Origin of the sequence: Venatoribacter cucullus (assembly GCF_016132445.1) — a bacterium.
Classification (GTDB): Bacteria; Pseudomonadota; Gammaproteobacteria; order Pseudomonadales; family Oceanobacteraceae; genus Venatoribacter; species Venatoribacter cucullus.
Window position 1 is genome coordinate 57,672 of the sequence record NZ_CP046056.1, and the last position, 56,607, is coordinate 114,278.

The 56,607-nt window shown below is 58.2% G+C and carries 53 protein-coding genes, 1 tRNA gene and 1 other RNA gene (2 of these 55 running past the window's edge); 26 read left to right on the top strand and 29 right to left on the bottom strand.

Annotated features, from left to right (window positions below):
* Positions 1–1,506 carry the 5' portion of a S8 family serine peptidase gene (locus tag GJQ55_RS00250; protein ID WP_228345511.1) on the bottom strand. The gene continues 1,071 nt to the left of window position 1, outside the view, so only the first 1,506 of its 2,577 coding nucleotides appear in the window; the start codon lies at positions 1,504–1,506; the stop codon falls past the left edge of the window.
* On the opposite strand from GJQ55_RS00250, the gene GJQ55_RS00255 reads away from it, so the two are divergent.
* The 5 genes from GJQ55_RS00255 to GJQ55_RS00275 all read left to right on the top strand — a co-directional run bounded on the left by GJQ55_RS00255 (position 1,505) and on the right by GJQ55_RS00275 (position 6,949).
* The gene (locus tag GJQ55_RS00255; protein WP_228345512.1) at positions 1,505–1,645 is read left to right on the top strand and encodes a hypothetical protein; all 141 of its coding nucleotides are present in this window, start codon (positions 1,505–1,507) and stop codon (positions 1,643–1,645) included. The genes GJQ55_RS00250 and GJQ55_RS00255 overlap by 2 nt on opposite strands.
* A gap of 56 nt (positions 1,646–1,701) precedes the next feature.
* Complete coding sequence (locus GJQ55_RS00260; RefSeq protein ID WP_228345513.1) at positions 1,702–3,216, top strand: YifB family Mg chelatase-like AAA ATPase; 1,515 nt, start codon at positions 1,702–1,704, stop codon at positions 3,214–3,216.
* A gap of 59 nt (positions 3,217–3,275) precedes the next feature.
* Positions 3,276–3,464: a hypothetical protein gene (locus GJQ55_RS00265; RefSeq protein ID WP_228345514.1), complete on the top strand. Its 189-nt coding sequence runs from the start codon at positions 3,276–3,278 to the stop codon at positions 3,462–3,464.
* Between the two features lie 101 nt (positions 3,465–3,565).
* Positions 3,566–5,593, top strand: a complete 2,028-nt coding sequence (gene rep, locus GJQ55_RS00270; RefSeq protein WP_228345515.1) for a DNA helicase Rep — start codon at positions 3,566–3,568, stop codon at positions 5,591–5,593.
* Between the two features lie 192 nt (positions 5,594–5,785).
* The gene (locus GJQ55_RS00275) at positions 5,786–6,949 is read left to right on the top strand and encodes a hypothetical protein (RefSeq protein WP_228345516.1); all 1,164 of its coding nucleotides are present in this window, start codon (positions 5,786–5,788) and stop codon (positions 6,947–6,949) included.
* Here GJQ55_RS00275 and GJQ55_RS00280 read toward each other — a convergent pair.
* Positions 6,946–9,105: a putative bifunctional diguanylate cyclase/phosphodiesterase gene (locus GJQ55_RS00280; protein ID WP_228345517.1), complete on the bottom strand. Its 2,160-nt coding sequence runs from the start codon at positions 9,103–9,105 to the stop codon at positions 6,946–6,948. The two genes, GJQ55_RS00275 and GJQ55_RS00280, sit on opposite strands and share 4 nt — an antisense overlap.
* Complete coding sequence (locus GJQ55_RS00285) at positions 9,102–9,770, bottom strand: histidine phosphatase family protein (protein WP_228345518.1); 669 nt, start codon at positions 9,768–9,770, stop codon at positions 9,102–9,104. Before GJQ55_RS00285 ends, GJQ55_RS00280 begins: the two co-directional genes overlap by 4 nt.
* Before the next feature lie 253 nt (positions 9,771–10,023).
* Between GJQ55_RS00285 and GJQ55_RS00290 the strand changes: the two genes are divergently transcribed.
* Positions 10,024–13,800: a response regulator gene (locus tag GJQ55_RS00290; RefSeq protein ID WP_228345519.1), complete on the top strand. Its 3,777-nt coding sequence runs from the start codon at positions 10,024–10,026 to the stop codon at positions 13,798–13,800.
* Entirely contained in the window at positions 13,797–14,858 is a 1,062-nt protein-coding gene (locus GJQ55_RS00295) for a response regulator (RefSeq protein ID WP_228345520.1), read from the top strand. Before GJQ55_RS00290 ends, GJQ55_RS00295 begins: the two co-directional genes overlap by 4 nt.
* 23 nt (positions 14,859–14,881) lie before the next feature.
* Here GJQ55_RS00295 and GJQ55_RS00300 read toward each other — a convergent pair whose 3' ends face one another.
* Positions 14,882–16,111, bottom strand: a complete 1,230-nt coding sequence (locus tag GJQ55_RS00300; RefSeq protein ID WP_228345521.1) for a hypothetical protein — start codon at positions 16,109–16,111, stop codon at positions 14,882–14,884.
* A gap of 259 nt (positions 16,112–16,370) precedes the next feature.
* The gene (locus GJQ55_RS13425; RefSeq protein WP_420907146.1) at positions 16,371–16,484 is read right to left on the bottom strand and encodes a PIN domain-containing protein; all 114 of its coding nucleotides are present in this window, start codon (positions 16,482–16,484) and stop codon (positions 16,371–16,373) included.
* Between GJQ55_RS13425 and GJQ55_RS00310 the strand changes: the two genes are divergently transcribed.
* Positions 16,470–17,054, top strand: coding sequence for a hypothetical protein (locus GJQ55_RS00310; protein ID WP_228346797.1), 585 nt, complete (start codon positions 16,470–16,472; stop codon positions 17,052–17,054). The two genes, GJQ55_RS13425 and GJQ55_RS00310, sit on opposite strands and share 15 nt — an antisense overlap.
* On the opposite strand, the gene GJQ55_RS00315 is transcribed toward GJQ55_RS00310, so the two are convergent.
* The 8 genes from GJQ55_RS00315 to GJQ55_RS00350 form a co-directional block, all read right to left on the bottom strand.
* Positions 17,055–17,975 carry a hypothetical protein gene (locus tag GJQ55_RS00315; RefSeq protein WP_228345522.1) on the bottom strand — a complete coding sequence of 307 codons (921 nt, stop codon included), beginning with the start codon at positions 17,973–17,975 and terminating at the stop codon, positions 17,055–17,057. It abuts the gene before it with no gap.
* A gap of 533 nt (positions 17,976–18,508) precedes the next feature.
* The gene (glmS, locus tag GJQ55_RS00320) at positions 18,509–20,323 is read right to left on the bottom strand and encodes a glutamine--fructose-6-phosphate transaminase (isomerizing) (protein ID WP_228345523.1); all 1,815 of its coding nucleotides are present in this window, start codon (positions 20,321–20,323) and stop codon (positions 18,509–18,511) included.
* 2 nt (positions 20,324–20,325) lie between these two features.
* Complete coding sequence (locus tag GJQ55_RS00325; RefSeq protein WP_228345524.1) at positions 20,326–21,117, bottom strand: DeoR/GlpR family DNA-binding transcription regulator; 792 nt, start codon at positions 21,115–21,117, stop codon at positions 20,326–20,328.
* A 78-nt stretch (positions 21,118–21,195) separates the two neighbouring features.
* Entirely contained in the window at positions 21,196–22,818 is a 1,623-nt protein-coding gene (locus tag GJQ55_RS00330) for a GGDEF domain-containing protein (protein ID WP_228345525.1), read from the bottom strand.
* A 68-nt stretch (positions 22,819–22,886) separates the two neighbouring features.
* Positions 22,887–23,681 carry an endonuclease/exonuclease/phosphatase family protein gene (locus GJQ55_RS00335; protein WP_228345526.1) on the bottom strand — a complete coding sequence of 265 codons (795 nt, stop codon included), beginning with the start codon at positions 23,679–23,681 and terminating at the stop codon, positions 22,887–22,889.
* Entirely contained in the window at positions 23,678–24,316 is a 639-nt protein-coding gene (locus GJQ55_RS00340) for a thiol:disulfide interchange protein DsbA/DsbL (RefSeq protein ID WP_228345527.1), read from the bottom strand. The genes GJQ55_RS00335 and GJQ55_RS00340 overlap by 4 nt, the downstream gene beginning before the upstream one ends.
* Before the next feature lie 125 nt (positions 24,317–24,441).
* Complete coding sequence (locus GJQ55_RS00345) at positions 24,442–25,044, bottom strand: c-type cytochrome (protein WP_228345528.1); 603 nt, start codon at positions 25,042–25,044, stop codon at positions 24,442–24,444.
* 49 nt (positions 25,045–25,093) lie between these two features.
* On the bottom strand, positions 25,094–25,390 hold the full coding sequence (locus GJQ55_RS00350) for a c-type cytochrome (protein ID WP_228345529.1): 297 nt from the start codon (positions 25,388–25,390) through the stop codon (positions 25,094–25,096).
* Positions 25,391–25,524: 134 nt separating this feature from the next.
* On the opposite strand from GJQ55_RS00350, the gene yihA reads away from it, so the two are divergent.
* Complete coding sequence (gene yihA, locus GJQ55_RS00355) at positions 25,525–26,181, top strand: ribosome biogenesis GTP-binding protein YihA/YsxC (protein WP_228345530.1); 657 nt, start codon at positions 25,525–25,527, stop codon at positions 26,179–26,181.
* 245 nt (positions 26,182–26,426) lie between these two features.
* Here the strand turns inward: yihA and znuB are convergent, their stop codons facing one another.
* From znuB to GJQ55_RS00370, 3 genes are read right to left on the bottom strand one after another with little or no spacing between them, the layout of a single operon-like run.
* Positions 26,427–27,230, bottom strand: a complete 804-nt coding sequence (znuB, locus tag GJQ55_RS00360; protein ID WP_228345531.1) for a zinc ABC transporter permease subunit ZnuB — start codon at positions 27,228–27,230, stop codon at positions 26,427–26,429.
* Positions 27,223–28,008, bottom strand: coding sequence for an ATP-binding cassette domain-containing protein (locus GJQ55_RS00365; RefSeq protein ID WP_228345532.1), 786 nt, complete (start codon positions 28,006–28,008; stop codon positions 27,223–27,225). The genes znuB and GJQ55_RS00365 overlap by 8 nt, the downstream gene beginning before the upstream one ends.
* Positions 28,005–28,481: a Fur family transcriptional regulator gene (locus GJQ55_RS00370; protein ID WP_228345533.1), complete on the bottom strand. Its 477-nt coding sequence runs from the start codon at positions 28,479–28,481 to the stop codon at positions 28,005–28,007. The genes GJQ55_RS00365 and GJQ55_RS00370 overlap by 4 nt, the downstream gene beginning before the upstream one ends.
* Before the next feature lie 55 nt (positions 28,482–28,536).
* Between GJQ55_RS00370 and GJQ55_RS00375 the strand changes: the two genes are divergently transcribed.
* Positions 28,537–29,490: a metal ABC transporter solute-binding protein, Zn/Mn family gene (locus tag GJQ55_RS00375; protein ID WP_228345534.1), complete on the top strand. Its 954-nt coding sequence runs from the start codon at positions 28,537–28,539 to the stop codon at positions 29,488–29,490.
* A gap of 91 nt (positions 29,491–29,581) precedes the next feature.
* Positions 29,582–30,949 carry a bifunctional UDP-N-acetylglucosamine diphosphorylase/glucosamine-1-phosphate N-acetyltransferase GlmU gene (gene glmU / locus GJQ55_RS00380; protein ID WP_228345535.1) on the top strand — a complete coding sequence of 456 codons (1,368 nt, stop codon included), beginning with the start codon at positions 29,582–29,584 and terminating at the stop codon, positions 30,947–30,949.
* Positions 30,950–30,981: 32 nt separating this feature from the next.
* On the opposite strand, the gene GJQ55_RS00385 is transcribed toward glmU, so the two are convergent.
* From GJQ55_RS00385 to GJQ55_RS00395, 3 genes are all read right to left on the bottom strand, one after another.
* Complete coding sequence (locus GJQ55_RS00385; RefSeq protein WP_228345536.1) at positions 30,982–31,668, bottom strand: LrgB family protein; 687 nt, start codon at positions 31,666–31,668, stop codon at positions 30,982–30,984.
* Entirely contained in the window at positions 31,665–32,000 is a 336-nt protein-coding gene (locus GJQ55_RS00390) for a CidA/LrgA family protein (RefSeq protein ID WP_228345537.1), read from the bottom strand. Before GJQ55_RS00390 ends, GJQ55_RS00385 begins: the two co-directional genes overlap by 4 nt.
* Positions 32,001–32,019: 19 nt before the next feature.
* Positions 32,020–32,104, bottom strand: a tRNA-Leu gene (locus tag GJQ55_RS00395).
* A 119-nt stretch (positions 32,105–32,223) separates the two neighbouring features.
* On the opposite strand from GJQ55_RS00395, the gene GJQ55_RS00400 reads away from it, so the two are divergent.
* The 4 genes from GJQ55_RS00400 (at position 32,224) to GJQ55_RS00415 (ending at position 36,760) form a co-directional block, all read left to right on the top strand.
* Positions 32,224–33,240 carry an AI-2E family transporter gene (locus GJQ55_RS00400; protein ID WP_228345538.1) on the top strand — a complete coding sequence of 339 codons (1,017 nt, stop codon included), beginning with the start codon at positions 32,224–32,226 and terminating at the stop codon, positions 33,238–33,240.
* Positions 33,241–33,322: 82 nt separating this feature from the next.
* Entirely contained in the window at positions 33,323–34,009 is a 687-nt protein-coding gene (locus GJQ55_RS00405) for a response regulator (protein ID WP_228345539.1), read from the top strand.
* An 8-nt stretch (positions 34,010–34,017) separates the two neighbouring features.
* Entirely contained in the window at positions 34,018–35,358 is a 1,341-nt protein-coding gene (locus GJQ55_RS00410; RefSeq protein WP_228345540.1) for an ATP-binding protein, read from the top strand.
* Positions 35,359–35,497: 139 nt separating this feature from the next.
* Positions 35,498–36,760, top strand: coding sequence for a malic enzyme-like NAD(P)-binding protein (locus tag GJQ55_RS00415; RefSeq protein ID WP_228345541.1), 1,263 nt, complete (start codon positions 35,498–35,500; stop codon positions 36,758–36,760).
* Between the two features lie 67 nt (positions 36,761–36,827).
* On the opposite strand, the gene GJQ55_RS00420 is transcribed toward GJQ55_RS00415, so the two are convergent.
* Together GJQ55_RS00420 and typA are read right to left on the bottom strand one after the other, a co-directional pair.
* The gene (locus tag GJQ55_RS00420) at positions 36,828–37,598 is read right to left on the bottom strand and encodes a substrate-binding periplasmic protein (RefSeq protein ID WP_228345542.1); all 771 of its coding nucleotides are present in this window, start codon (positions 37,596–37,598) and stop codon (positions 36,828–36,830) included.
* Positions 37,599–37,712: 114 nt separating this feature from the next.
* Positions 37,713–39,518 carry a translational GTPase TypA gene (typA, locus tag GJQ55_RS00425; RefSeq protein WP_228345543.1) on the bottom strand — a complete coding sequence of 602 codons (1,806 nt, stop codon included), beginning with the start codon at positions 39,516–39,518 and terminating at the stop codon, positions 37,713–37,715.
* A gap of 418 nt (positions 39,519–39,936) precedes the next feature.
* Here typA and glnA point away from each other — a divergent pair, with 418 nt between their 5' ends.
* Positions 39,937–41,343 carry a glutamate--ammonia ligase gene (gene glnA, locus GJQ55_RS00430; protein WP_228345544.1) on the top strand — a complete coding sequence of 469 codons (1,407 nt, stop codon included), beginning with the start codon at positions 39,937–39,939 and terminating at the stop codon, positions 41,341–41,343.
* 110 nt (positions 41,344–41,453) lie between these two features.
* Positions 41,454–42,443 carry an alpha/beta hydrolase gene (locus GJQ55_RS00435; protein ID WP_228345545.1) on the top strand — a complete coding sequence of 330 codons (990 nt, stop codon included), beginning with the start codon at positions 41,454–41,456 and terminating at the stop codon, positions 42,441–42,443.
* Here the strand turns inward: GJQ55_RS00435 and GJQ55_RS00440 are convergent.
* Complete coding sequence (locus GJQ55_RS00440; RefSeq protein WP_228345546.1) at positions 42,414–42,902, bottom strand: EVE domain-containing protein; 489 nt, start codon at positions 42,900–42,902, stop codon at positions 42,414–42,416. The genes GJQ55_RS00435 and GJQ55_RS00440 overlap by 30 nt on opposite strands.
* Positions 42,903–42,991: 89 nt before the next feature.
* On the opposite strand from GJQ55_RS00440, the gene GJQ55_RS13350 reads away from it, so the two are divergent.
* Positions 42,992–43,117: a hypothetical protein gene (locus GJQ55_RS13350; protein WP_265573916.1), complete on the top strand. Its 126-nt coding sequence runs from the start codon at positions 42,992–42,994 to the stop codon at positions 43,115–43,117.
* On the opposite strand, the gene GJQ55_RS00445 is transcribed toward GJQ55_RS13350, so the two are convergent.
* The 4 genes from GJQ55_RS00445 to GJQ55_RS00460 all read right to left on the bottom strand — a co-directional run bounded on the left by GJQ55_RS00445 (position 43,114) and on the right by GJQ55_RS00460 (position 44,512).
* The gene (locus GJQ55_RS00445) at positions 43,114–43,713 is read right to left on the bottom strand and encodes a 5-formyltetrahydrofolate cyclo-ligase (RefSeq protein ID WP_228345547.1); all 600 of its coding nucleotides are present in this window, start codon (positions 43,711–43,713) and stop codon (positions 43,114–43,116) included. The genes GJQ55_RS13350 and GJQ55_RS00445 overlap by 4 nt on opposite strands.
* 10 nt (positions 43,714–43,723) lie before the next feature.
* Positions 43,724–43,904, bottom strand: a non-coding RNA gene (ssrS, locus tag GJQ55_RS00450) — 6S RNA.
* Between the two features lie 88 nt (positions 43,905–43,992).
* Entirely contained in the window at positions 43,993–44,307 is a 315-nt protein-coding gene (locus GJQ55_RS00455; protein WP_228345548.1) for a cell division protein ZapA, read from the bottom strand.
* Positions 44,300–44,512, bottom strand: coding sequence for a TIGR02449 family protein (locus GJQ55_RS00460; protein ID WP_228345549.1), 213 nt, complete (start codon positions 44,510–44,512; stop codon positions 44,300–44,302). Before GJQ55_RS00460 ends, GJQ55_RS00455 begins: the two co-directional genes overlap by 8 nt.
* 147 nt (positions 44,513–44,659) lie before the next feature.
* On the opposite strand from GJQ55_RS00460, the gene GJQ55_RS00465 reads away from it, so the two are divergent.
* From GJQ55_RS00465 to GJQ55_RS00480, 4 genes are read left to right on the top strand one after another with little or no spacing between them, the layout of a single operon-like run.
* Complete coding sequence (locus GJQ55_RS00465; RefSeq protein ID WP_228345550.1) at positions 44,660–45,214, top strand: UPF0149 family protein; 555 nt, start codon at positions 44,660–44,662, stop codon at positions 45,212–45,214.
* Between the two features lie 18 nt (positions 45,215–45,232).
* Positions 45,233–46,546 (top strand): Xaa-Pro aminopeptidase, encoded by a 1,314-nt coding sequence (gene pepP / locus GJQ55_RS00470; protein WP_228345551.1) that lies wholly within the window; start codon positions 45,233–45,235, stop codon positions 46,544–46,546.
* A gap of 9 nt (positions 46,547–46,555) precedes the next feature.
* The gene (gene ubiH, locus GJQ55_RS00475) at positions 46,556–47,788 is read left to right on the top strand and encodes a 2-octaprenyl-6-methoxyphenyl hydroxylase (protein ID WP_228345552.1); all 1,233 of its coding nucleotides are present in this window, start codon (positions 46,556–46,558) and stop codon (positions 47,786–47,788) included.
* Positions 47,789–47,800: 12 nt separating this feature from the next.
* On the top strand, positions 47,801–49,006 hold the full coding sequence (locus GJQ55_RS00480) for a UbiH/UbiF/VisC/COQ6 family ubiquinone biosynthesis hydroxylase (RefSeq protein WP_228345553.1): 1,206 nt from the start codon (positions 47,801–47,803) through the stop codon (positions 49,004–49,006).
* 758 nt (positions 49,007–49,764) lie between these two features.
* On the opposite strand, the gene GJQ55_RS00485 is transcribed toward GJQ55_RS00480, so the two are convergent.
* From GJQ55_RS00485 to GJQ55_RS00495, 3 genes are all read right to left on the bottom strand, one after another.
* On the bottom strand, positions 49,765–50,178 hold the full coding sequence (locus tag GJQ55_RS00485; protein ID WP_228345554.1) for an acyl-CoA thioesterase: 414 nt from the start codon (positions 50,176–50,178) through the stop codon (positions 49,765–49,767).
* 78 nt (positions 50,179–50,256) lie between these two features.
* Complete coding sequence (locus tag GJQ55_RS00490) at positions 50,257–51,633, bottom strand: TRAP transporter large permease (protein WP_228345555.1); 1,377 nt, start codon at positions 51,631–51,633, stop codon at positions 50,257–50,259.
* Entirely contained in the window at positions 51,626–52,162 is a 537-nt protein-coding gene (locus GJQ55_RS00495) for a TRAP transporter small permease subunit (RefSeq protein WP_228345556.1), read from the bottom strand. The genes GJQ55_RS00490 and GJQ55_RS00495 overlap by 8 nt, the downstream gene beginning before the upstream one ends.
* A 184-nt stretch (positions 52,163–52,346) precedes the next feature.
* On the opposite strand from GJQ55_RS00495, the gene GJQ55_RS00500 reads away from it, so the two are divergent.
* From GJQ55_RS00500 to pstB, 4 genes are all read left to right on the top strand, one after another.
* Positions 52,347–53,390 (top strand): substrate-binding domain-containing protein, encoded by a 1,044-nt coding sequence (locus tag GJQ55_RS00500; protein WP_228345557.1) that lies wholly within the window; start codon positions 52,347–52,349, stop codon positions 53,388–53,390.
* 85 nt (positions 53,391–53,475) lie between these two features.
* Complete coding sequence (pstC, locus tag GJQ55_RS00505) at positions 53,476–54,849, top strand: phosphate ABC transporter permease subunit PstC (RefSeq protein ID WP_228345558.1); 1,374 nt, start codon at positions 53,476–53,478, stop codon at positions 54,847–54,849.
* On the top strand, positions 54,842–56,119 hold the full coding sequence (gene pstA / locus GJQ55_RS00510) for a phosphate ABC transporter permease PstA (protein ID WP_228345559.1): 1,278 nt from the start codon (positions 54,842–54,844) through the stop codon (positions 56,117–56,119). Before pstC ends, pstA begins: the two co-directional genes overlap by 8 nt.
* 40 nt (positions 56,120–56,159) lie before the next feature.
* Positions 56,160–56,607 carry the 5' portion of a phosphate ABC transporter ATP-binding protein PstB gene (gene pstB, locus GJQ55_RS00515; RefSeq protein WP_267874254.1) on the top strand. 356 nt of this gene lie beyond the right edge of the window, so the window shows 448 of its 804 coding nt (coding positions 1–448); its start codon is at positions 56,160–56,162; its stop codon lies beyond the right edge, outside the window.

Below are 56,607 nucleotides of genomic sequence, written 5' to 3' on the forward strand. Positions count from 1 at the left end.
GGTGGCACTGACGCCGATTACCCCCTCATAAGCGGCGGGGTAAAAGGGGGTGGAAACATTCTCGTTACCGGCGGCGGCAACGATAATCACCCCGGCATCACGGGCGTCGGTAATGGCAGAGAGTAATGTATTGGAGAATCCAGTACCGCCAAGACTAAGGTTAATAATATCGGCTTTACGAGTAGGAATTGTGCCACTGTCATTACTAAGGCGTGCGGCGAAGCGGATGCTTTCAGAAATATCAAAAGTGTTACCAATCTTGCCCAGCGCCCGCAGCGGCATAATTTTCGCCCCCCAGCTGACCCCGGCCACGCCAACACCATTGTTGCTGCGGGCGGCTACCGTACCGGCGACGTGGGTGCCGTGCCAGGAGCTGGCGCCAGGGGTATCGCTGTCGCCCGGATCGTCCGGGTTGGCGTCAATGCCGTCACCATCACGGGAAATGCTGGTGCTGCTGATAAAGTCGTAACCGGGTACCAGTTTCGGGGCCAGGTCTGGGTGGGCCAGATACACGCCGGTATCGATCACCGCCACAATAACGGGTTCTTGCGGGGCGTCGACATCGCCGGTGCTCAGATCCCAGGCCTGCGGCAGGTTAATAGCCGGATAATGCCACTGTTGAGCATAGTGGGTGTCATTGGGGATAAGAGTAGGCTGGACAATATAGTTAGGCTCAGCCCATTCCACGTCATCCTGCTTTTGCATGCGTTTGGCTTCGATCAGCGTGCGGCGTTTTTCGTACAGTTCCGGGTTAAAAACCTGCAGCGGGTCATTGCTGCTGACCATGGCGGTGCGAGCGCTGTTCATTGTCACCAGCTGCGGACGCGGTTGCGTGGCGCTGCTGCGGCTGGCGATACCGACAGCGGGTTTGTACTGCACCACCAGTTCACCAGCGACAAAATCGGCCGGCGGCGCAACGGTTGTGCTGCTGGCCGGCAGAATCTGCAGGATGTATTTGGAGATGCCGGAGAAGGCATTGACGTTAATCAGGTATTCACCATCGGTTGGAGCAGAGACTTCCTCCTGGTTGCCAGTCTCGCCTTCATTTTGGGAAAAATCGATATCGTTTGTGCCGCTGCTGTCTAACAGATACAAATCCAGATCATTACTAACACTGGTATCGACCACCTGCAGCCGTACCGTTTGGCCTTGTTGCAGATTTACCTGATAATAATCATCTTCATCAATAGTGCTGGTAAAGCGTTCCTGACTGGAATCTCCACCGGTGCCTCGCGCCGAAGCAAAGCCATGTACCAAGGCGTTGTTGCTGATTATCTGAGGATTATCTGGATCGTCATTGTTGGTGTACTCAGCAAACCGGTCGTTGGTATCGCCATCGACACTGATGCCCGCGGCAATACTAAGCCTGCCGCTGATGTTGAACTGGCTGGCCGGGGCATCCGGCTCTTTAGGCACTTCAATAAACCCACCACCGCCACCGCAGGCGGCCAGCCACAGGCTGCTCAGCAACATAACAACAGGTCGGACGTGCGATCGGATCGGCATGGATAAACTCCGCAAAAGCCAGGCGGGTAAGAAATTGGCCATCATTTTAGCGGCAAGGCAGAATCACCGCCGTGCACTGCGTCGTTTTTATCAGAAATCCGGCTGGTTTTTTGTGACAGACGGTCACCACTCTGGGTGAGTTTCCGTAATTTGCAGTAGCCTTCCGGTGGTTGAAGGATTGCCAAGGAATGCTCTATGTCGCTTGCCCGAATTTACACCCGCGCCATGGCGGGTATCGATGCGCCGCCGGTGGTGGTGGAAGTGCACTTATCCGGTGGATTGCCCTCGCTCAGCCTGGTCGGGTTGCCGGAAACGGCGGTGAAGGAAAGCAAAGACCGGGTGCGCAGTGCGCTGCTGAACAGCGATTTTGAGTTTCCCGCCAAACGCATCACCATCAATTTATCGCCGGCCGATCTGCCCAAAGAGGGTGGCCGTTACGATCTGGCCATTGCGCTGGGCATTCTGGCGGCGTCGGAGCAGATTCCCGCAACGTTGCTGGAGCAGCATGAGTTTATTGGCGAGCTGACCTTAGGCGGCGAGCTGCAGCGGGTGCCGGGTGTATTGCCGTGCGCACTGCACAGTGCCAAAGCCGGGCGCACGCTGGTGTTGCCAGTGCAGAACGCCGGCGAAGCGGCGTTGTGCCATCAGGGTGAATTCCGCGCCGCCAGCAAACTGCGTGAGGTCACGGCTTATCTGCAAGGACTGCAGGCGTTAACCGTGATTGAGCGCGCGGAGCCGGCAACACCGGCACAATGGCACAGCGCAGATCTGAGTGATGTGCGCGGCCAGCCGCAGGCGCGGCGGGCGCTGGAAATCGCCGCCGCTGGCGATCATAACCTCTTGTTTATCGGCCCGCCGGGCACCGGCAAAACCATGTTGGCCAGCCGCTTGCCGGGCATTCTGCCGCCCATGAGTGAAGAAGAAGCACTGGTGTCGGCCTCGGTGTATTCCATCAGCAATCAGAGCAGCGACTGGCAGCAGCGCTGGCGGGTACGGCCCTTCCGTGCGCCACACCACACGGCGTCTGGTGTGGCGCTGGTGGGCGGTGGCTCATCGCCTAAGCCGGGGGAAATATCGCTGGCGCATGGCGGCGTGCTGTTTCTTGATGAGCTACCGGAGTTCAGTCGCAAGGTGCTGGACGTGCTGCGCGAGCCGCTGGAAAACGGCCGCATCGTCATCAGCCGCGCCAACCGCTCCATGACCTTTCCGGCGCGCTTTCAGCTGATCGCTGCCATGAACCCGTGCCCCTGTGGCTATTTCGGTGACCCGTCCGGGCGCTGCCATTGCACCAGTGAACAAATCCGCCGCTATCAGGGCCAGACCTCCGGCCCGCTGCTCGACCGTATTGATCTGCATGTGGAAGTGCCGGCGCTGCCGCCGGCGTTGTTGCAGCAGGCGCCGCCCGGCGAAAGTTCGGCCACGGTGCAGGCGCGGGTGATGGCGGCGCGCCAGCGTCAGTGGCAACGCCAGGGCTGTGCCAATGCCGCGCTCGATCCACAGCAGCGCGGGCAGTTCTGTGCGTTACAGCAGGCCGATGAAGACTGGTTTCTGAACGCCATTGAAAAGCTGCAGCTGTCGGCGCGCGGTTACCACCGCTTGCTGAAAATTGCCCGCACCGTGGCGGATTTGAATGGTGACGAATGGATTGCCCGGCCGCACCTGTTGGAAGCGCTCAGTTACCGCAGCCTGGACCGCTATCGGCCGGGCTGATGCCGGCCTTTGCATAACCCACACAAGCTGCCAAACTGAGTTGCAACAGGAGAACAACCATGAATAAACAACTGATTATCTTTTTACTGGTGTTGGCCGCGATGGTAGGTGGCATGCTGTATTACCATCAGAGCACCCCAAACCCCTATAACAGCCCGGTCTTCTTTGGTGAAGAGGCCCGCGACTCCGAGCCGGATATGGGGAATAAGCCCAGCAAAATGGCTCAACCCGGCCGCCCGGCGAACTGAGCCACACGAAAAACCCACCGCTCTTTTTCGCCATCCTTTATCCATCGGTTCCCTCACCGGGCAGAGCTGCTAAAATGCCGGCCCGCTAGTGAGGTAACCCCGTGGTCGATTTAAGTCAGCTCAATCCCCGTCAGAAAGAAGCCGCCAAATACGTGGACGGCCCGCTGCTGGTGCTGGCCGGTGCCGGCTCGGGCAAAACCTCGGTAATTACCCGCAAAATCGCCTACCTGATTGGTGTGTGTGGTATCAAGCCGCACCACATTGCCGCCGTAACCTTCACTAACAAAGCCGCCCGCGAGATGAAAGAGCGGGTGATGGCGCTGGTGGGCAAAGGCGGAGCCAAAGGCCTCACGGTATCGACCTTTCACAATCTGGGTCTGAACATCATCCGCCACGAACTGCTGGCGGCGGGTTATAAAAACGGCTTTTCGATTCTGGATCAGGACGACTGCAAAGGCATTCTGCGCGACGTGATGATGCGCGAGCACGGTGACGACGGCGATATGCTGGAGCTGGTGCAGAACGCCATATCCAACCTGAAAAACGACCTGATCGCCCCGCAACAGGCCATCAACATGGCCGGCAGCCCGCAGGAGCAACTGATCGCGCAAACCTACGCCGTGTATCAGCGCATGCTGAAGGCCTACAACGCCGTCGATTTCGACGACCTGATCATGGTGCCGACCGTGCTGTTCCGCGATAACCCCGAGGTGCTGACGCGCTGGCAGAAGAAAATCCGCTACCTGCTGGTGGACGAGTATCAGGACACCAACACCAGCCAGTACGAGCTGGTAAAACTGCTGGTGGGCCACCGCACCGGCCTGACCGTGGTGGGCGACGACGACCAATCTATTTACGCCTGGCGCGGTGCTAAACCGGAAAACCTGTCGCTGCTGAAAAAAGACTTCCCCACGTTAAAAGTGGTGAAGCTGGAGCAGAATTACCGCTCCACCGGCCTGATTCTGAACGCGGCTAACCGCGTGATTGATAACAACCCGCACGAGTTTGAAAAGAAACTCTGGTCCGACATGGGCTACGGCGACCCGATCAAAATTCTGAAATGCCGCAACGACGAAGTGGAAGCCGAGCGCATCGCCACCGAAATTGTCGAACGCCGTCTGCGCTATGGCTGCGGCTATCGCGACTTTGCCGTGCTGTACCGCGGCAATCATCAGTCGCGCGCCATCGAAATGAAGCTGCAGGCCTATCAGGTACCGTACAAGCTCAGCGGCGGACAGTCGTTTTTTGGCCGCAACGAAATCAAAGACATCATGGGTTACCTGCGGCTGATTATTAACCCGGCCGACGACGCCGCGTTTCTGCGCATCATCAATACGCCGCGCCGGGAAATCGGCCCCAGCACCATTGAAAAACTGGGCGAGTACGCCGCCATGCGCGGCACCTCGATGCTGGCGGCGGTGGAGGAAATGGGGCTGGAGCAGCAGCTGATGCCGAAGGCGCTGGATCGCCTGCGCCGCTTCCGCCACTGGCTGGATGGCATTACCCGCAACGCCTACACCGATGACCCGGTAGCGGCGGTGAAGGAAATGATCACCGACATCGACTATGAAAGTTATCTGGCGCAAAGCTCCGGCACGCCGAATCAGGCCGAGCGGCGCATGAAAAACGTCTGGTTCCTGGTCGACTCCATCAGCAAGATGATTCAGAAGGCCGACGAGCTGGGCGACGAATGCACCATTGAAGATGCGGTGTCGAAACTGATTCTGCGCGACATGCTGGAAAATCAGGAACAGGAAGACGAATCCGATCAGGTGCAGCTGATGACTCTGCACGCCTCCAAAGGTCTGGAGTTTCCGCACGTCTACATCATGGGCATGGAAGAAGAGCTGATGCCGCACCGCAACAGCATTGAAGCCGACACCATCGAAGAAGAACGGCGCTTAATGTATGTGGGCATTACCCGCGCCAAGCGCACCTTAACCCTCACTTACGCCGGTAAGCGCCGCCAGTTCGGCGAAGCCATGGACACCACGCACTCGCGCTTCCTCGACGAACTGCCGCCGGACGATGTGGTGTGGGAAGGCAAAACCGAAGTGTCGGTGGAAGAGCAGAAGCAGCGCGGCAAAGAGACGTTAAGCAGCCTGAAAAATATGCTGGCCGATTTCTGAGTTACCCGCAGCCTGCACCCGCGCTCAACAGCGCTTGCCGCTGGCATTTTCTGGCGCAGCTGCTTTGCTGTTAAGACAACGGCAACGCCCATCCGGTTAAACATCGTTACATTCTGCTGGTATTCAGTCCGGGCTTTTTTTGCTTAGATGCGCCACTTTATGACCGGATGGTCAGTTTTTACGGGTAATCTTATGCAACGACTTGCAACGCTTACAGGCCAGAGCGCGCTTATGCTGGCGCTGCTGACCCCGCTGGCAGTACAGGCCGTGGATCAGACCCTGGATGAGCGCGTCAGTGCGCTGGAAGATCTGCGCATCAGTGGCAGTGTGCGCTTGAATTACACCGTGCAGGACTGGAATGACGCTCAGACCGACCGGGGCGGCGATTTCCGCTTTAATGCGCTGACACTGGGCATTGATACCCTGCACCGCGCCGTGCGGTTATCGGCCCAGTACCGCTGGTACGATGCCGCCAACGGCGCCATGGTTCACCATGCTTACTTTGCCACCGACCTGACCGAACAGACCGAAATTCAGGTCGGCATCACCAAGGTGCCCTTTGGCATTCTGCCCTACGAATCGCACAGTTACTGGAGCGATGCCAGCCTGTATCTGGGCTTTAACGATGATTACGACAGCGGCGTAAAAGTGCTGACCAAAGCGGGCCGCTGGGATCTGCAGGCGGCCTATTTTGCCAGTGGTGATGCCTCGCCCACCGATCCGCAACGTTTTTCGTTTGATGTGGTGTCGGACACCAATAATGGCCCACAGCAGAATCAGGAAACCCATCAGCTGAACCTGCGGGCGGCCTACGCACTGCAGGAGCGGGCGGAAGCCGGGGTATCCGTGCAATACGGTGGCTTATACAACCAGACCACCCGGGGAATGGGCTCAGTAGCGGCAGCGGCACTGCATTACACCGCCAGTTATGGCCGTTTCGGGGTGGAAACCCAGCTGATGCGCTATATCTACAGTGCGGAAAACCCGGCCGGCGTCAGCCGTTCGTCGGTACAGCTGGGTGGTTTTGGTGCTACCTATCTGGCCGCGGCCAAAGCCAATATGGTGGTGTTTAACCTCAGCTATGATCTGCCCTGGGAGGGCGGCATTGTGGATCAGGTGCGGTTGTATAACGACTGGAACCGGGTTTACAAAGACCATGCCGGCTTCAGTGATTCCGAGATCAACACGCTGGGCATCATGGTGGTGACCGGCGAGCTGTACACCAACTTCGATATTACCAGCGCCAGGAATGTGCCCTTTATCGGCCCCGGCGACTATAAAACCGCCTTTGCCGCCGGCGACGGTGCGCGCGGCACGGATACCTTTTTCAACATTCAGCTGGGTTACTATTTTTAAGCCGGCTGGCTGGCGTTATGGTGCTGCAGGCACCACTGTTCAAAATGCGCCAGCGGCACCGGAGCACTGAATAAGTAACCCTGATAATGGCTGCAGCCCAGCAACGCCAGATTCTGCTGCTGGCTGCGTTCTTCCACACCCTCGGCGATCACTTCCAGATGCAGCGCCTGCCCCATGGCAATAATGGCGCGCACAATGGCCGGGTCGCTGTCGCCACTAAGCAGCCCCTGCACAAAAGAACGGTCAATTTTTAACTGGTCCAGCGGCAGTCGCTGCAGATACTGCAGTGAGGCGTAGCCGGTACCGAAATCATCCAGTGAAAACTGCACGCCCAGCTGTTGCAGTTCCTGCATGCGGGCAATGGTGTCTTCCATATTGTGCAGCAGGGTGCTTTCGGTCAGCTCCAGCTTCAGGCGGTGTGGGTTAGCGCCGGTGGCGTGCAGAATATCCGCTACCTGCTGCACAAAGCCGGCTTCGCTGAATTGCCGGGCGCTGACGTTGACCGCCAGGCTCAGTTCCGCCAGCGCCGGATCCTGTTGCCACTGTGCCAGTTGTGCGCAGGCTTGTTCCAGTACCCATTGGCCGATACCGATAATCAGGCCGGTTTCTTCCGCCAGCGGAATAAAATCCATCGGCGGAATCAGGCCCCGTTGCGGATGTTGCCAGCGCAGCAGCACTTCGGCGCCATCAACCTTATCGTTATTGCCTACCTGTGGCTGGTAATACAGCACCAGCTCATCGCGTTCAGCCGCCTGGCGCAGCTCCAGCTCCATAAATGCCCGTTCTTCCAGCCGTTGCTGAATGCCGGCATCGTGGAAGCGGATAATGCCACGGCCCTCGGTTTTGGCCTGATACATCGCCGCTTCGGCAAACTGCAGCGGTTGCTCTGGCAGTTCCGGCGGTTGCTGGATCATGCTGATGCCAATGCTGGCTGAGATGTACAGGGTAATGTCCTGCAGCTGCACCGGAGCCTGCAGACAGCCAGCCAGTTCCTTGGCCAGCTGGCGGGCTTGCAGGGCTGCGTCGCGGCTGTTGCCATTTAACCCATCCAGCAGCAGCACAAACTGATCGCCGCCCAGACAAGCCAGAGTGCCATGGTCCTGCAACTGCGCCGTAAAGCGGCCGGTTACTTCGGCCAGCAACTGGTCGCCGAACCGGTGACCATGCAGATCGTTAATGGTTTTGAAACCATCCAGATCCAGCAGCAGCAGTGCTGTCCAGGTGTTGTTTTTTTGCCCCAGCGCCAGCGCATGTTCCAGATGTTCGGCCAGTAAGCGCCGGTTCGGCAGGCCGGTCACCGGATCATAAAATGCCAGTTCAAAGGCTTTCTGCTCGGCGGCACGTTGGCGCTCAATGGCGTTACGGAACTTCAGCAGGGTACCGGCAATGCCGGCCAGTTCTCCCTGACCATGCTGCATGGCTTCAATCTGCGGCAGGGGGATTTCCTGTTGTTCGCTGCGGCTGAGGGTGGTTAAGGCATCGGCAATCTGCAGTATTTGCGTGCTGGCCCGGCGTGCGACCAGAAAGGCGACCGAAAACAGCAACAACAGCGATAACAACCCGGTGATCAGCACTTGCCACAGAGCGTTATTAACCAGCGCATTCTGCTCAGTCGTGCGCACTTGCGAACGTTCGGCCAGACGGCCGGACACAATGCTGGTGTAGAGCGAAAACTCGCGGAAGTGGGCGGCGGCCTGGCTGATAAATTCGTCGGCGACCTGCGGATCAACGGCAATGACGTCGGTCGCCATAATCACAGAATGACGATAGGCGCGGAATTCTTCCTGTAGCTCATGAGCGCTGTTGTGATTGGCGGAAATCATCAGCTCGGAACCGGTCAGTTGCTGCACCAGGCCGTCCAGTTGTTCCAGCTCATCGACAATGTTCCGGTGTTGGCGGTACAGCTGCAATTCGTCCAGGTTATCCGCCATGGCGCCGCGTAAGGCGCTGATGGTGGCGTTATGAACTTCGTTGATGCGGCGCGAAAAATCCGCCATCCGGGCGATCACTTCAAGATCCGCATGCTGGGCGGCGCCGGAGGTGGCGAAGTGCCCCCGAATGTTGTGCAGCGACAGCAACACAATGACGGTTGCCAACAGCACCACCGTGACCACAGGTAACAACAACAACAGGCGCAAACGGTGGCTGGCTTTCATCGCAGCGTATTCTCCGTTTGCCATTGTCGCAGCAGCTCTGGCCAGTGTGCCGGTGGAATACTGGCCAGATACTCAAAGCGTCCCTGATCGAGCGGCCGGAACAGAATCAGCGTGCCTTCTTTGGGTAAATAATCCATCAGCTCCGCGATATTCGGGCCATGGGCAACCACAATGCGGTTAGTACCCATGGGGCTTACCGGTTCCGACAGATGCAAACGGGTGCGCTCAACGGCGGGTTTGCGCTCGGCGGCAGGCATGGCGGCGGTGTAGCGCAGGTCAATATCGATAGCAATGGCATCGCCAAATACCCGCTGGGCACTTTCCCGGGCCCGGCAGAACGGACTGCTGATGACGCTTTGGTAGGGAATATTCAGTTGAGTGACATACTGGCCAATGTTATCCAGCGTCTGCCGACCGGCATCGGTCAGCGGACGCTGACTGCTGCAATCATTCAGATTGACCGGAATCTGGTCTGGGATGCGGGCATCGGTACGGCCATGGCGCATATAGATCACCAGTCCGCCCTGTTGCAGCAGGGCTATATGCTGCGGGCTGGCGGGTATTTCAATGAAACCGGCGCTGGCCACCCCTGACAGCGTACACGCAAGCAATACAGCAACCTGCCGGCCAAGACGGAACAGGTATTGGATGGTGTTAACGGTCATAAAGTGTGAACTGCTTCCGCTTCTGACAGGGGTGTAATTAATAGCAGGATGGCAGAAATCTACAAGCCATCATTAGTTGTATGGGATTAATTTTCATGCTGGCTGAATGATTGGCATATTGTGTCCAGCAGAAACCGGCGTAAGACTGGTGCCGCGGCAGTGCGCTACACGAAGCTGTGCTAGTGTTTCAGGCACCGTAAATAAAACCTTGGTGCTGAACGTGCGTCTGCAGAGATCCGGAAATCTGTTAACCGTGTTGGTGATTCTGTTATTGGCGTTAGCCTGTCTCAGTGTCGGCCTGGCGCTGGTGTTTAACCGCGAGCATCGCGACACCTCGCAACAGATGCACGACGTACTGGATTCCCTCAGCCAGCTGCAGGCCGCTACCCACGCTCTGACACAAGCCGTCCACAGCTATGTGGTGACCAACGGCGAAAATTATTACCAGAACTACCTGTATGAAAAGACGGTCTCCCGGCGCGCCGAGCTGGCGTTGCAAGAGTTTGTGACGCACAGCCTGAGTAGCGGGGAAATGAATCTGCTGCTGATCATCAAACAGCAAGCCCAGCAAGCTGAGCATCTGGAGATGGACGCGTTACTGGCGGCCCGGGAAGGACATTGGGAGCAGGCGGTGCAGCTGTTGTTCGGCGCAGAATACCAGCGCGCTTCGACCGCAACGGTCGGCGCCTTACAGGAATTACAAACGTCCGTGCGCAATAGTACCGAGCAGCGCGTCAGCGTACTGGAATACCGCTCTCAGGTTGCCGGAACCGTGGCCCTGGTGCTGGTACTGATCAGTCTGCTGCTGGTGTTGCTGGTACTGCGCGGGTTCTTTTTTAAGCGGGTACTCAGCCCGGTACTGCAACTGACCGGTGCCGTTCATCGCGGCGCCTGGGAAGAAGCCAGTGAGCATTCGGCGCAGCGTAATGATCCGGAAGAAATCCAGGAACTGGCCAGTGCTATCCGCCATACCGGTACGGTATTGCAGCAACTGGAAGCCGAGCGGCAGCGTTTCAGTGATGCCGAACGCTGGTACCGGCAAATTATTGAATTTGCGCCGGATGGCATGCTGGTGGTGGATGATCAGGGTGTGGTTGTTATTGCCAACCCCAAAGCCCATCAGCAATTTGGTTATCAGCCGGGCCGCCTGATTGGCCTGCGGGTAGAAGAACTGATGCCGGCTGCCGCGCGTGAACGCCATGTGCAGTACCGTGAAGCCTTTATGCGCAGTAATGCCCAGCGGGCCATGGACAGCGTAAATGGCGAGTTCCGTGCGCTGCACGCCGATGGTCATGAGTTTCCGGTGGAGCTGGGGCTTACCCGTTTGCCGCAGATTGCTGATCGGCTTGAATCTACCTGTGTCACGGTGCGAGATATCACCGAGCGAAAACAATACGAGCACACCATTGCCGACCAGCTGGAGTTTCAGCGGGTACTGCTGGATACCCTGCCGTATCCGGTGTTTTTCAAAGACAGCGATGCCCGTTATCTCGGGTTTAACCAGGCCTTTCTGGAGTTTTTTGGCGTCGAACGAGAGTCGCTGATTGGTAAAACCGTACTGCAGTTTATTGCCTTGCCGGCGCAGGAGCGGGTGGAATATCAGGAAGCCAACGAACGTGTTCTGCAACACGGCGGTACCTATATGGCCGAAATGCAGATTCCGGATGCCACCGGCGTGGTGCACCCGGTGCTCTATTCTCTGGCCAGCTATTCCGGTAGCGATGGCCGTATCGCCGGTGTGGTCGGCACCCTTATTGATATTGCTGCGCAAAAAGAAGCGCAACGCGCCCAGGAAGAAGCGCGGGCGCTGGCCGAAGACGCCACCCGCCTGAAGTCAGACTTCCTTGCCAATATGAGCCATGAAATCCGTACCCCGATGAATGTGATTATGGGGATGGCGCATCTGGCATTGAGTACCGGGCTGGATAAGCGCCAGCGCAACTACGTGGAAAAAATCAGCACTGCGGCGCAGGGGTTGCTGGGCATTATTAACGACATTCTGGATTTCTCGAAAATCGAAGCGGGCAAAATGCATTTTGAACGGGTCGATTTCCTGCTTGAAGACGTACTCAGTGGCCTGGTGGATCTGGCCATGTTGCGGGCACAGGAAAAAGACCTGGAACTGTTGTTCGATATTAATTCCGAGGTGCCGACCGGGCTGATCGGTGATCCGCTGCGCCTGAGTCAGATTCTGAATAACCTGCTCAGCAACGCCATTAAGTTCACCCAACGTGGTGAAATCCGCCTGTCGATCAGTACCGAGCAGCGGCAGGACAGTCAGGCCTGGTTGCGGTTTGATGTTACCGATACCGGTATTGGTATGAATGAACAACAGCTGCAGCAGTTGTTTCAGGCCTTTACCCAGGCCGATTCGTCTACCTCGCGGCAGTTTGGTGGTACCGGGCTGGGGTTGGCCATCAGCAAGCGGCTGGTGGATTTAATGGGCGGTGAAATCGGTGTGGATTCGGAACCCGGTATCGGCAGCACCTTCTGGTTCCGGGTACCTCTGGGTGTGCAGGAGCGGCAGCGCGAGCTGCAGGTTGACGATAAAGACCTGACCGATATCCGCATTCTGGTGGTGGACGACAACGCCAGTGCCCGGGAGATTTTCCAGACCATGCTGCAGTCGCTGCATTTTAGTGCCGATGCCGTGGCCGATGGCGCGACCGCTCTGCAGCGTCTGCAGGCGGCTTGTGCGCAGGGACAGCCCTATCAGTTGCTGCTGCTGGACTGGATGATGCCGGGCATGGATGGGGTAAATCTGCTGCAACAGCTGATGACGGCTCTGCCCGCCGAACAGCGCCCCCGAATTGTGATGGCGACCGCCTACAGCCGTGATGACCTGCTGGAACAGCTGCAGGATTTACCCGTGGCGGCGGTGCTGGAAAAACCCGTAACCCCATCCGGTTTGCTGGACGGTATTCTGCAGGCCTTTGGTCGTGACGGCGTGCGCCGTACCCGTAAACGTCAGCGCGCCGACCAGTCGGCCGGCGCCCGCGCGGCCCTGCGTGGCAGTCACATTCTGCTGGTGGAAGATAACGAGCTGAATCAGGAAATGACGGTGGAAATTCTGGCCCAGGCCGGCATTCATACTGACGTTGCCAATAATGGTGCTGAAGCCTTATCGCTGGTGGCGCAGCGTCCGTATGACGCCGTACTGATGGATTGTCAGATGCCGGTGATGGATGGTTACGAAGCCACCCGGCGTATCCGTGCCCAGGAACGTTTCCGCTCGTTGCCCATTCTGGCCATGACCGCCAATGCCATGGAGGCCGATAAAGAGCGCTGCCGCGAAGCGGGCATGGATGACCATATTACCAAGCCGCTGGATGTGCAGCAGCTGTTTATGACGCTGCAGCGCTGGATCCGTAACCCAGCGGCGGCGGTCACACCGGCGCTGCCGGTTATTGATGACGCGCCGTTGCCTCATATCGCCGGATTACAGCTGGAGGTCGCCTTACAGCGTCTGGGTGGTAACCGTGTTTTGTTGCGCAAATTGCTGCAACGCTTCCACGACAGTCAGGCGGGTGTGGCGGCGCAGATCCGCAGCGCGCTGGCCAGGGCCGAACAGGAAGAAGCGGTGCGCCTGGCGCACACACTGAAAGGGCTGGCCGGTAATATTGGTGCGCATGACCTGATGCATCTGGCGGCCGAACTGGAAGCCGCCTTGCGGCATCAGCAACAGGATCAGGTTCCCGCCACGCTGGCAGCCGTAGAAACCGGTGTTGCGGAGCTTATCTCGGCTTTGCAGATGCATCAGGTTGCCGCCGCCGCCGATGTTAACAGCCCGTCAGGTGTGGTTGTTCCGGCATCTGTGACTAACGGCTTGCGGGAGCTGCAACGGTTGCTGGCCGATGACGATGGGGCCGCCGGTGAACAGTTAGCGGCGTTGATGCCGCAGCTGGAACAGGGCGGGCTGGCTGAGTTCGCGGCGGCACTGCAACAGGCTGTTGATCGTTATGACTATGATCAGGCCTTACAGCAGCTGCAGCGGATACTGGGGTCTGATACGACCGGAGGTGAAGAATGACGGACCATTCTGCTGATCATTCTGCGGACCATCGCCACACCATCCTGCTGGTGGATGACGTGGCCGAAAACCTGGATATTCTGAACGCCGTGCTGCGCCCGCATTACCATACCCGGGTGGCGCTGAACGGCGACAAAGCACTGAGCATTGCTCACAACCACCCGCCGGACCTGATTTTGCTGGATATCATGATGCCGGGCCTGTCCGGTTATGACGTCTGCGCACGGCTGAAAGCCAACCCGGATACCCGCGATATTCCGGTGATCTTTATCACCGCCATGAGTGAAGTGGAAGATGAACAGCACGGCCTGGCGCTGGGGGCGGTGGATTACATCACCAAACCCATCAGTCCGCCGCTGGTGTTGTCCCGGGTAAAAACCCATCTGGCTCTGTACGACCAGCACCGCGAACTGATGCGGCTGGTGCAGGAGCGCACGGCGCAGCTTTATGGCACGCGCCAGCAGATTATTTACCGGCTGGGCCGGGCGGCGGAATTCCGTGACAACGAAACCGGCAACCACATCCTGCGCATGAGCCATTTCTGCCGACTGATCGCTCGCGAAGCCGGCCTGGGTGAGGCCTCGGTGGAATTATTGTTTAACGCCGCCCCCATGCACGATGTTGGCAAAATCGGTATTCCCGACCGCATCCTGCTGAAACCCGGCAAACTGGATGCCGATGAGTGGGCCTTTATGCAGAAACACAGTGAAATCGGCGCCGAGATTATCGGCGAGCACGACGATGAACTGCTGCAAATGGCGCGTCTTATTGCGCTGCACCATCACGAAAAATGGGACGGCAGCGGTTATCCGGCCGGGCTGGCCGGGGAGAATATTCCACTGCCGGCGCGCATCGTGGCGCTGGCCGATGTGTTTGATGCCCTGACCAGCGAACGCCCTTACAAACCGGCCTGGCCGCTGGAGCGTGCGGTCGTTTTTATTGAGGAGCACAGCGGTACCCATTTTGACCCCGGTCTGTTGCCGGCTTTCCATAACGCACTGCCGCAAATGCTGGAAATCCGCGCGCAGTTTGCCGACCAGCCGCATCCGGAGGGTTAACCTCCGGATGCCGGCACTCAGCTTCAGAACGTCGACCCCATATTGATGCGGAAACCGTTCAGATCGCTGCGGTCGGTCAGCATATAGCTGGCCCCCAGCTTAAAGTTAAAAAACGAATCGGCACGATCCTGCAGGGCGATGGCGCCGCCGATTTCATGGCTGCGGTCGGAATACAGTTCGTCACCGAAGAAACGGGTGACGGTGTAGAACAGATCCACATGACCACCCCAGGATGTCGGTTTGCTGCTCCAGATCAGACCGTTGGTCATAATGTTATTGGTCAGTTCCGGGTTAATAGCGAGCTCGCCGGCACTCAGTTCCGCACTGCGGGCATGGGTGAGCGAGTTACCAAAACGGAACTGCTGGCCGGCCAGGGTGAAGTCGTAGCGGGTGGTGAACGAGACCGTGTGCATCGCCGCCGCATTACCCAACTCTACTGAGCCGATCACGCCGTACGCATAAGCCGGAGTAAAGGACAGTTGTTGGGTGGCTGGAACACTGTAGGCAACGCCCAGCCCGACCCCATACGTTTTGGCCTCACCGTTGGTTTCGGCGTACGACAGCGGTAGCTTGAACGTCAGCTTATGACCGGGCGCCGAATCAAAATTAACGGTGTAGGACAGCGGCGCATTCAGGGTTTTTACCTCGTCATCATCCACCTGATAACTGCCGAACATTACGCCTAAATACGCCTTGTTATTGGTGTCGATATTCACGCCGGTGTTGTTATCACTGACCACATCCTGATAAGCCCCCGCGGCCATGGTGGACATTAAACTGGACGGGTTACCGGCGACCGGATCGGTGGGCGACACGGCCACCAGTTCACGGCTGATGCGGTTGAGAATATCGTCACCCTCGGCTTTCAGAAAATCGCGCAACTGGTCATTACTTTCAGAACGGGTAGCACCGGCAAAGGTTTTGTCGATACCCAGTGAATCCACTTTAAAACGCAATGCGGTTGAGTTGGCGGAATAGCTCAGGGTCATCGGCAGACCGCGGTAGTTCAGTATCCCCAGAGCATCGCTGGTGTCATTAAAATCGAAACTGAACTGCCGGTTCAGGTTGTTATCATCGAAGGCGTCGATCAGCGCTTCGGCAGAGTTAAATGAATCCTGATAAGTTTCACTGCCGCTGGACACTTCAATATCAAACAGCGCTGCCTGCGCAGGCGCCGCCAGCAGAAAGGTGGTGGTGCACAGCAAGGCCGGCGACAGAGAACGTAAAAACAGGGACGGGGAAAACACTCGCATCAGCAGCCCTCAGCAGTCAGCAGACTGCAGCAATGATCATTCAAAAAGCGGAGCGGATTTGTCGTTCCTCTCCACCACCAGAATATGCGGTGTAATACGCCAAAGGCTACGGCCTGACTTGATCCGCGTCAGCTGAGTGGCAAATATTGCTTTCGGGAGTTCGCAGGCTGACAGGCATCAGATCAGCGCATGAATCAGAGTGTTTATGTTCGCGGGTATCCGGGTGAAGGATGGCGTCGTGGCGTTACTCTGCTAAGGGTCAACCGTGTTGGCTGGCCCAGTCTTCAACCCGCAGACCGGGAACGCGCTCAAATTCGCGGACGTTATTGGTGACGATAATCAACCCCAGGCTACGCGCATGGGCGGCGATCATCTGATCATAGGGGCCGATGGGCTTACCGGTTCTGACTTGCCCGGTCCGCAGCTGACCGGTATGCGTAGCGGCCAGATCGTCATAGGGTTCTTTATGGGGGTGACGTTTAACTGGGTGGTTGGCCACTGGATTAACGTGACGATCATGCCGGCACATAACATTCAGAACTCAGATACATGGTTCCACCTAACGCAGATTGGCGGCTTGCTGCTGGTGTTCTCTGGTTTGCACCTGTTTGCGGCGTATAAGTCATTCTCCCTAACCTGGGAACTGCCGAATGCGATTCTGCGCTGGATGGGTATTCAGGATCACCAAGACCTTGGAGAGCGTGAAGGTAAAGAGAACATCGTGGCGCTGGGTATGGCGGGCGGCCGTGGCATGAGTCCTGTTATGGCCGGTGGCAAGGGGCAAGAAGGTGGCGGTGGCGGTGGCGATGGCGGTGGTAAGGAACCGAACAAGTTGAGTGACGATGATGGCGGCGAAGTTGATCCCAATACGGACAAAACACCACCGGGGGCCGGGCCGGCTTCGACCAATGAGGCAGATCAGGCTGACCCGAATAAACAGTAATCAGAAAAACCAGTTCGCCCCGTTAGCTCTGCCGTAGCCGGTTAAAACTCCGGCTGCGGTGCCTGCCCGGTAGCAATCGGCCTTTTTGCCGGTTTCGATATTGATACCGAAGTCCCGCGCCAGCCGACCGGCTGGCAGGTGCAGGTCAAACCGCTGATCCGGGTGCAGCTTGCGGGTTTCGGCGGAGGACGGGAACGGAACGCCATCGCTTTCATCAATACCAAACACTATCCGGCCATTCCAGTAGTCAAAGCGTTCCTGCTCAAAGGCATCACGCACGGTTTCGCTTTCTTCGTAGTTCATGGCCCGCTCACGCAGGGCATGGTACTCGCTGGATTCCTTAACGAACGCATCCAGCAGCCGGCGACCCCGCAGCTGGGCCGTTTCCGGGGTAGGGTTCAGCATGGCCGCAGTGACCAATGCGCCGAACTTCGCCATCACTTCGTTATGCAGGCACCAGTCAAACCATTCCATCCGGCACAGCAGGCGCAGGTTGATGTACTGGCGATCTTCAAAGCTGATCTGCTTGGCCTGGGTATGACGGTTAGAAAGATTGCCAAAAGCCAGACCGGCATAGTTCCATTTGCCATCCGTGAGTTGCGCCAACAGCTGAAAGCGGAAGCGCAGCAGTTCCATCGCCATATTGTTGGTGTAACCAGCCACCACCACACCCCGGCCTGCCACCATGCCGGCCTCGTTGGCATCTATCAGCAGGTCGTAGAGGTGGTTAAAGTCATCCACCAGCCCGTTGTAATCATCCAGCAGTTCTTTGTTCCGGGCTTTCAGTTTGCTGGCGTGACGCCGCCAAGAATCCAGATCATCTTCCAGCACGGAAATGTTATGAGCCGCGACACGGGCCTCTTGGCGCAGCTGGCCTTCACGAATCCATGCGCCGGTATTCAGGTCAGAGGGTTTGAACATGGGTTTTCCTTATCGGCTGTTCCTTGGCGCAAGAATACCATTGGTGCCAATGAGCACCAGAAATGAAAACGGGTTTTGTCGATACTCTGGTGTGAACAAAACCCGTTGATGATCAAAAAACAGGAAATATGATCGACAAATCCATCTGGCGACAAGGGTATGAAGGCCACCTGTATTGGATGCAAGGTCACCTGCATTTGAATCGAGGTCACCTGTATTTGAATCGGCTACGGCAAACTTATCGAGCCTATTATGCTGCTCGAGTGACCATTTACCTGACGTTTTCCTTCCTGCTGAACTTGTAAGTAATCCTTACAGGTTGCGCTCCTATCAAGCTCGCCTTCTTCATAGACCGAGCGGATATGCTGCGTAATCGCTTGCGGTGTGACCTGATAGAGTTCGGCCATCATCGCCTGCGACAGTCACAGGGTATCGCCGGCAAAGCGACACTCAATCCGCACCCGGCCATCGGCGGAGGCGAACATGAGAAATTCCCCTTGTGGTGCCTGCGGCAGGCTTTGATCGCTCATGCGTTATTCCACGGTAACCGACTTGGCCAGGTTGCGCGGCTGGTCCACATCGGTGCCTTTGATCACCGCCACGTGGTAGCTCAGCAGTTGCAGCGGCAAGGTGTAGAGCACCGGGGCGATGATGTCGTCGCAGGCTGGCATCGGCAGCACGACCATGTTGGACTGCGGCTCAATGGCGGCGGCTTCGCCGGCAAACACGAACAGTTCACCGCCACGGGCGCGCACTTCTTCAATGTTGGATTTCAGTTTTTCCACCAGATCGTTGTGCGGCGCGACCACCACAATGGGCATTTCGGCGTCGATCAGGGCCAGCGGGCCGTGTTTCAGCTCGCCGGCGGCGTAGGCTTCGGCGTGGATGTAGGAAATTTCTTTCAGTTTCAGCGCCCCTTCCATGGCGATGGGGTACTGGTCGCCGCGGCCAAGGAACAACGCGTGGTGTTTTTCGGCAAAGCGTTCGGCCAGCTGCTGAATATCGGCGTTCATGCCCAGTGCCTTGTCGATTAAGCCCGGCAGGTGGGTTAAGGCATCGGTCAGGCGTTTTTCGGTGGCGCTGTCCATGCCGCGGCCACGGCCCAGCGCAGCGGTGAGCAGCAGCAGGGCAACCAGCTGGGTGGTGAAGGCTTTGGTGGACGCCACGCCGATTTCGGCACCGGCGCGGGTCATCAGCGCCATATCGGATTCACGCACCAGCGACGAGCCGGGCACGTTGCAGACGGTGAGGGTTTTGCTGAAGCCCAGTTCTTTGGCCAGCCGCAGCGCGGCCAGCGTGTCGGCGGTTTCGCCGGACTGGGAAATGGTCACCAGCAGGCTGTTCGGGCGCACCACGGATTTGCGGTAGCGGAATTCGGAGGCGATTTCGACGTTGCAGGCAATGCCGGCCAGTCCTTCTATCCAGTAACGGGCGGTCATGCCGGCGTGGTAGCTGGTGCCGCAGGCGATGATCTGTACCTGTTCGATGCCGCTTAAATCGCCCAGCGCTTCCAGATTCAGCTGGCCGTTAAACAGCCGACCTTCCAGTGTATTGGCGATGGCCTGCGGCTGTTCGTAGATTTCTTTCAGCATGTAGTGGCGGAATTCGCCTTTGTCGCCGGCGTCGTGTTCAACGGTGGATTCCTGCGCCTCGCGTTCGGCCGGCTGGTTGTTCAGGTCGTACACGCTGATGCCATCGCGGCGGATTTCGGCCACATCACCTTCTTCGAGGAAGGCGAACTTGCGCGTTACCGGCAGCAGTGCCAGCTGGTCGGAGGCGACAAAGTGTTCGCCGATGCCAAAACCGATGACCAGCGGGCTGCCGGAGCGGGCGACGATCATGCGTTCAGGCTGTTTACGATCGACCACCACCATGCCGTAAGCACCGTGCAGCTGGGTGCGGGTGGCCATCACGGCGTCCAGTAACGACGACGCGGTTTTCAGTTCGCGCTCAACCAGATGGGCGATCACTTCGGTGTCGGTCTGGGAGGTGAACACATAGCCCTGGGCCTGCAGTTGGCGGCGCAGCACTTCGTGGTTTTCGATAATGCCGTTGTGCACCACGGCAATGTCGCCGGAGACGTGCGGGTGCGCGTTGGCTTCCGACGGTTCGCCGTGGGTGGCCCAACGGGTGTGGGCAATACCGGTGCCGCCCGGCATGGGGTAGGTGTGTACGGCATCGGCCAGCGCCTGCACTTTGCCCAGGCGGCGGGTGCGGGTCAGCTCGCCGGCACCATTGATAATGGCCAGACCGGCGGAATCGTAGCCGCGGTATTCCAGTCGTTTCAGGCCTTCCAGCAGAATATCGGCCACGTCACGTTGCGCCACGGCGCCTACGATGCCACACATAGTTATGCTCCTTGATGGGGGCCGGCGATGATGACGCGCACGCCCTGTTGTTCGATTTGGGTTTGGTGTTCCGGGCGCAGGCGGTCATCGGTGATAAGGATGTTCACCGCGCTCCAGGGTAATTCGAGGTTCGGAATGCGCCGGCCGACTTTGTCGGCTTCGGCCAGTACCACCACTTCGCGGGCCGCTTCCGCCATCACGCGGCTGAGGCTGAACAGTTCGTTAAAGGTGGTGGTGCCACGCTCCAGGTCGATGCCATCGCAGCCGATAAACAGCTGATCAAAGTCGTACGAGCGCAACACCTGTTCGGCAATCTGGCCCTGAAACGATTCGGAATGCGCATCCCAGGTACCGCCGCTGAGCAGCAGGGTGGGTTCGTTCTCCAGTTCGCGCACGGCGTTGGCGACGTTCAGCGAGTTGGTCATTACCACTAAGCCGCGTTTGCTGTGTAAGGCCGGAATCAGGGCGGCGGTGGTGGTGCCGAAGTCGATAATGATGCGGTTGTGGTCGCGGATCAGAGCGGCCGCTGCGCTGGCAATGGCTTGCTTGCGTTGCGAAATGTTTTCTTTCGGTTCGCTGTGGTCATCGGCACTGGTCAGTTCCGCCGGCAGCTGCACAGCACCGCCGTAACGGCGCAGCAGCAGGCCGCTTTGTTCCAGTGTGGACAGGTCTTTGCGGATGGTAACTTCGGAGGTTTCAAAGCGCCGCGCCAGTTCATCGACCTGCACCTGCCCCTGCTCGTTTAACAGAGCGAGGATGCCATGGCGGCGTTGCACGGTGTTGCGTTTGGGCATGAATTGGCCTGTTTAAGTTTCGTTCCGAAAGAATGGGGCGGAAATCTATCAGAACGAAACAAAAAAGCAAGTTACCGCTCAGGCCATGCAGCTGCGGTTGCGGCCTTCATGCTTGGCTTTGTACAGCGCTTTGTCGGCGCGCTCAAACACCGTATCCGGCGATTCCAGTGAATGAAATTCGCTGATGCCGAACGACAGGGTGATGGGCACCCGTTCTTTGCGGAAATTGAAGGGGCTGTTTTCGACGGTCTGGCGCAGTTTTTCAGCGGCCAGCAGGGCCCCTTCGGCATTGGTTTCCGGCATCAGAATAACGAACTCTTCACCGCCGTAACGGGCAATAAAATCGACATCACGCAGGTTTTTACGCAAAGAGCGGGCAATCAGTTGCAGCACTTTGTCGCCAGCCAGGTGGCCATAGGTGTCGTTAATGCTTTTGAAGTGGTCAACGTCACACACCACCAGTGACAGTGGGCTGCCATAGCGGTGACGGCGGGCCAGTTCTTCTTCCAGTTTTTTCTGGTAGGCATCGCGGTTGGGCAGGCCGGTTAAGGTGTCGTGGCTGGCGCGGCGGCGCTGTTCTTCAATGGCGATGCGGCTGTCGCTGACTTCCTGTTCCATTTCATTCAGGCGCTTTTGCAGCAGTTCCAGCTTTTCGGCCAGCCGCTGTTCGCGTTCATCTTCTTCGCGCTGGTATTTGTCCATCGCTTCCACGATCAGCATCAGGTGGTCACGGACGCTGACGCCCAGTTCACCCAGATCACCGGAACCGGTCACTACGGAGCGGATATCGGCAATTTGTTCCCGCACCATGTTGTCGAGGGCTTCCCGCGCTTGTTTGCGGTCGGCCTGACCGGCGCTGGCCTCGCTGACCAGTATGCGGATGGCCTGCAGGCGCTGGTCCAGGCTGTGCAGAAAATTTTCCAGCTCGGCCTGGCTGTTGCCCAGACACTGCAGCAGGAATTCGGTGGTGTCTTCCAGCAGCGGCACCAGCTCAAACCAGTTGAGGCCTTGTTGTAAGCGCTGTTGCAGACTTTGTGACTGGTAATTCAGACGCTCCGGCACCACCAGCTGGGCCAGCAGGTTCAGCAGGGTGTCTGAGACGTCCTGAGCAATATGAGAAAAGCCCGGTTCGCTGGCGTCGGCTTCTTTGGCGATGACTTCTTCAGCGGGCTGTTCCGCCGGTTTGAACCAGCGCTGCCACCATTTGCTTTGACGGGCGTCTTCATGGCCTTCGAGGGTGGCGATTTCGCCGACAATCTGAATCCAGTTCTGTAACTGACGGATATAGCCTGACCAGTGTTTCAGTTCGCTGCCGGCATTTTTCTGCACGTCTTTAATGCGTTTCTGCAGTTCCCGGGGCAGCGGGCATTGGCCAAGCTTCTCCGCTGCATCGCTGATCTGGCCCAGCAGCACTTCGGCCTGAGCCAGGTTCAGGTCTTCATACTGGTGCACGGCGCGTTCCAGATCGTCCAGAATGCGGTGCAGTGTACTGCCGTTTTTCAGGGCGTTGCGCAGATCGTGCAGCGAGCTGTCGATCGTGCCGGCCTGTCCTTGCGCCAGCAGGGAAACCATTACCAGGCCACGACGCATCTGCTCGTGCTGGTGTTCCTGATTGCGTTTCAGTTTTTCATGCCGATCCAGCAGGTCGAGGTATTTGTCGCGCCAGCGGCGGGTGGCTTCAGCACCTGATCCTTCAGTCATCGGGTTCCCCGCAGTTCAGCCATAAAAAAATTGTGGGCATAGTATAGGTGAAGTTGCTGGCGGTGAAATCAGCCAGACAGCCCCGGCAGGATTATTTCTGCCGCTACCGGCAAATGATCGGACAGCGGATGGTCAATAACGGCAATGCGCTGCAGCGCAATGGAGTCGGACAGCAGAATATGGTCCAGCCCACGCTGCGGACGCCAGCTGGGGTAGGTGGCGCGGGCGGTCAGCGGATGCAGGTTCAGATGCTGCAGCGGGCTGTGGCGCAACAGTATTTCGGCTTCCTGATTCAGGTCGCCCATAATCACCAGATGCTTGGCGTGCCGGACTTTTTCGCACAGAAATTCCAGCTGGCCGAACTGAGTGCGTTTGCCCAGCGCCAGATGCGTGATGGCGACGGTTAGGGCATCGTTACCTTCGCCAAAGGTCAGCAACATCAACCCTCTGCCGGGCAATAATCCGGGCAGCTGGAATTGTTCCACCTGGACGGCCGGCAAGCGGGTTAAAACCCCGTTACTGTGCTGGGCAAACTGCCCCAGATTGCGGTTAACCTGTTGATACCAATGCGGAAAACCGGCTTCGGCGGCCAGCCGGGCGACCTGATTCTGCTGGCGGCTGCGCCAGCTGCCAGCATCGGCTTCCTGTAAGGCGACCAGGTCAAAATGGCTGACCAGCTGGGCAATGTGTTGCAGGGCGGCATCCCGGTTGCGGCTGGGGAGCAGATGCTGCCAGCTGCGCAGCAGGTAATGATGGTAAGCGGCGGTCTGGATGCCGACCTGAATATTGAAGGAGAGTAAGCGAAGGGTGTTGGCGGCGCGGGGCGCCGCCGTGAATTCCTGCAGGGTACAGAAATCGCTCATTTGCCTTTAAGAGCGGCGCGTTCCACTGCGATCAGATGGTCCACTACGCGCAGCATGGCTTCCATACCACCGGCGCTGCCGGAATCAACCACGTACTTACCTTGCACAATCAGCGCCGGAACGCCGTTGATGCCAAAGGCACGGATACGCTGGTCGGCTTGCTTCATGCGGGTTTTTACCGCGAAGGATTCGTAGGCTTTATCAAAATCAGATTCGCTGACACCGGCCTTGCTGACCAGAAAATCACGCTGATCGCCACGGCTCAGCAGCGGCTGACGCTCAAGGTTGATGGCGCGGAAAATCGGCGTATGCATCTGTTCCAGCACGCCCAGCACATCGGCCACATGGTACAGCTGTGCGTGGGCAACCCAGGCGCGGCCGAACATGGCCGGCACGCCACTGAACTGTACATCAGCCGGCAGGGTTTTTTTCCACGGGGTAATCACATCTTCTAAGCGGAAGCAGTGCGGGCAGCCGTACCAGAACGCTTCTTCAACGTGTACGCGGCCATCGGCAGGCACGGTAACGGCCTGGGGCAATACTTTGTAATGTTGACCGGCCTGGAATTCTGCGTGGGCGGTGACCGAAAACAGCAGGGTGGCAGCGGCGAGCCACTGAATCAGCTTGGACAGCATGGATAACTCCGTCGGTTTGTTAAGTTGTTATTGGTCTGCATTCTTGCACAAAGGTTCAGAGCCGGCCACGACCGGAACGGCAGATGAAAAAAAAGCGGCCGAAGCCGCTTTTTATACTGCGTGAATTAACGCAGGCCTTCGATGTAAGACGCAACCGCTTCAATTTCGGTGGCGTGCATACGGTAGGCAATGTCACGCATCAGGCGGGTGTCACCGTCGTTCTGACGCTCGTTCATGCTGAACTTGTTCAGCTGGGTTACGGTGTAGGTGGCATGCTGGCCAGCCAGGCGCGGGAACATAGCCGGTTCGATACCATTACCGTTCGGACCATGACAGGCGATACAGGCCGGAATACCACGCTCTTCAATACCACCGCGGTAAACGCGCTGACCCAGTGCTACCAGTTCTTCTTTGGCGCCACCGGCACTGGGTGCCTGAGCGGCAAAGTAGGCAGAGATGTCGGCGATATCTTCATCGCTCAGACCGCTGACGAACGGCACCATCTCCGGCACGCTGCGACGACCATCACGGATATCCAGCATTTGTTTGACCAGGTAGCGCTCGCCCTGACCGGCAATTTTCGGGAAGGTCGGGGCCAGGCTGTTGCCGTCAGCACCGTGACAAGCGGCACAGGTTGCCGATTTTGCTTTACCGGCTTCGGCGTCACCAGCGTGAGCAACGGACATCAGTCCGGCGGAAACGATCAGGCTAATCAACAGGTTTTTCATCATCAGGTCCAGGTTATAGGTGAATTCTTTGACTACAGCAGGGCCCGGCTTATTTCGGCGCGGCCATGTAGTTGATCAGTTGTTGGTACTGGTCGGCGGTACAATCCATGCACAGGCCGCGCGGGGGCATCGCATTCAGACCGTTGGTTACGCTGCTTACCAGTGTCGCCATCCCTTTGGCCAGACGTGGTTCCCAGGCGGCTTTGTCAAAGGACTTCGGCGCGCCGGCGACGGCATTGGCGTGGCATACGCTGCACGACTGCTGGTACTTCGCAGCCACATCAAAGGCCTGTGCATGAGTGCTTAACGCTGCCAGTACGGCAGCCATCACAGCCAGTTTTTTCATGGAATTCTCTCTGTCTGTTCCGGTTGGTAAACAGCTTGGTCCGGGATGCACGGCTCTGTGTTAGAATGGCGGCGTCATCCGCAAGGCTCGGCATTATATAACATTAATTTCCGGACGGTCATTACGTTTACCCCATGTCTAACCATCAATCCTTGACCTATACCAAGACTCGCTTCCTCAAAAGTGCCGCCAAGCTGAGTCAGTGCCCGCCGGAAATCCTGCGTGAAGTCGCCTTTGCCGGCCGCTCCAATGCCGGTAAATCCAGTGCGCTTAACCGCCTGACCGGTAACAGTAAACTGGCGCGTACCAGTAAAACACCGGGACGCACCCAGTTAATTAACTATTTCCAGATTGGCGAAGAACCGCTGGCGCTGGTTGACCTGCCCGGTTACGGCTTTGCCAAGGTACCGCTGGCCGTTAAAAACGAGTGGCAGAAAGAGCTGGATACCTACCTGACCCGCCGCGATGCGCTGGTGGGGCTGGTGTTGCTGATGGATATCCGCCACCCGCTGAAAGAATTCGATATGGCGATGGTGCGCTGGGCGCAACGCTCGCAGCTGCCGTTGCATATTCTGCTGACCAAGGCCGATAAGCTGAAACGTGGCCCGGCCAAAACCACCTTGCTGGATGTGCAGAAAGCCGTCGCCAGTCTGGGCGATCTGGTCAGTGTGCAGGTCTATTCGTCGCATAATGGCGAAGGGCTGCAATTATTGCAGCAGCGCCTCGACAGCTGGCTGTTGCCGGCAGCAGAGGATGAAGCCGAAGTCGCTGACCCTGCGGCCGCGGATTAAGTCGTTGCTTAATCAATCAAAGCTATAAAACCCGGCGTAGTCATTAAGAAAAATCACCACAGAGTTGGTGATTTTTTCACCAGTTCAGAGATCAGAGGCTATAGTCATTCTGGTCTGTGAACGATCCGGTTATCCGTCTCCGGCGTTTTTCAGACAGTTTCTTCGGTACTTCCCCAATGATCCGAAGTTGACCCGGTCGTTTGCCCCCAATGGCGACCGGGTCTTTTTTTGTCTGGCGTTGTTGCTCAGCCGGCGCGCCGGCTCAGCCAGGGTTGCAGCAGCAGGCTTGCCACAAATAACGTCGTTGCGGCCACCACCACGCTGGGGCCGGCCGGCGTATCCCAGTGAAATGACGCCCACATCCCGATCAGTACCGCCAGCATGCCGCTGACACTTGCCAGCACGGCCATTTGCAGCGGGCTGCGGGCGCTGGCGCGGGCGCTGGCCGGCGGAATAATCAGCAACGCGCTGACCAGCAGAATTCCCACCACTTTCATTGCCAGTGCCACCAGTACCGCCAGCATCAGCAGCAGCAATAACTTCAGCCGTTGCACCGGGTAGCCGTCGATGGCGGCCAGTTCGGGGCTGACGGTAATGGCCAGCAGCGCCTGCCATTGCCAGATTAATAACCCGAGCAGTATGGCCCCGGCGCCGGCAATCCACAGCACATCCACGGTTTGTACCGCCAGCAGATCACCAAACAAATAGCCCATTAAGTCGACCCGGATGCCCTGGGTCAGGCTCAGGGTCACCAGGCCAATGGCCAGCGTGCTGTGCGACACAATGCCCAGCAACGTGTCGGACGATAGCCGTGCCCGCTGCTCCAGCGGCACCAGCAATAACGCCAGCAATAACGAGCCCAGAATCAGTGCCAGCGTCAGGTTGATATCGGTCAGTACGCCCAGGGTAATGCCCAACAGGGCACCGTGGGCGAGGGTGTCACCAAAGAAGGCCATACGCCGCCACACCACAAAACTGCCCAGCGGGCCGGCAATTAAGGCCAGCAACAAACCGGCGGCCAGTGGCATCAGCCACCATAAATCAATCATGGCGAATGCCTCCGATAGCGGGCGGCGCCAGCGGTGAGGCGTGGCCGTGATCACCGGCACAGTGCTGGTGGTCGTGGTGGTGGGTGTAGTGGGCCAGCGGGGTTTTGTCCGGGCGGATACCAAACAGCTGAATATAGGCCGGGTTTATGGACACCTGATCCGGATGGCCGGAGCAGCACACATGGCCGTTCAGGCAGATGACTTCGTCGGTGGCGGCCATCACCAGATGCAGGTCGTGGGACACCATTAAGACAGCGCAGCCCAGCTCATCCCGCAGTTGCGGAATCAACTGGTACAGCTCCATCTGGCCCTGCACATCCACCCCCTGCACCGGCTCGTCCAGCACCAACAGATCGGGTTGGGATAACAGCGCGCGCACCAGCAGGACGCGCTGCCATTCGCCGCCGGACAGGTCATGTACCGACTGTGGTGCTAAGGCGGTGATGTTCAGCCGTTGCAGCCAGTGCTGAATGGTGGCAGCGGTGGCGCCGCGGCTTAACTGCAGAAACCCCTGCACGGTCAGCGGCATACGCTGATCCAGACTCAGACGTTGTGGCATATAGCCAATGCGCAAACCGGGCCGGCGTTCAATATGGCCGGAATCCACCGTTTCCAGCCCCAGCAACACCCGGATAAGGGTTGATTTGCCACAGCCGTTAGGGCCGATCAGGGTCATAATCTGACGGGGCTGTAAGGTCAGGCTGATGTTATCCAGCACGGTTTTGTGCTGACGTTTCAGGGTCAGATGATCGGCTTGCAGCAGCGCGGTGGTGTTCATGCGGCGGCCTTGCAGGCCGGGCACAGCCCGGTCAGTTCAGTCATCTGCTGTTCTACGGTGACGCCCAGTGCGGCCTCGGCCTGGCGGGCAATCTGCTGCACCTGGGCCGGATCCAGCTCCTGCGCCTTGCCGCATTCACGACAGACGAAAAAGCAGCTGGGGTGTACTTCACCAGGGTGGGTACAGCCGATAAACGCATTGAGTGAACTGATGCGGTGCACCAGGCCCAGCTCGAGCAGAAAATCCAGCGCCCGGTACACCGTGGGTGGTGCCGAGTTAAAGCCTTCGGCCGCCAGCTTGGGCAGCAGATCGTAGGCACCGACCGGCTTGTGGTTGGCCCACACCAGCTCCAGCACCCGCTGGCGGATGGGTGTCAGGCGCGCCCCCTGAGCGCTGCACAGGGCCTGCGCCCGCTCCAGTGCTGAATGTACGCAGGCATGATGGTCGTGACTTTTATAGATGTTCTGAGTCATGGCGAAAGCCTTAGGTTATAATGTTGCAATTTTACGCCAGGAGTCGCCGGATACAATGAAGAATTTCAGCTTAATGATCGGAGCGGTCTGTGGTTGTCTGCTGGCCGTCTTGCCGGTGCAGGCTGCCGACCAGGATCTTCAGGTACTGGCCAGTGTGCATCCGCTTGGTCTGGTGGCGGCGTCGGTGGTACCGGAGCCGCAGTTGCAGGTGTTGTTGCCGCTGGGGATGACGCCGCACGATTTCAGCCTGAAACCATCCGATATTGAACGCATCCGCCAGGCCGATGTGGTGCTGTGGAGCGGTGCCGTGGCGGAGCCTTATCTGAGTGGTTTCGTGGGGCGCTGGCCGCAACAGGTGTGGATTGATGCGTCCGCCGGCCAGCAGCCGGCCGCTGACGTCACTCATGCTGCCGCCCATGATGACCATGAGCACAACGACCATGATCACAACGCTCATCAGCCTGATGAACAGCACAACGACCATGAGCCTGCCGGGCAGGAACAGCATGCCCATCACCACGATGGTTTTGCCGACCCGCACTGGTGGCTGAACCCGCAGCGCATGATTCACACCCAGCAGCAGCTGGCGGCGGCGTTGCAGCAGGACGCCAGCCCCTTTGCCGCGGCAGTAACCCAACAGCTGGCCGCTTCGGCGCGGGTACTGGAACCGTTGCAGGACCGCGGCTTCTTTGTGTTTCACCGCGCCTGGGATCACTGGGTCGAGCAATTTGGCCTGAATCAGGTGGGCGCCTTTACCCTGTCGCCGGAATACAAACCCGGTGCCCGCACTCTGCAAAGCATGCGCGCGCAGTTGCAGCGCGGCGAGGTGGTCTGTGTGTTCAGTGAGCCGGAATTTTCCCCGGCGCTGGTGGATGCGGTGGTGAAGGGCTTAGCGGTTAAGCGCGCCGAGCTGGACCCGCTGGCGCAGCATATTCCCATCGGTGCCGATGGTTATGTGCGCTATCTGGCCGATCTGACCGGGCGCTTTGCCACCTGCCTTAAGCCCTGATATTCCCACCCGGAAACGGGCGGCGGTAGACAGCCGGTCTGCCGCCATTACAATAAGCCCCCAATTTTTCAGTCTGCATGGAAACCCTGCTATGACACTGGCCGTCGTTACCCTGGCTGCGGGCAAAGGCTCGCGGATGAAATCCGATCTTCCCAAAGTGCTGCACAAACTGGCCGGCAAGCCGATGCTGGCCCATGTACTGCACAGTGCGGCGCAGCTGCCGCAGGCGCGCCTGCATGTGGTAATTGGTCACGGTGCTGAAGCGGTGAAAGAGCAGATTACCGGTTTCCCGGTCAGCTGGGCGCTGCAGGCCGAGCAGAAAGGCACCGGCCATGCGGTGGCGATGGCGATACCGGAGGTGGCGACCGACGCCACCGTGCTGGTGCTGTACGGCGATGTGCCGCTGATCCGTACCGACACGCTGCAAAAACTGTTGGATGAAACCCATGATGGCCATGCCCTGGCCCTGCTGACGGTGGAGCTGGCCGATCCGACCGGTTACGGCCGCATTGTGCGTGACGACGCCGGTAATATTCAGGCCATCGTCGAACACAAAGACGCCAGTGCCGAGCAGCACAAAATCCGTGAAGTGAACACCGGCATTCTGGCGGTATCGGCGCGGTTGCTGAATGAATGGCTGCCGAAGCTGTCGGCCAACAACGCTCAGGGCGAATACTATTTAACCGATATTATCGCCATGGCGGTGGACAACGGCGTGGCCGTGCGCGCCATTCATCCGCACGATGAACACGAAGTGCAGGGCGTGAACGACCGGTTGCAGCTGGCCGCGCTGGAGCGGGTGTATCAGCGTGGTCTGGCCGATGAACTGATGCGTGCCGGCGTGTCGCTGGCCGATCCGGCGCGCATTGATGTGCGCGGTTCGCTTAAGGTTGGCAGCGATGTGGTGATCGACGTTGGCTGTGTATTTGAAGGCGAGGTGGTGCTGGAAGACGGCGTGCACATCGGCCCGTACTGTGTGATCAAAAACAGCCGTATCGGTACCGGCACCGAAGTGGAAGCCTATTCCCATCTCGACGCCGCTGTTACCGCCGATGCTTGTCATATCGGCCCCTATGCGCGCCTGCGTCCGGGTGCCGATCTGCACACTGGCGCCAAGGTGGGCAACTTCTGTGAAGTGAAAAAGTCCGTTATTGGGACCGGTTCCAAGGTGAACCACCTGACCTACATCGGTGACGCCAGCATCGGCCGCAACGCCAACATCGGCGCCGGCACCATTACCTGCAACTACGATGGCGTGAACAAGTTTAAAACCGAGATCGGCGATGAAGCCTTTATTGGTTCCAACTCATCCCTGGTGGCGCCGGTCAGCATTGGCGCCGGGGCGACCGTGGCGGCCGGTTCGGTGGTGACCAAAGATGTCGGCGCGGCCGAACTGGCGGTGGCGCGCGGCAAGCAGCGCAATGTCGAAGGCTGGCAGCGGCCGCAGAAGAAATCCTGATGCTCACAACCCGGCTGCTGTGGCGGCCGGGTTTATAAGATCAGCGGTAATACCACGGCATGCAAGGTGCCGGTTAAGGTCATGGCCATGGCGGAATAGGCCGACTGTTGCGCCCCCAGTTCCATGGCACGGCCGGTACCCACGGCGTGGGCGCAGGTGCCCAGTGCCAGCCCCAGTGCCTGGGGTTGGTCCAGCCGGGTTACTTTCAGTAAGGGCGGAATCATTAATGCGCCCAGCAAGCCGGTAATCATCACAAACACCGACGCCAGCGCCGGAATCCCGCCCACCTGTTCGCTCACCGCCACCGCCACCGGCGTGGTAATGGATTTGGTGTGCATGGTGGTGGTAATGGCGGCATCGCCAATCAGCCAGTGCGCCAGTGCGGCTGCCACTGCCACCGTAACCCCACTGCCGAGGCTGACGGCCAGTACGATGCGCACAATCTGTTTACGCATACTGTGCAGAAACTGGTACATCGGCACTGCCAGCATCACCACCACCGGCCCCAGCATCTGGTGCAGATAGTCACCGCCCTGCATATAGGTGCTGAACGGCGTGCCGGTAACTTCCACCACCGTCACCACCAGCGCAATGCCGGTGAGAATGGGCGGAATAAAGGCGCTGTTGCCACTCAGGCGGTAGACCTGCTGGCCCAGAATAAAGGCGCCAATGGTGAGGGTGGCCCAGAACAGGGGCAGCTGCAGCATGTCGTTGATCATAAGCCGGCTTTGCTCCCTTTCATGATCCAGGCGCACAGCAGCGCGCCGGGAATCAGGCTGATGGCCAGAATACCCAGCAGCAGCAGACCATGTTCCTGCAGCAAGGCTTTCTGAGTCACCACGCCGACACTGACGGGAATAATAAACAACGGTAATAGCGGCGCCAGGGTCTGGCTGATGGACGCCAGGCTGGCAGGGATTTTGCCGCGCAGGATCAGGCTGATCAGCAGCAGTAACATGCCCAGAATGGAACCGGGCAGCGGCAGGCTGAAGGCACTTTGCAGCAGCGTACCGAGCAACAGAAAAAACAGCAGGACAAGGAGGCCGGCCATGGGTCTGCTCCTGTAATGATGGTGCGGAAGGAGAGACTCGAACTCTCACGCCTTGCGGCGCTGGAACCTAAATCCAGTGCGTCTACCAATTTCGCCACTTCCGCAGGTGGGCGCGGATATTATAGAACTCAGCAAGGCTTGCCAAGACTGCCTTGGTGCAAAGATAGCGGGCCCGTGCCGTTATCCTGTATTGTGCCGCTTTATTTTGCAGGGAGACCGCATCGTGTCAGGAGATCATCCGCTCGCCAGTAATGTGCTGCTGGGCACTGCTGCTGCCGTTATTGTTATCGCTGGTATGAAAAGCGCCGCCGATATGCTGGTGCCGTTTTTGCTGGCGGTGTTTATTGCCATTCTCAGTGCGCCATTAATGCATTGGCTGACCGCCCGCCGGGTGCCCGGAGTGGTCGCCGTACTGGTGCTGGTGGCACTGTTTCTGCTGGTGGGCACGCTGCTGGCATCGTTTCTGGGCGGCACCATTAATGCCTTTTACCGCGACATGCCGGTGTACGAACAAAAGCTGCAGGTGCTGACCTCGGATGTGGTGCTGTGGCTGCGCAGCCTGGGCTTTGACGTGGCCGACAATATTATCCGCGAGTATGTGAACCCCGGTGTGGTGATGCGTACGGTGGCTTCGGTTTTCAACGGACTGGGCGGGGTGCTGACCAATACCTTCCTGATTCTGTTTACCGTTATTTTTATTCTGCTCGAAGCCTCGGGTTTTCCGGCCAAAGTGAAACGGGCCTTCGGAGAAGAAACCCAGGCCTTTGCGCATTTCGCCCGCTTCAGCGAAGCGGTGCAGCAGTATCTGTTTATCAAAACCCTGGTCAGCCTGGGTACCGGCGGCGTGGTGGCCCTGTTACTGGCGCTGCTGGGGGTGGATTACTGGGCGCTGTGGGGGCTGGTCGCTTTTCTGCTGAATTACATTCCCAACATCGGTTCCATTATTGCGGCCGTACCGGCGGTACTGGTGGCGCTGATTCAGCTGGGGCCGTTGGTGGCCATGCTGACCGCCGGTGTTTATGTACTGGTGAATACCATGTTCGGCAACGTGATTGAGCCGCGCCTGATGGGGCGGTCGCTGGGGTTGTCGACGCTGGTGGTGTTTCTGTCTCTGGTGTTCTGGGGTTGGGTGCTGGGGCCGGTGGGCATGCTGTTGTCGATACCGCTGACCATGGTCGTGAAAATCGCCCTAGAGACCCGCCCGCAAACCCGCTGGATCGCTACCTTGCTGGATCATTGAGGGACGGACAGCAAAGAAGGGTAAAAGCACTGCCGCCCGCTATCCGGGAGGTGCCAGAATGCCGCGCAATGGAGGGAAAAGCATGAAATCCATATTGTTGATCGACGATGACTACGAACTGGGCGAGCTGCTGCAGGAATACCTGTCGATGGAAGGCTTCGCCTTAACCGCGGTGCAGGATGGCGAAAGCGGTCTGCAGAAGGCCCTCAGCGGTGATTACGATCTGGTGTTGCTGGATGTGATGCTGCCGAAAATGAACGGCTTTGAAGTGCTGAAACGCATCCGTGCCGAATCGGCCATTCCGGTCATTATGCTCACCGCCCGCGGTGAAAGTGTCGACCGCGTGCTGGGGCTGGAACACGGCGCCGATGACTATATTCCCAAGCCCTATCACCACCACGAGCTGGTGGCCCGCATCCGCGCCCTGTTCCGCCGCATTGAACTCAGCGGCGATACGCAGAAAGCCGCCGGTGTGTTGGTGGTGGGTGAATTGCAGCTGAACAGCAGTAAGCGTCAGGTGTTACTGGATGGCGAAGAGCTGTCGCTGACCGGCGCCGAATTCGGCGTGCTGGAATGCCTGATGGAAAATGTCGGTGAGCTGGTGGATAAAGATACCTTGTCACTGGCGGCGCTGGGACGACGGCTGATGGCCTATGACCGCTCCATCGATATGCACGTCAGTAACCTGCGCAAAAAACTCGGCCGCCGCAGCGATGACTCCGACTGGATCAAAACCGTGCGTTCGCGCGGCTATATGCTGGCGCACTGATTGTGGGTATGCGCTGGTACCGCTCGCTGTTTTTCAAAGTCTTTCTGTGGTTCTGGGCGGTTATCTTTCTGGCCATGTGGGCGGCGGTGATCACCAACCACTGGATTGAAGAAGACTACTTCCGCCCGGCCAGCCAGAACGAAGTGCTGCATCTGGTGCAGATGATGGAGCGCGACCAGCCCATCATTGCCGAAGGCCGCAAGCTGTGGCGTAAGGTGCGGCCGGGCTGGAATCTGGTGTCGGTGCCGGCTGACCTGATTACTCAGCTTCCCCACGATCTGGAAGAATTTGCCGATTACGCCGGCCAGACTGCGCAGGTGCTGTACGGCCAGAATGACGGCTGGCTGATGATCGGCCCGCTGGAGCAGGCCGGCTATCTCTATATTGCTGTGGCCCGGCCGCAATGGCCGGGACTGCTGGACAACGAAGACCGCTGGCTGGTGCCAGTGGCCATGGTGCTGGTGGTTACCCTGCTGTGCGGCGCTTTGGTGTGGAGCTTAACCACCCCCATCCGCCGTTTGCAGCGCACGGTGCGGCGTCTGGCGGCCGGCAACTTTGATGTGTCCGACCTGCGTCATGTGCGCTTCCGTGAAGATGAAATCGGCATGCTGGCCGGTGAAGTCATGGATATGGCCGGTGCGCTGCAACGGCTGTTGCACAGCCATCAGCAGTTGCTGCGCGATGTCTCGCATGAGTTACGTTCGCCGTTAACCCGGCTGCAGATTGCCCTCGGGATTGCCCGTAAAAAAGACCAGCAAAACCTGCTGCAGGCAGAGCACAGCCGTATTGAACGGGCGGTGCAGCAGGTGGATGGGCTGGTCAGCCAGATTCTCGACCTGGCCCGGCTGCAGCAAAGTGACAGCGCCCTGCTGCAGTTACAAACCCTGCCACTGCAGGAGCAGTTGCACGAATGGGTGGATGATGCCGAGCCGGAGCTGCAGCAAAAGCAGCTGCAGATTGACTGGCAGCTAAGCGCCGGAGCACTGCCGTGTCGCTGGGATTGGCTGCTGATTCAGCGGGCCTTCGATAATCTGCTGCGCAATGCCATCCGCTTTGCGCCGGCAGGTTCTGTGTTGCAGGTGGGGCTGAGCAGCAGTCATGGGCTGGTGTCGCTGTGGGTCCAGGATCAGGGCCCCGGGGTACCGGAAGAACAGCTGGAATCCATCTTTGATCCCTTTACCCAGGTGGACTCCGCCCGCGACCACGCCGCCGGTGGTTATGGCCTCGGGCTGGCACTGGTGCGGCGCATTGTTGAATTGCACGAAGGAATGGTGACGGCCAGTAATGCATATCCCGGCTTACGGGTGGTAATGCGTCTGCCGCAGCGTATAAATACGGCAAAATCATGACACCGGCGCCTTGCATCGGCGTTATTCACTGGAAAAGGCAATAGGTTTTTGGTAGAAAGTACGGCCCTTATGCCCCCTGTGTCAGGAACTTTTACACAGCCGGCTTTTTTACCAACGCGACGAGACTGGACAAGCAACTATGTCACAAGATTTCAAGCAAGCAGCCCTGGATTACCATCAGTTCCCGAAACCGGGCAAAATCAGTGTTGAACTGACCAAGCCGGCACAGACTTCCCGTGATCTGTCCCTGGCCTACAGCCCGGGTGTGGCTGAGCCGGTAAAAGAGATCGCTGCCGATCCGGAAAACGCTTACAAGTACACCTCCAAAGGTAACCTGGTAGCGGTTATTTCTGACGGTACTGCGATTCTGGGTCTGGGTGACCTGGGTCCGCTGGCCTCCAAGCCGGTAATGGAAGGCAAGAGCCTGCTGTTCAAACGCTTTGCTGGTGTGGATTCCATCGACATCGAAGTGGAATCTGAAAGCCCGCAAGCCTTCATCGACACCGTGCGTCGCATTGCGATTACCTTCGGTGGCATCAACCTGGAAGACATCAAAGCCCCTGAGTGCTTTGAAATCGAACGCACCCTGATCGAACAGTGCGATATTCCGGTATTCCACGATGACCAGCACGGTACCGCCATCGTTACCGTTGCCGGCGCTCTGAACGCGCTGGAAATTGTTGGTAAGAAAGTAGAAGACGCCAAAATGTGTGTACTGGGTGCCGGTGCTGCCGCCATTTCCTGTACCAAACTGATGATTCTGGCAGGCATGAAGCCGGAAAACGTCTTTATGTGTGACCGTAACGGCGTGATCCACTCTGGCCGTACCGATCTGAACCAGTACAAGCAGGCCTTCGCCGTTGATACTGACAAGCGTACCGTTGACGATGCGCTGGATGGTGCTGACATCTTCCTGGGTCTGTCTGGTCCGAACATGGTAACCGGCGAACAGATCAAGAAAATGGCCGCTGACCCGATCATCTTCGCCTGTGCTAACCCGGTTCCGGAAATCATGCCGGAAATCGTTAAGGAAGTGCGTCCGGATGCCATCATGGCGACCGGCCGTTCTGATTACCCGAACCAGGTAAACAACGTACTGGGCTTCCCGTTCATTTTCCGTGGTGCTCTGGACGTTCGCGCCCGTCGCATCAACGAAGAAATGAAACTGGCCGCCGCCAAAGCGCTGGCTGGCCTGGCGAAAGAGCCGGTTACTCAGGAAGTTCTGGATGCTTACGGTCTGGAGTCACTGGAGTTCGGTCGTGAGTACATCATTCCTAAGGCTGTTGATACCCGTCTGCTGGGCGCAGTATCTTCAGCGGTCGCTCAGGCTGCGGTTGATACCGGAGTGGCACGCAAGCCGTTCCCGGCGAACTACCCGCTGCAAACTCTGGCGGATCTGTAAGCCTGAGTGGTAATAAAAAAAACCCGGCCTGTGCCGGGTTTTTTTATGGCTGCGGTTTGGCCGGCTGTCAGCGGAACAGGTAATCCGCCAGCAGTTGTTCGTAGCTTTGGATAATGCGCTGCTCTTCGCCACTGGCGCGCAGCTGCTGAAAGCCCTGATCAAACTGGTCACGCAGGGTGGCGGTGCGGAAGGCCGGGTAATAGTCGGTATGAGGGAATAATTCAGCGTAGCGATAGGGCTTGCTGGCCGCGGCTGCGGTCGGATTCTGCCGGCGCAGCTGGCTGAGAAAATACCGGAACACGGTTTTTTCCATCACAATCACATCGGCCTCGCCGGCAAACAGGGCGCGCACCTGCTCAATCTGATCTCCTTGCTCCAGATACAGCGGCGCGGCACTGACGGCCGTAGAGAATTCGGCCGGCAACAGTTGCCGGGCCAGGCTGAAGCCCTGTACCCGGTAATGACGCAGGTCGCTGATGGTGCTCAGTGGCAGGCTGCGCTCCTCCAGACTGATGGCGACATTCTGAAAGCTGACCAATGGCAGGCTGGCAAAGAAAGCGCTGGGGGTGGCTTGCTGGTTGGTAACACAGAGACCGTCGAGCCGGCCCTGATTAAAACCATCGGCATTGCTGTGGTTGCTGTTGTATTCCAGTTGCAGGGTCAGACCGGCGTTGGCCAGTGAACGGCGCAGCAGATCGAGCATAATGCCGCGATTGTTATGCGGAATAACGTAGGGGGGAATCGACAGGCTGCAGCCTATCTGCACAACGGTCGCTGCGCTGAGCGGCAGCCAGGCACCGCTCAGCAACAGGAAAGATAACAACAGCACTACACGCATAACACCTCATGACCGCTGGTCTGCAGGTGCCCGGACCGGGCAAGTGCAAAGCAGTATGTGTGCCTTGTTTGCCCGCCGTCAACCGGCCAGAGCGGCCGGTTGCCTATCGGTGTGTCAGTTCTTTTTGGCGCGCTTACGTTCGTTTTCAGTCAGCAGTTTTTTCCGCAGACGGATGCTGATGGGGGTTACTTCCACCAGCTCGTCGTCTTCGATAAATTCCAGTGCCTGTTCCAGGGTGTGGCGTACCGGCGGGGTCAGTACAATGGCTTCGTCGGTGCCGGAAGCACGCACGTTGGTCAGCTGCTTGGCCTTGGTCGGGTTTACCACCAGGTCATTGTCGCGGCTGTGCAGACCAATAATCATGCCTTCGTACACTTCGGTTTGCGGGCCGATGAACAAACGACCGCGCTCCTGCAGGGTGTACAGGGCATAACCCAATGCCTTACCGCCTACCATGGACACCAGTACACCGTTGTGACGGGTAGAGGTCAGGCTGGACTGAACCGGACCGTAGTGATCAAAGATGTTGGTGAGGATGCCGGAACCTGAGGTCAGGGTCAGGAACAGACCACGGAAACCGATCAGGCCGCGGGCCGGAGCGATAAATTCCAGACGTACACGGCCTTTGCCATCCGGCACCATGTTGGTCATTTCGGCACGACGGTTACCCATCTCTTCCATGATGGAGCCCTGGTGCTCTTCTTCGATATCAATCACAACCTGCTCGTAGGGTTCTTGCAGCACGCCGTCGATTTCTTTCACCACCACCTGCGGCTTGGAAATGCCCATTTCGAAACCTTCACGACGCATGGTTTCGATCAGTACCGACAGATGCAGCTCGCCACGGCCGGATACTTTGAATTTTTCCGGACTGTCGCCGTCTTCCACACGCAGGGCGACGTTGTGGATTAGTTCTTTTTCCAGACGCTCTTTGATGTTGCGGCTGGTCACGAACTTACCTTCTTTACCGGCAAAGGGTGAATCGTTGACCTGGAACGTCATGCTTACGGTCGGCTCATCCACGCTCAGTGGCGGCAGAGCTTCAACGGCAGACGGGTCACACAGTGTGTCGGAGATGCCCAGGCCGTCGATACCGGAAATACAGACGATGTCGCCAGCGCTGGCTTCGGTGGTCACAATGCGGTTGAAGCCGTGGAAACCTTTTACTTCCAGAATCCGGCCTTTACGGGTTTTGCCTTTGATATCGATGATCTGTACGTCAGTACCAGGCTTCAGCTTACCGCGGGTAATGCGGCCAACACCGATAACACCCACATAGCTGTCGTAATCCAGCGCCGAAATCTGCATCTGGAACGGGCCGTCAACGTTCACCGGCGGTGGCGGTACGTGGTCGACAATCATCTGCAGCAGCGGGGTCATGTCGCTGGCCAGTTCATCCGGTGACAGGCCGGCAATACCGTTCAGGCCGGACGCATAGATAACCGGGAAATCCAGCTGTTCTTCAGTGGCGCCGAGGCGGTCGAACAGGTCGAAGATTTCATCCAGAACCCAATCCGGACGTGCACCCGGACGGTCAACTTTGTTGATGACCACGATCGGACGCAGGCCGCGCTCGAAGGCTTTCTGGGTGACGAAACGGGTTTGTGGCATTGGGCCGTCCTGCGCGTCGACCAGCAGACACACGGAGTCCACCATCGACATTACCCGTTCTACTTCGCCGCCGAAGTCGGCGTGTCCGGGGGTGTCCACGATGTTGATGCGGTAATCATTCCACTGAATGGCGGTGTTCTTCGCCAGAATGGTAATACCACGCTCTTTTTCCTGGTCGTTAGAGTCCATGGAGCGATCGCCTTCGCGGCGGTCCAGGGTACCGGACTGCTCCAGCAGTTTGTCGACCAGGGTGGTTTTACCGTGGTCAACGTGGGCGATGATGGCGATGTTTCTGAGGTTTTCGATCACAGGAAGGGCCTTGGTGAAGGTTTGTACAAAAATGGTGGGCGATTATACCCGAAAGGGGCCTCTGGCGTGACAGGAAATTGCATCACCGTGGTGGTTTTTTGCCCGAATTGGCGGGAATTCCTGCCTGACCGGCCGGCGCTCTTTTTGTGCCGCTGACCATGTACCCCGGGCGGCAGTGAACCTATAATGGGCGGGTTTGCACAAGCCGGCATCCCCAACAGACTGAAACGCCCCCAAATGGTGCTATTGGTTCAGGTTGTGATTCAAGATGGTGCATAAAAAATGCGTAGCCGCCGCCGCAGCCCCGATTCTGTGCGATCCGGCTGCATTGGCAACGTGGCACGCAGTTTGCTCCTCTCTGAGCATGGCAAGCCGGGGCCTTCCCGAAACAAGTTGAACCAGCATCTGGAGAAAGACAATGTCAGAGAAAACTCTGAATCTGATCAAAGAAAACGACGTGAAGTGGGTTGACCTGCGTTTCACCGATTTCAAAGGTAAAGAGCAGCACGTCACCATTCCGTCCCGTTATGTAAACGAAGACTTCTTCGAAACCGGCCAGATGTTCGACGGTTCTTCTATTTCCGGCTGGAAGGGCATTGAAGCGTCCGACATGATCCTGATGCCGGATGACTCTACCAGCTTCATGGACCCCTTCACTGAAGACGCCACCCTGGTGCTGCGCTGCGACATCATCGAACCGTCCACCATGCAGGGTTACGACCGTGATCCGCGTTCCGTGGCCCGTCGCGCTGAAGAGTACCTGAAGTCTACTGGTCTGGGTGACACCGCATTCTTTGGTCCGGAGCCGGAATTCTTCATGTTTGACGACGTGCGCTGGGGCTCGGATATGTCCGGTTCCTTCTGCAAAATCAACTCGTCTGAAGCAGCCTGGAACACTGAAACGGTGATGGAAGGCGGCAACATGGGCCACCGTCCGCGCGTGAAAGGCGGTTACTTCCCGGTGCCTCCGGTTGACAGCCACCACGATATCCGTGCGGCCATGTGTAACACCCTGGAAGCCATTGGTCTGGACGTAGAAGTTCACCACCACGAAGTGGCCAACGCCGGTCAGAACGAAATCGGCGTGCGTTTCAACACCCTGGTTAAGAAAGCGGACGAAGTGCAGATGCTGAAGTACGTTGTCCACAACGTGGCTAACGCATACGGCAAAACCGTTACTTTCATGCCGAAGCCAATCGTTGGCGACAACGGTTCCGGTATGCACGTGCACATGTCTTACTGGAAAGACGGTGTGAACCAGTTTGCCGGTGACGGCTACGCGGGTCTGTCTGAAACTGCCCTGTACTTCATCGGCGGTATCATTCACCACGCCAAGTCACTGAATGCCTTCACCAACCCGTCCACCAACTCTTACAAGCGTCTGATTCCGGGCTTTGAAGCACCGGTTATGCTGGCTTACTCTGCCCGCAACCGTTCTGCTTCTATCCGTATTCCGTACGTAGCGTCTCCGAAAGGCAAGCGCATCGAAGCCCGCTTCCCGGACCCGATGGCGAACCCTTACCTGGCATTCGCTGCGCTGCTGATGGCTGGTCTGGACGGCGTGAAGAAGAAAATGCACCCAGGCGATGCCGCTGACAAAGACCTGTATGATCTGCCGGCGGAAGAAGCTCTGGCGATTCCACAGGTGTGTGGTTCGCTGCGCGAAGCACTGGCCAGCCTGCAAGCTAACCACACTTTCCTGACCGAAGGCGGCGTGTTCAGCAAAGACATGATCGATGCCTACATCAAGATGAAGATGCAGGACGTTTACCGTGTTGAGCACACCACTCACCCGGTTGAATACGACATGTACTACAGCCTGTAATCTGACGGTTACGCTGTAAAAGGGCCCTGCGGGGCCCTTTTTTTATGCCTGCTGTTTGTGCGCGAGGGCGGCGGCGCTGGTACCATAGCGGCCTTCGCGGAGACATCATCATGCTGGACTGGAACAAAACGGATCTGCTGCAGGCATTGCCGGAATTCGACTGGCAACATCTGCCCAAGGCGGGCCGGGCACTGCAACCCTATTGTGATTTTTACCGGCTGCGCTTCAGTGAAGCCTCTGTCCATTACGCCGGCCGGCTGTCCTGTGCCGGCTATCAGCTGGCGGTACAGAGCTGGGCGCCGGCGCAGGTGCGCGGCACTGCCATTCTGGTGCATGGCTATTACGACCATACCGGTATTTATGGATCGTTAATCCGTTTTTGTCTGCAGCAGCAGTTACAGGTGCTGATTGTGGATTTGCCCGGCCATGGTTTATCCGGCGGTGAGCCGGCGGCCATTGGCAGTTTTCAGGAGTATGACGAGATTTTCAGTGTCCTGGTGCAACGGGCCCAGCAGTTTTTACCGGCGCCCCTGCATGTGTTCGGTCAGAGCACCGGTGGCGCCATCATTGTGAACTATGTGCTTAAGCGCCAGTTGCAACCGGCGCAGTCGCCTTTCACCAGCATCAACCTGTTATCGCCACTGGTCCGGCCGTGGCGCTGGCAGCAGGTAAAAATGCTGCAGCCGTTGTTGGGGCCATTTTTGCGTCAGCTGAAGCGTACCTTTCACCCTAATTCTTCCGATACGGTCTTTCTGGACTTTATTGCCCGCCATGATCCGTTGCAGCCGCGTTTTCTGAACCTGCGCTGGGTGCGCGCGCTGCGCCATTGGGTGCCCTTTATTGAAGCGCAGCCGCCGCTGGAGCTGGTGGTGAATATTGTTCAGGGCGATCAGGATGGCACCGTGGCCTGGCCGCACAACCTGCAGGTATTGCAGCAGAAATTTCCGCAGCGGCGGCTGTATATGCTGCCGGGTGCCGGGCATCAGCTGGTCAATGAAAGTGAGGCGCTGCGTGAGCGTTTGTACGCTCAGCTGGCCAGCTGGTTGCATGACCAGCCGGAAGCGTCGGTATCAGTTGAAGCGGCTGATATTAGCGGCTGACAGGCCGGCCTGCTGCAGAATATGCCGCCATTCCGTGTTGCTGACCGGTTGCACCGACAGCCGTGCCCGGTTCAGCAGCGCCATCTCCTGCAGTGCGCTGTCCTGGCGCATTTCTTTCAGTGTTAGTGGCCGCGGCAGGGCCTGAACCGCTTCGACTTCTACCGTTATCCAGCGCGGGTTGGCCGGGTCAGATTTGGGGTCAAAATAGGGCGATTGTGCATTGAATTGAGACGGGTCGGCCAAACCGGTGCGGACAATGCGGCAAATGCCGGCAATGGCGGGCTCTTTACAGCTGGAATGATAAAAAAATGCGTAGTCGTTCACACTGACGGCATCGCGCAGCAGGTTGCGGGCTTGATAATTTCTGACGCCATCCCATACTGTGCGCCGTTCTGGTGCGGCGCTGAGATGAGAATAACTAAAAACATCCGGCTCGGATTTCAATAACCAGTACTTCATATTTTTATATCTGCAGTCGTCAGTCTGGCTTGAGAATTGCTGGTAACAGCTTCTCAGCAAGACGTTGTGTATACAATCTGGAGTTCGCTATGCGTAAGCCCGATGTGCTGATTTTACTGGCCATCGTCGCCCTGTTGGGCGCTTTTACTACCAGCATTTCCGCTGAAAGCAAAAAAACGGTACAGATTTCTACCCTGGAAAGCAGCATCCGCTAGCGGAACCGATATAAGCGTTGATCGGTGGCGATAGCGCTGAGTGGAATGTCCCAGGGCTCGGCCGCTAATGCTGTGGTTTTTTGCCAGTCGTAGGCGCAGCCCAGCAGTGCCGGTTGCTGCCCCGGCTGATGCATAAAGGCCAGGGTGCGGTCATAAAACCCTCCCCCCATTCCCAGCCGGTTGCCCTGCTGGTCAAACGCGACCAGCGGCATACACACCAGCTGCACAAAGCGGGCGGGCATGCTGCGGCTGCGGCCGAACACCGGCTCGCGGATACCAAAGCGGTTTTTCACCAGTTTTGTGTGCCGGTCCCAGCGCAAAAAACTCAAATGGCCCTGGCGCAGCGGGTGCAGCACCGGCAGGTACAGGCATTTGCCCCGGCGTTGCAGGTCGCGGATCAGCGGGCCGGTGTCGATTTCGCCATCATTGGTCAGGTATACCGCAATGTGGCGACTGTACTGAAAATGGCGGTTGTGGCGCAGGCTGTGCAGTAATTGCGCGGCGGCCTGGCGGCGTTGCGGTTGGGTCAGGCGACGGCGCTGGTTGCGCATCTGGCGGCGCAGTTCAGGTTTGCTGAGCATGGTGGTGGAAGGCATAAAAAAAGCAGGACTCCCCGCTGTGCCGCTGTCGTAAATAAAGGCCTTGAACCCAACTGGTCCAAGGTGGCAGGCCAGGCACTGAATCAGGCTTTCCGGCAAGCGGACATGCACACATCAGCGCGTGAAACCTTCCATTTAAAAGTGCATCGGCTCAGGACTTTATCGACTGGCAAACACCCCAGGGAGCCGGCGCAGTATATCAGAACAAATTATGATAACGGGAGCGGAATGCGCCAGTACGGGGCACTTATGCCCCGCATATTGCGAAACGGCCGGTTACAGTTCCAGTTGCAGATCCTGCGCCAGCGCGTCATCGAGTAGCTGGTGCATACGCGCCAGGTCTTTGCTCAGATCCTGTTGTTGACCTTCCTGCTCGCGCAGCTGGTGAGCAATGTTCAGCGCCGCGATGACGGCAATACGATCGGTACCCAGCACCTTGCCGCTGGCGGCGCCGGCGCTTTTGATTTCCGACATTTTTTCATTCAGCATGCGGGCGGCATCGCGCAGTTTTTCTTCTGCACCCACCGGGCAATTAATACGGTATTCGCGGTCGAGAATGTTCAGCGACAGCGTTTTCGGAGAATCAGCCACTGTTGCGCTCCAGGGTTTGCAGACGGACGATCATGTCATTGACCTTACGGCGGGCCATTTCGTTCTGCTGAATCAGCTTGGCGCGCTCGGCCTGCCATTCCGCTTCGGCGGCGCGCATGGCCTGATTCTGCTGGCGCAATTCATTGTGCACCAGCAGCAGTTTTTCTATTTTGCGCTGCAGAGCCTGAAGATCGTTGTTGGGCATGGCATCGGATCAGGTAGTGAGAAGGCTCCTACTATAAGAGTGCGTCGCCGGCGGGGTCAATTGCCCGGCCCGGGATTCACGGCAGGCGCAGCAAGACAGGCGCAGACAGTGCTAGAATGGGCAACTTTTACCGGCGACGAGACTGATATGACCATCGATTTTAACGCAGCGGCCGACCTGTGGGTGGAATCCCGCTGCTATCAGACCCCATCGGCGTTACAGGGTTGGCTGACCGGCTATCTGGCGGCCGGCGGTCGTCTTACTGCCGAGGCCTGGCTGCAGGAAGCGCAGGAATATCTGGAGCTGGAAGATGCGCCAGCAGACGCTTTGCGCACCTTGCTGCAGGATTTTTACACCGACGTTTTGCGCGGACTGGCGGGCGACAGCATGGAATTCACCCTGTTGCTGCCGGCTGATGAAGACGCCGACATCGACGAACAGGTGGAATGCCTGGCGCAGTGGAGCAAAGGCTTCCTCGATGGCTTCGGGGCGTCCGGCAAAATTCAGGGCAAGGTGCCGGAAGACGTGCTGGAGGTGTTGCAGGATCTGGATGCCTTTTCCCAGGCCGAGCTGGACGATATGCAGGATCCGCAAAATGAACTGCTGTACCTGGAACTGGCCGAGCACGCCCGCGTAGCGGCGTTAACCGTGTTCTACGCCATGAATCAGCAGGTAACCCCTGCCTCGAAAACCCTGCACTGAGGCTGTTCTGAGGTGAGTATGAAACTGGACCCGCGCGAATACCCGAAACGCCGCCGTCAGCTGATGCAGCTGATGAGCCCGAACAGCATCGCCATTATTCCCTCGGCACCGGTGACGGTGCGCAACCGCGATGTCGAGCATCCGTTCCGGCAGGATTCTGATTTCTATTACCTCAGTGGCTTTGCCGAAGAACATGCCGTACTTGTGTTGATTCCCGGCCGCGAACATGGCGAGTACGTGCTGTTCTGTCAGGAAAAAATCAAAGAACAGGAAATCTGGACTGGCCGTCGTGTCGGCCCGGAAGCCGCACCGCAGGTATTGGGCTGCGACGATGCCTTTCCGATCAGCGACATCGACGACATTCTGCCCGGCCTGATCGAAGGCAAAGACCGCATTTACGCCAGCCTCGGCGTCAGCCCCGAGTTCGACCGCCAGCTGATGCAGTGGGTCAACCACATTAAAGCGCAGGTGCGTAACGGTGCCACGCCGCCGCACGAATTCAGCGCCCTCGATCATCTGCTGCACGATATCCGTTTAATCAAATCACCGGCCGAAGTGGCCCTGATGCAGCGCGCCTGCGACATCAGCGCCGAGGCGCACACCCGCGCCATGCAAATGGTGAAACCGGGCATGTACGAATACGAACTGGAAGCCGAGCTGATGCGCACCTTTATGGCCGCCGGTTCGCGCTGGCCAGCGTATCCGTCCATTGTCGGCACCGGCGACAACGCCTGCATCCTGCACTACACGCACAACAATGCCGAGATCAAAGACGGCGATCTGATTCTGATCGACGCCGGCTGCGAGCTGGATTACTACGCTTCGGACATCACCCGTACCTTCCCGGCCAACGGCAAGTTCACGGCACCGCAGCGGCAGCTGTACCAACTGGTGCTGGACGCCAACTACGCCGCCATCGCCCAGGTGAAGGCCGGCAACCACTGGAATCAGCCGCATGAAGCTGCGGTGCGTGTGCTGACTGAAGGGCTGGTAAAACTGGGGCTGCTGCAGGGCGATGTCGATGAACTGATTGAGGCGCTGGCGTTCCGCCAGTTCTACATGCACAAAACCGGGCACTGGCTGGGCATGGATGTGCACGACGTCGGCGAATACCGCATCGACGGCGAGTGGCGCATTCTGGAAGAGGGCATGGTGATGACCATTGAGCCGGGCCTTTACATCGCCCCGGACGATGACACCGTGGACGCCCAGTGGCGCGGCATCGGCATCCGCATCGAAGACGATGTGGTGGTAACCAAAACCGGTTGTCAGGTGCTCACCAGTAAGGTGGTGAAAGACATTGATGCGATTGAAGCCCTGATGGCGGGCTGAGGAGACAGCATGAGCGAAGTGGCGCGTACCGATATCGCCATTATCGGCGCCGGCATGGTCGGTGCCAGCCTGGTGCACCTGCTGCGCCCGGCGCTGCAACAGGGATTATCACTGACCCTGATCGAACGCCAGCCGCTGCGCTGGGACGGTGATTTTGCCAGTCGTCCGCCGAGCTTTGACGGCCGCGCCACCGCTGTCTCTTATGGTTCACAACAGATTCTGCAACGCCTCGACCTGTGGGCGGCGATGGCGCCGCGTGCCTGCGCCATTGAGCATATTCAGGTGTCTGATCAGGGTTATTTCGGTCAGACGCAACTGCACGCGGATGAGCAGAAGACCGACGCGCTGGGGTATATCGTCGAAAATGCCGTGATCGGTCAGGGCCTGCTGGCCGGACTGGAACAACCCGGCGTCACGCTGCGCGCACCGGCGCAGGTGAGTGCGGTACAGATGAATGCCGCTGGCGCTTTGCTGACCTTCAGCGATGGCCAGCAACTGCAAACCGCCTTGCTGATTCTGGCCGATGGCGCCCGTTCGGAACTGGCGCAACAGCTGGGCATTCAGCATGCACGCAAAACCTATGGCACCCACGCCCTGGTCACCCAGGTGCAGGCCAGTCAGCCGCACCAGCACTGGGCCTATGAGCGCTTCAGTGAGCACGGCCCGATTGCCTTTCTGCCGCTGAATCAGCGCGACTATGCGGTGGTCTGGACCTTACCCGACGAGCAGATTGATACCGTGCTGGCGCTGCCGGATGCCGAGTTTTTAGCCCAGCTGCAGGCCCGTATCGGCTACCGTCTGGGACAATTACAGCGTGTGGGCGAACGCGCCAGTTACCCGCTGGCACTGGTACAGAGCAACGAACAGGTACGCCGCTCGCTGGTACTGCTGGGCAATGCCGCGCACAGTCTGCATCCGGTGGCCGGGCAGGGCTTTAATCTGGCGCTGCGTGATACCGCCGCACTGGCCGAACACCTGAACCGTGCATTTCTGGCCGGTCAGCCGCTGGGCGAGTTGAGTCTGCTGCAGGCTTACGAACAGCAGCAACGTCAGGATCAGCGCAACACCATTATGGCCAGCGACCTGCTGCCACGGGTGTTTGGTTCCACCGTGCCGGGCCTTGGTCTGCTGCGCAATCTGGGGCTGCTGGGTTTAACCGCCGCGCCGACTGCGCGCCGGCTGTTTGCCCGTCACGCCATGGGGTTGGGCCAGCGCGCCGCCACCCTGTTTCCTTCTCACTGAGCGGAGAGAACCATGCATAAGCAAGCCTTTGATGTGGTGATTATCGGTGCCGGACTGGTCGGACAGGCCATAGCCGTGGCACTGGCGCAGGGCGATGAATCGCTGAAACTGGCGCTGATCGATCCGGCGTTCAGCCCGCAGGCGCCGGCCGATGACCGCAGCCTGAACGGCTACGACCAGCGCGTGTCGGCCTTAACCGCCAAAACCCAGGCGTTCTTAACCCGCCTCGGTGCCTGGCAGCGCATTCCCGCTGATCGCCTCAGCGCCTACACCGGCATGCACGTCTGGGATGCCGAAGGCACCGGCTCCGTTACTTTTGCCGCCGCCGATCTGCAGGTACCGGCGCTGGGGCATATTGTCGAAAACAGCCAGACCCTGTGGGCGCTGCAACAATGCCTGCCGCCGCAGGTGCAGGTTTTCAGCGAAAAAGTACGCTACTTCGATAATCGCCAGAGCGATGGCTACACGCCGGTCGCGTTAGACAATGGCGAGCTGCTGCAGGCCAAACTGATTGTCGGTGCTGATGGCGCGCTGTCGCGGGTACGCCAATGGGCTGGTTTGCCGACCACCGAATGGGACTACGGCCACCACGCCATCGTTGCCACCGTGCGCTGTGAACAACCGCTGCAGGCGACCGCCTGGCAGCGTTTCCGCCCGCAGGGGCCGCTGGCGTTTTTACCGCTGCCGCACGATCCGCAGCTGGCGTCCATTGTGTGGTCAACCAGTCCGGCAGAAGCCGATGCCGTACTGGCGCTGGACGAAGCCGGTTTTAATCGCGCCCTCAGCGACGCCTTTGAAGGCCGCTTAGGGGCGGTGCTGGAAAGTTCAGCCAAAGCCTGCATTCCGCTGCGTCAGCGCCATGCCCGCAACTACTGGTGTGAAGGCGTGGTGCTGGCCGGTGACGCCGCGCATACCATTCACCCGTTAGCCGGGCAGGGCGTGAACCTGGGCTTTAAAGACGCTGAAACGCTGGCGGAAGAAATTTTGCGCGCGCAGGCCAAAAGGCTGGATATCGGCAGTGAACTGGTGCTGGCGCGTTATCAGCGCCGCCGGCAGGCCGATAACCTGGCGACCATGGCGACAATGGAAGGCTTTAAGCAGTTATTTGGCAACGACCGGCCACTGCTGCGGCTGCTGCGCAACGAAGGGATGCGATTGTTCGACCGGCTGCTGCCGGTGAAGCAGCATGTGATGATGAAGGCCATGGGCCTCGACTGATTTTTCAGCCCTTCTGGCTGAGACCTGTGCCAGTCTAGCGGCTGTTAGCTATGCCGTATGCCAGCCTTGCAGGCTGGTCAGCCCGCTGGGCTGATGCGGGGCTTCGCCCCTGGCCGTCACTGCGTGACGGCTTTTTGCGGCCTTCGGCCGCTGGTATTGCAAGGGGAGGTATCCCCTTGCGAACCCCTCTGGCCCGCGTCCCAGCTTTATCCTCGTTTACCAAACCCAATTGAGCATACGCGGCCAAGGGGCATCCATGCCCCTACCCGCTCGTTTGGAATCATCCAAACGATGCTATTGGCTTTGCCAAACGTCGGGCTGGAACGAATGGGCCGGGAAAAACCGCAGCAATTTGAGAGAATTTTGGCGGCCTGCGGCCGGATGTTTTCTTTTGGTTTTTGGTTTTTGGTTTTTGCGTGCGTAGCACGCCCAAGAAAGCCTTTCCGGCTTAGCCGCTGGGGTTTGTTCAGGCCCATTCGTTCCAGCCCGCCGCTGGAAAAAGACGGTAGCCATGCCCGGCGGGATGCCGGGCAAGGATCGTGGTACAGGATGTACCTTACGATCCGTGGGCGTTAGCGGGTTTTTTCAGCAAGGATCAGCTGGAACGCGGGCCAGAGAGGATTGTAAGGAGAACCTTCTCCTTACATTGGGGCGCAGGGGCGGAGCCCCGCATAAGCCGTCACGCAGTGACGGCTAAACCTCATCAGCTGCCGCGTAGCGGCGGCCAAACCAGCGGCTGTAAGCCGCAAAAAAGAGCCTCAGCGCGGCACGCGCCGTATCCGCCCATGCTCGTCGATGGCGACGTATACAAACACCGCATCCACCACTTTGCGGCGGTCTTCAGCGTTGGGATTTTGCGTCCACACCTCAATGGCAATGCGAATGGACGAAGAACCGATATCCAGCAACCGGGTGTAGAAACACACCGCCGCGCCCACGCGGATGGGCGACATAAACACCACCGATTCCAGCGCCACATTGGCAATACGCCCCTGAGCAAGGCGGCTGGCGACGCTTTCAGCGGCGTGGTCCATCTGCGCGACCACCCAGCCACCGCTGATGTCACCGTGCAGGTTGGTTTCGTTGCGGGTGGGGATGAGGCGCAGTGTTAATTCGCCTTCGGGTGCGGGTTCGCAGTCTTCCCGGGACTCGTCGCAAGGAGTGGTATTCATGGGGCTTAACCAATTGCTGTTATTTTGCGCGGAGTGTACTGGTTTTTGCCGGTCAGTACACCCGCGGAAAAGACCACTTTAGCCGTATAGTTGCCCGGGTAACCAGGTGGCCAGACCGGGGTAGAGCGCCAGCAACACCAGCATCAGCACCTGAATCACAATAAAGGGCAGCACGCCGCGGTATATCACCGGCGTCGGCAGGCTGGCCGGCGCTACCCCACGCAGGTAAAACAGGGCAAAGCCAAAGGGCGGCGTCAGGAAGGAGGTTTGCAGGTTAATGGCGATCATAATGCCCAGCCACACCGGGTCAACGCCCATGGCCAGTAACACCGGCGCAACAATGGGCACCACCACCAGGGTGATTTCGATAAAGTCGAGAATAAAGCCGAGCAGGAACATCACCAGCATCACAATCAGCATGGCGGTAAAGACGCCACCGGGCAGGCTATTGAAGAAGTTGTGAATCATTTCTTCGCCGCCAAAACCACGGAACACCAGCGAAAACAGAGCTGCACCAATAAAGATCATAAACACCATGCTGGTTACCTGCAGGGTGGCATCCAGGACCTCGCGCAACCGCTTAATGCTGAACTCGCCGTACAGTACGGCCAGCAACAAGGCGCCGGCCGCACCAATGCCAGCGGCTTCGGTCGGCGTGGCGATGCCGGCCAGAATCGAGCCGAGCACAGCAATAATCAGAACCAGCGGCGGCAGCAGGCCGCGCAGCAGTTCCAGCACAAAGGCGCGGTCAACCGGCGGCCGGTCCGCCACCGCCGGTGCGGCTTGGGGTTGCCACAACGCGATGGCAGCCACATAGAGCAAATAGGCCGCGACCAGCAGCAGGCCGGGAATCAGCGCACCGACGAACAGGTCGGCCACCGAGATGCTGTCGGGGCTGAAAATCCCCTGCTGCAGCTGAGCCTGTTGGTAGGCGCTGGATAACACATCGCCAAGAATAATGAGGGCGGTGGAGGGCGGGATAATCTGCCCCAGGGTACCGGTGGCACAGATCGTACCGCTGGCCAGCGCTGGGCTGTAGCCATTGCGCAGCATGGTGGGCAGGGAAATCAGCCCCATGGTTACCACCGTAGCGCCGATAATGCCGGTGCTGGCGGCCATCAGCATGCCGACCAGAATCACCGATAAGCCCAGTCCGCCGCGCAGCGGGCCGAACAGCAACCCCATGTTCTGCAGTAAGCGACCGGCAATGCGGGATTTTTCCAGCATCACACCCATGAACACAAACAGCGGTACGGCGATCAGAATCTGGTTGGTCATAATGCCGTACAGGCGGTTCGGCATGGCGTGCAGAAAGGCGGGGTCGAAGGTGCCGGTCAGCCAGCCGAGCATAGCAAATAACAACGATACGCCGCCCAGGGTGAAGGCCACGGGGAAACCCAGCATCAGCACCAGGCACACCAGTGCAAATAACAGCAATGGCAGCAGCTCAGCCATAGTGGGTCTCCTCGTCGGCATGCTGATCGTTACGGTCCTGCGCCTGTGGCAGCCAGGTTTTACCCAGCTCCGCCACGGCCTGCAGCAGTAACAATAACGGCAGCAATAACAACAGGGTTTTCAGCAGGTATACAAAGGGCAGTCCTCCGGCATCCGGCGAGCCTTCGGTAATGGCCCAGCTGTTGCCGACATAGCTCCAGCCTGACCAGAGCAAAAACAGCGCGAAGGGGATCAGTAATAACAGAATACCGAGCCGTTCTGCCCATAGCTGGCGGGATTGTGGCCAGTTGCGTGAAAACACATCCACCCGTACATGGCCGCCCTGCTGCCAGGTATAGGCCGCGCCCAGCATAAACAGCGCGGCGTGGGCATAGAGTACCGATTCCTGCACCATAATGGCGGGCAGGCCAAAGGCGTAACGCAGTACCACCACGGTGAGGGTGCCGGCCAGCATCAGCAGGGCCAGCCAACGCACCGCCCGGCCGGTGTGGCGGGTAAGGGCATCCAGAAAAAGCACAGTACGGAGCATGATCAGGGGCGTCCGGTGGTGACGGGGCCGGCATTATAGCCAGCAGCGGCGGGCCAGCCCAAGCGTTGCAGCTGTCATCGCAATGTCATAAATGCAGCGGCTTGTCATATTTCTGTAACATGACGCCTCAATAATCGCTGCCATCCAAGCCACCTGATCAGTGATCAGAACAAAGGAAGCGACGATGAAAAAGATTCTGTTAACCGGTGCCGCTCTGCTGGCCTCTGCAGTAAGTCTGCAGGCTCAGGCTGAACGTGATTACATCAGCATTGTGGGTTCTTCCACGGTGTATCCGTTCTCTACCGTAACGGCTGAGCGTTTCGGCCGTTCCACCAACTTCCCGACCCCGAAAGTGGAATCGACCGGTTCCGGCGGTGGTCTGAAGCTGTTCTGTTCTGGTGTTGGCAGCAGCACGCCGGACATCACCAACTCTTCCCGTCAGATCAAATCTTCTGAAATTGAGTTGTGCGCCAAAAACGGCGTGATCGATGTGGTTGAGCTGATGATCGGTTACGACGGCATTGTGCTGGCTAACTCGGTGAAAGCGCCGCGTATGGACATTTCCCTGAAAGAGCTGTTCCTGGCGCTGGGTAAAATGGTACCGGATGCTAAAAACCCGAACCAGCTGATTGAAAACCCATACAAAACCTGGAACCAGATCAACCCGGCGTTCCCGGCTACTGCCATTGAAGTGCTGGGCCCGCCGCCGACTTCCGGTACCCGTGATGCCTTCGTTGAGCTGGCGATGGAAGGCGGTTGTAAGCAGTTTCCGCTGATTGCAGACATGAAGAAAACCGACGAGAAAAAATTCAAAGCGGTGTGTCATGGTCTGCGTGAAGACGGTGGTTTTGTTGAAGCCGGTGAAAACGACAACCTGATCGTGCAGAAGCTGGCGGCTACGCCGAACGCCTTCGGTATCTTCGGTTTCAGCTTCCTGGAAGAAAACCAGGATAAAGTGCAGGGCTCCATTGTTAACGGCAAAGAGCCGACCTACGATGCCATCTCCGATGGTGATTACCCGGTCAGCCGCTCGATGTTCGTGTACGCCAAAAAAGCGCACGTCGGCGTAATTCCGGGTCTGCAGGAATTCCTGCTGGAAATGACCTCTAAGCGCGCCATGGGTGAAGACGGTTATATGTCAGAAAAAGGCATGATCACCCTGTCGGAAGACAAGCGCAAAGACGTTGAAGAAACTGCGCGCACTCTGCGTGTGTTAAAGGCAAAATAATACGCCTTGGGCCGGTGTAACAGCCGGTCAGATTAAGAGCCGGGGCTTACCCCGGCTTTTGCGTATAAACCCGTCTGGATAGCTGATGAATTACAGTAGCCTGATTATCGCCGTGTTGATTCTGCTGGCCGGAGCGTATTTGCTGGGGCGTAACCGCGCCCGGCAAATCAGCGCCAGTGGTAATCGCCTGCATTCTCTGCCAACCCACTACGGCGCCTTAATGGCCCTGTGGACAGGCCTGCCCCCGTTATTGTTGTTGCTGTTGTGGAGCCTGCTGGAAGGGCCGGTAACCCGGCAGCTGCTGATCGCCCAATTACCGGATGCCATTCAGACCGGCACCAGCACCCAGATCAGCCTGGCCTTGAGTAAGGTGTATAACCTCGCCGCCGGTGCCGAACTGGCCGCTGCGCCCGAACTGCAGCGTGCCGTGCAGCATTTGCAGGATCTGCAACAACGTACCCGTCTGTTACAGACCGGCATGGTACTGGCACTGGCTCTGATTGGTGTGGCCCTTACCTGGCGGCGTATCCGCGCCGATCTGCGCGCCCGCTCTGAAGTGGAAGCGCTGGTGCGGCGCTTGTTGTTTGCCAGCTCCGGCATTGCGGTGCTGACCACCTTCGGCATTCTCGCCAGCGTGCTGTACGAGTCCTGGCAGTTCTTCGGCAAGGTGAATATTTTTGAATTTATGTTCGGCACCAGCTGGTCGCCGCAAATTTCCTTACGCGCTGATCAGTCCGGTTCTTCCGGCAGCTTTGGTGCGGTGCCGCTGTTTGCCGGAACGCTGCTGATCTCATTAATCGCCATGCTGATTGCGGTGCCGGTGGGTTTGATGTCGGCCATTTATTTATCCGAATACGCCGCGCCCTCGGTGCGTCAGTTCGCCAAGCCGGCGCTGGAAATTCTGGCTGGTATTCCGACCGTGGTGTACGGCTTCTTTGCCGCCTTAACCGTGGCGCCACTGGTGCGCGACATGGGCGCCGGACTGGGGCTGGATGTGTCATCGGAAAGTGCGCTGGCCGCTGGTCTGGTGATGGGCATTATGATTATTCCGTTCGTGTCATCACTGTCAGACGATGTGATCAATGCCGTGCCGCAATCGTTGCGCGATGGCAGCTATGGCCTGGGAGCCACCCGCAGTGAAACGGTGAAAAAAGTGGTCCTGCCGGCGGCGCTGCCGGGCATTGTCGGCGCCATTATGCTGGCCGTGTCACGCGCCATTGGTGAAACCATGATTGTGGCCATGGCGGCTGGTCTGGCCGCCAACCTCACCGCCAACCCGTTCGACAGCGTCACCACCGTAACGGTACAGATCGTGACCCTGCTGGTGGGCGACCAGGAATTTGATTCACCGAAAACACTGGCAGCCTTTGCGTTGGGCTTAATGCTGTTCCTGACCACGCTGGTGCTGAATTTTGTTGCCCTTAAAGTTGTGAAGAAATACCGGGAGCAATATGACTGATTCATCCTTAACCACTCGCCAGAAAGTTGAGCGCAGCATGCAGTACCGGCGTGGCCGTGAACTGCGCTTCCGCGCCTATGGCCTGGCGTCGGTGTTATTTGGCTTGTTGTGTTTGCTGATGGTGTTTGGCGACATCCTCAGTAAAGGCCTGACGGCTTTTCAGCAAACCGTATTAAGCACTGAGATTTATCTGGATCAGGATTACCTGGGTATCAGCCGCAAATCCGATGATCAGGAGCTGTTTAATGCCGATTACGAAGGCTTAATCAAAAGCCAGTTCCGTGAGCGTCTGGGCGTGGAAAACCGCGGTGAACGCCGCCAGATGAACGCTTTGCTCAGTGCTGGTGCCGGCTGGCAGCTGCGCGATGTGATTGCTGATAATCCGGAACTGCTTGGCAGCACCATTACCGTTGCGGTGTTGCTGGATGACGAAGTGGACCAGTGGTTCAAGCATTACCGTCATGCCGGTCAGACCGGCAAGCTGAGTGAACGTCAGCTGCAGTGGTTGCAGCAATGGCAGGGCGACGGCCGTTTAAGCACCCAGTTTAACCGGCTGTTTTTTACCAACGGTGATTCGCGCGAGCCGGAACTGGCGGGTATCCGCGGCGCCATTACCGGTACCTTCCTGACCTTGCTGGTGACCTTGTTGTTGTCCTTTCCGATTGGTGTGGCGGCGGCGATTTATCTGGAAGAATTTGCGCCGAAAAACAAACTGACAGAGTTTGTGGAAATTAACATCAACAACCTGGCCGCGGTGCCGTCGATTATTTTCGGCCTGCTGGGCTTATCGATTTTTATCGGCGTGTTCGGGGTAACCCGTTCCACACCGCTGGTGGGTGGTCTGGTGCTGACGTTAATGACCCTACCGACCATTATTATTTCCGGTCGTGCGGCGATTAAATCGGTACCGCCGTCCATTCGCGAAGCCGCCTATGGCCTGGGCGCCTCAAAAATGCAGGTGGTTTTCCACCATGTATTGCCGCTGGCGCTACCGGGGATGCTGACCGGTACCATTATTGGTATGGCGCAGGCGCTGGGTGAAACCGCACCGCTACTGATGATCGGCATGGTGGCCTTCGTGGTGGATATTCCGGGCTTTATTAACGACCCGTCCACCGTATTACCGGTACAGATTTTCCTCTGGGCCGACAGCCCGGAACGGGCGTTTATGGAACGTACCTCCGGCGCCATTATTGTGCTGCTGGGCTTCCTGATCACCATGAATACCCTGGCGGTAATTTTGCGCCGTCGCCTCGAGCGTCGCTGGTAAGCGGCGCCGGGTTTAACGAATTAAAGAGCGGAATATGACCATGAATATTATCGACAACCATAAAACCCGCGGCGCAGCCTTTTGTGATAATCCAAAGCTGAAAGCCCGCAATGTCGGGGTTTTCTATGGTGAAAAACAAGCCATTTTTGATGTCAGCCTGGATATCGGCGCCAACGAAGTCATTGCCTTAATCGGCCCGTCCGGTTGTGGTAAATCCACCTTCCTGCGCTGCCTGAACCGTATGAACGACACCATCGACATTTGTAATGTCACCGGTGAAATTCTGCTCGACGGTGACAATATTTATGACCCGAAAGTGGATGTGGTGCCGCTGCGGGCGCGTGTTGGCATGGTGTTTCAGAAACCCAATCCGTTTCCGAAATCCATTTACGACAATATTGCCTACGGTCCGCGCATTCACGGCCTGGCCACCTCACGGGTCGAACTGGACGAAATTGTCGAAAAAAGCCTGCAGCGGGCTGGTTTAT

Bases quoted from the DNA above. Each gene is read 5' to 3' on its own strand.
- GJQ55_RS00255 (WP_228345512.1), top strand. From the start codon at position 1,505: ATGGATAAACTCCGCAAAAGCCAGGCGGGTAAGAAATTGGCCATCATT.
- GJQ55_RS00260 (WP_228345513.1), top strand. From the start codon at position 1,702: ATGTCGCTTGCCCGAATTTACACCCGCGCCATGGCGGGTATCGATGCG.
- GJQ55_RS00265 (WP_228345514.1), top strand. From the start codon at position 3,276: ATGAATAAACAACTGATTATCTTTTTACTGGTGTTGGCCGCGATGGTA.
- GJQ55_RS00275 (WP_228345516.1), top strand. From the start codon at position 5,786: ATGCAACGACTTGCAACGCTTACAGGCCAGAGCGCGCTTATGCTGGCG.
- GJQ55_RS00280 (WP_228345517.1), bottom strand. From the start codon at position 9,105: ATGAAAGCCAGCCACCGTTTGCGCCTGTTGTTGTTGTTACCTGTGGTC.
- GJQ55_RS00285 (WP_228345518.1), bottom strand. From the start codon at position 9,770: ATGACCGTTAACACCATCCAATACCTGTTCCGTCTTGGCCGGCAGGTT.
- GJQ55_RS00295 (WP_228345520.1), top strand. From the start codon at position 13,797: ATGACGGACCATTCTGCTGATCATTCTGCGGACCATCGCCACACCATC.
- GJQ55_RS00300 (WP_228345521.1), bottom strand. From the start codon at position 16,111: ATGCGAGTGTTTTCCCCGTCCCTGTTTTTACGTTCTCTGTCGCCGGCC.
- GJQ55_RS00310 (WP_228346797.1), top strand. From the start codon at position 16,470: ATGGGCGGCGATCATCTGATCATAGGGGCCGATGGGCTTACCGGTTCT.
- GJQ55_RS13425 (WP_420907146.1), bottom strand. From the start codon at position 16,484: ATGATCGCCGCCCATGCGCGTAGCCTGGGGTTGATTATCGTCACCAAT.
- GJQ55_RS00315 (WP_228345522.1), bottom strand. From the start codon at position 17,975: ATGTTCAAACCCTCTGACCTGAATACCGGCGCATGGATTCGTGAAGGC.
- glmS (WP_228345523.1), bottom strand. From the start codon at position 20,323: ATGTGTGGCATCGTAGGCGCCGTGGCGCAACGTGACGTGGCCGATATT.
- GJQ55_RS00325 (WP_228345524.1), bottom strand. From the start codon at position 21,117: ATGCCCAAACGCAACACCGTGCAACGCCGCCATGGCATCCTCGCTCTG.
- GJQ55_RS00330 (WP_228345525.1), bottom strand. From the start codon at position 22,818: ATGACTGAAGGATCAGGTGCTGAAGCCACCCGCCGCTGGCGCGACAAA.
- GJQ55_RS00335 (WP_228345526.1), bottom strand. From the start codon at position 23,681: ATGAGCGATTTCTGTACCCTGCAGGAATTCACGGCGGCGCCCCGCGCC.
- GJQ55_RS00340 (WP_228345527.1), bottom strand. From the start codon at position 24,316: ATGCTGTCCAAGCTGATTCAGTGGCTCGCCGCTGCCACCCTGCTGTTT.
- GJQ55_RS00345 (WP_228345528.1), bottom strand. From the start codon at position 25,044: ATGAAAAACCTGTTGATTAGCCTGATCGTTTCCGCCGGACTGATGTCC.
- GJQ55_RS00350 (WP_228345529.1), bottom strand. From the start codon at position 25,390: ATGAAAAAACTGGCTGTGATGGCTGCCGTACTGGCAGCGTTAAGCACT.
- yihA (WP_228345530.1), top strand. From the start codon at position 25,525: ATGTCTAACCATCAATCCTTGACCTATACCAAGACTCGCTTCCTCAAA.
- znuB (WP_228345531.1), bottom strand. From the start codon at position 27,230: ATGATTGATTTATGGTGGCTGATGCCACTGGCCGCCGGTTTGTTGCTG.
- GJQ55_RS00365 (WP_228345532.1), bottom strand. From the start codon at position 28,008: ATGAACACCACCGCGCTGCTGCAAGCCGATCATCTGACCCTGAAACGT.
- GJQ55_RS00370 (WP_228345533.1), bottom strand. From the start codon at position 28,481: ATGACTCAGAACATCTATAAAAGTCACGACCATCATGCCTGCGTACAT.
- GJQ55_RS00375 (WP_228345534.1), top strand. From the start codon at position 28,537: ATGAAGAATTTCAGCTTAATGATCGGAGCGGTCTGTGGTTGTCTGCTG.
- glmU (WP_228345535.1), top strand. From the start codon at position 29,582: ATGACACTGGCCGTCGTTACCCTGGCTGCGGGCAAAGGCTCGCGGATG.
- GJQ55_RS00385 (WP_228345536.1), bottom strand. From the start codon at position 31,668: ATGATCAACGACATGCTGCAGCTGCCCCTGTTCTGGGCCACCCTCACC.
- GJQ55_RS00390 (WP_228345537.1), bottom strand. From the start codon at position 32,000: ATGGCCGGCCTCCTTGTCCTGCTGTTTTTTCTGTTGCTCGGTACGCTG.
- GJQ55_RS00405 (WP_228345539.1), top strand. From the start codon at position 33,323: ATGAAATCCATATTGTTGATCGACGATGACTACGAACTGGGCGAGCTG.
- GJQ55_RS00410 (WP_228345540.1), top strand. From the start codon at position 34,018: ATGCGCTGGTACCGCTCGCTGTTTTTCAAAGTCTTTCTGTGGTTCTGG.
- GJQ55_RS00415 (WP_228345541.1), top strand. From the start codon at position 35,498: ATGTCACAAGATTTCAAGCAAGCAGCCCTGGATTACCATCAGTTCCCG.
- GJQ55_RS00420 (WP_228345542.1), bottom strand. From the start codon at position 37,598: ATGCGTGTAGTGCTGTTGTTATCTTTCCTGTTGCTGAGCGGTGCCTGG.
- glnA (WP_228345544.1), top strand. From the start codon at position 39,937: ATGTCAGAGAAAACTCTGAATCTGATCAAAGAAAACGACGTGAAGTGG.
- GJQ55_RS00435 (WP_228345545.1), top strand. From the start codon at position 41,454: ATGCTGGACTGGAACAAAACGGATCTGCTGCAGGCATTGCCGGAATTC.
- GJQ55_RS00440 (WP_228345546.1), bottom strand. From the start codon at position 42,902: ATGAAGTACTGGTTATTGAAATCCGAGCCGGATGTTTTTAGTTATTCT.
- GJQ55_RS13350 (WP_265573916.1), top strand. From the start codon at position 42,992: ATGCGTAAGCCCGATGTGCTGATTTTACTGGCCATCGTCGCCCTGTTG.
- GJQ55_RS00445 (WP_228345547.1), bottom strand. From the start codon at position 43,713: ATGCCTTCCACCACCATGCTCAGCAAACCTGAACTGCGCCGCCAGATG.
- GJQ55_RS00460 (WP_228345549.1), bottom strand. From the start codon at position 44,512: ATGCCCAACAACGATCTTCAGGCTCTGCAGCGCAAAATAGAAAAACTG.
- GJQ55_RS00465 (WP_228345550.1), top strand. From the start codon at position 44,660: ATGACCATCGATTTTAACGCAGCGGCCGACCTGTGGGTGGAATCCCGC.
- pepP (WP_228345551.1), top strand. From the start codon at position 45,233: ATGAAACTGGACCCGCGCGAATACCCGAAACGCCGCCGTCAGCTGATG.
- ubiH (WP_228345552.1), top strand. From the start codon at position 46,556: ATGAGCGAAGTGGCGCGTACCGATATCGCCATTATCGGCGCCGGCATG.
- GJQ55_RS00480 (WP_228345553.1), top strand. From the start codon at position 47,801: ATGCATAAGCAAGCCTTTGATGTGGTGATTATCGGTGCCGGACTGGTC.
- GJQ55_RS00485 (WP_228345554.1), bottom strand. From the start codon at position 50,178: ATGAATACCACTCCTTGCGACGAGTCCCGGGAAGACTGCGAACCCGCA.
- GJQ55_RS00490 (WP_228345555.1), bottom strand. From the start codon at position 51,633: ATGGCTGAGCTGCTGCCATTGCTGTTATTTGCACTGGTGTGCCTGGTG.
- GJQ55_RS00495 (WP_228345556.1), bottom strand. From the start codon at position 52,162: ATGCTCCGTACTGTGCTTTTTCTGGATGCCCTTACCCGCCACACCGGC.
- GJQ55_RS00500 (WP_228345557.1), top strand. From the start codon at position 52,347: ATGAAAAAGATTCTGTTAACCGGTGCCGCTCTGCTGGCCTCTGCAGTA.
- pstC (WP_228345558.1), top strand. From the start codon at position 53,476: ATGAATTACAGTAGCCTGATTATCGCCGTGTTGATTCTGCTGGCCGGA.
- pstA (WP_228345559.1), top strand. From the start codon at position 54,842: ATGACTGATTCATCCTTAACCACTCGCCAGAAAGTTGAGCGCAGCATG.